The following is a 55,068-nucleotide window of genomic DNA, read 5'->3' as shown; positions in this document are numbered from 1 at the left end:
CGGCGAACGCGGGACGGAACCTCCGGGCGCGGCTGTGCGCGGTCGTACGGTCAGGAAGGCCGACGAGAGGAAGGTACGGTCGGCGCCGGGGCGATCCGGCCCCCGATAGTGCGGTGAAAACTCCGATGGTCAACGGGGTGTTGACGATCATCGCGAAACCTCGACACCGTCTTTCCAGGAACCCCACGTCCGTGACGCATGAGAGGCGATAACGGGGTGAGGAGCGCAACGACGCCCCCTCTCGACGCCCGAAGCCGGAGTGACCAGTGCCCCAGCCCCGCTCAGCGCCGCTGCCTCCTGCGCAGTCCCTCACGCACAGCATGACGATGGAGCTGCTCACCGCGGACCGTCCCGTGGAGATCGGCGCCACCCTCACCTACACCTCCCGGGCTCCCCACACGATGTGCCTCGCCCTGCACCTCCTGGAGGCGGAACCGGTCATCTGGCACCTCGACAGGGAGATGGTCCTCGCCGGTTCGTACGCGCCCATCGGGTCGGGTGAACTCCATCTGTGGCCCGCCGTGGGGGACGGGCTCCTTATCCGGCTGGGGTCTCCCGGGCAGTGCGCCACCCTGCGGGGCGACCGCGATCAATTCGCCGCCTTCGTGCGCCGGACCTTCCTGGTCGTCCCGCCGGGAACCGAGACCCGGCACATCGACTGGCAGCCGCTGTTCGACACGCTCAGCAGCTGACCGACCTCCGCACCGGGCGCGCTCGGGGCCGCCCGGTGCCGACGTCACGCGTAGGCGACCGGCCTCGGTGGAACCCCCGAGGAGCGCACGGGTGACAGTTGTACCTGTCGGATGTCTCGTTCGACAGATACACTTGTCGCATGAGTGATTCGGTAGGGATCCCGACTCCCGACAAGAACGACGCGAACTTCTGGGCCACCGTCATGACCCTGACGGAGCCCGCCTGGAACGAGCCCACCACGGACGACACGTTCACCATGGACGACAGGGTCCTCGACGCGGTCCGCGCACTCGCCGAGCGCATCTCGACCCGCGCGCAGGCCTACCGCGCCGCCGACAAGCCCTTCGATCCGGCGCTGATGGCCTCGCCCGACGTGCAACTGGCGCTCCTGCGGGCGTTGTACGAGGCCAAGCAGTCGGTCGACCGGCTGGCGGAGAGCGCCGCCACCGTCGCCGGTCGCAGCGGCGCGAACTACGCGCAGCTGGGCGCGGCCTGGGGCGGGATCAAGCGGCAGTCCGCCCGCCTCAAGTGGCCCCACGCGGTGGTCAGGAAGACCGCCGGCGAGCCCATCCCGCTCCGTTACGCGGGTGGCGCCGCCGTGGTCCACCACGACCCGGACGTCGACGCCTGGTGGTACAGCGCCACCGGCGCGGACGAGCGGACCGGGGAGTCCGAAGCTGTCCACACCACCTACGCCGAGGCCATCGCGGGCGCGACCGAGTTCCTCCTCGCACACGCCCGGCCCGACCGACAGGCGCCCGCGTGAGCGCGTGACCGGCGTAGGGGCGCAGGCGAACGGGCGATCTCCCGCCTACGGGCGGCCTCAGTCGGCCGCCAGCTCGTCGGCCACCTCCTTCACCGCGTCCAGCGAACCCGCGAGCGCCTCCCTCGACGCGGCCCGGGCCCGGCGCAGCCTCTCGTATCCGTATCCGGCGAACGTCACGGCCCCGAGGCCGTACGCGGCCGCCAGCGCACCGGCCGCCCGCTCCGTCGGCCACACCCGCTCCATCGCCCGCACCGCCGCTTCGTGCGCGGCCAGGACGGCGAGCACTCCGAGCACCCCGCCCGCTCCCAGAGCCGCCGTGCCCCTGCGCCCCTCGGACGCGGCCGCCGCCAGCTCCACCTTCACCTGGTCGATGTCCTCGCGGACGATCTGGATCACTTCGCGTGACAATGCCTGCATGAGTTCCCGGTACCCCTGACGCGGCCGTGTACGCGAGTCGCCTTCCGGGCGCCACGCGAACTCACGGGTGGTCGGCGGCCGGCGCGACCTGGTGTCGGTGATCTCCTGCGACGCGGCGGCGGGTGTCGCGGTGCCGCTGTGCCGGGCGGAGAGCATCGAGCTGGCCGGCGGCGGCCGGACGGGTCTGCGCTCCGGCTTCGCGCGGGCGCCCCGCGCCCGGCCGCGCCCGGACGTCGTCGTCACCCTGACCTGAGGCGACACGGGGCCCGGCCCCATCGGGCGGAGGCGCCCGGGTGGGGCCTCCGCCCGATGGGGTGACGTTCCTGCGGTGGTCGGCGCCGGTCGTCAGGCAGGCTCGCCGGCCGTGGCCTTCACCGGTTCCATGACCCTCACGGGTTCCGTGCCGGCCACGCTGTGCCGTTCGGCCCAGGTCTCCAGGGCGATGCGGCAGGCGTGGTCGAGGTGGTGCAGGCCGGACAGGTCGACCACGACCGGTCGGTCCTGAGGCAGCGCCTCCAGGCTGTCGAGTATCTTCGGCAGCCGCAGGAAGGTCGCGTTGCCCGACAGGTAGGCCTGGATCGGGCCCGCGCCCTTGTCTATGACCTCCAGCCTGACGTGCGACGTCTCCCAGGCGGTCTTGATCACGGACAGGGCCAGTCCGATCAGCACGCCCTCGAACATGTTCACCGTGACGATCGCGACGGCGGTGACCACCAGGATCAGTGCCTCGCCCCGGTGCTTCCGCCACAGCGACACGACCCCGTGGAAGGGGATCAGCTTCCAGCCCGCGTGGACCAGGATGCCGGCCAGCGCGGGCAGCGGGATCAGCGCCAGCGCCCAGGGCAGCAGCGCCGCGAACAGCAGCAGCCACACACCGTGCAGGACCCGGGACGCCTTGGTCCTGGCGCCCGCGGCCACGTTGGCCGAGCTGCGGACGATGACGGCGGTCATCGGAAGCGCGCCGAGCACACCGCAGACCGCGTTGCCCGCGCCCTGCGCCATGAGCTCCTTGTCGTACTGGGTGCGCGGACCGTCGTGCAACCGGTCCACCGCGGCAGCGCTGAACAGGCTCTCGGCGGAGGCGATCAGGGTGAAGGCGATGATCGTGCCGAGGACGGCGGGGTCGGCCAGCGCGCCGAAGGCGTCGGCACCCGGCAGCCGGACGGAGCCGAGCAGCCCGTTCACCTCGACGCTGGCCACCGGCAAGCCGAACACCTGGGTGACCACCGTCGCGAGGACGACCGCGGCCAGTGCCCCGGGCACGGTCCGGGCCTTCTTCGGCAGCGTCTTCCACCCCACCATCACGGCTATGGTGCCCGCGCCGATCGCGAGCGAGGTCAGCGCGACGGTGCTGCCCAGCGCGTCGGCGGCGGCACCGGGCAGCCCCAGGACCTTGTCGATACCGGAGGCGGGAGCCTTCAGGCCGGCCGCCGCGTACAACTGACCGGCGATGATCACCAGTCCGATACCGGCCAGCATGCCCTCGACGACGGCCACGGAGATCGCCCGGAACCAACGCCCCAGCTTCAGGGCGCCCATGAGGAGCTGGAGCAGTCCCGCCGCCAGCACGATCACAGCGAGTACGCGGAGCCCGAACTCGCTGACGGCCTCGAAGACCAGCACGGTCAGGCCGGCCGCCGGGCCGGACACCTGCAGGCTGCTGCCCCGCATGAGACCGGTGACGATGCCGCCCACGATGCCGGTGACGAGCCCGAGTTCGGCGGGGACCCCGGAGGCGACGGCGACGCCCACGCACAGGGGGAGCGCGACGAGGAACACGACGAGCGAGGCGGTGAAGTCGTGCCGTAAGTAGGGAAACCTGGTGGTCATGTCGGCCGCCCTCACAGTGCTTCGAAGGCGTCGGTGTCCGCGCGGTGTTCGCGTACGGCTCCGGTGTGCACCTCGTAGTACCAGCCGTGCAGGGTGAGCCGCCCCGACGCGAGCTGTTTGTCGACGCAGGGGTAGGAGCGCAGCCGCAGCAGCTGGGTCAGGACGTGGTGCTGCACGGCTTCGGCGACCGTCGGGTCCGCGGGGTCCGCGCATGCGGGCTCCTCCGCGGCGTGGGCGAGCCAGTCGCGCACCGCGGGGACGGCGTCCAGGTCGTCACCGCGCACCACCGCACCCACGGCGCCGCAGTGCGAGTGGCCGCAGACGACGATGTGCTGGACGCCGAGGACCTCGACGGCGTACTCGATGGTGGCGGCCTCCCCGGTGGGGGTGCCGGAGCCGTAGGGCGGGACGATGTTGCCCGCCGTGCGCAGCTCGAAGAGCTGGCCGGGCCGGGCGCCGGTGATCAGCGCGGGGACGACCCGGGAGTCGGCGCAGGTGATGAACAGGACCTCGGGGGACTGGCCTTCGGCCAGCCGGGCGAACTCCTCAGGGCGCTGTCCGAACGTCCGGGCGTTGTCGATGAGGGGTTGCATGGTGTGGTGACTCCTCCTGGCGCGTCGTGGGGACGCGTCGGCTGTGCGGGGCAGGTGTGTGGAGCGGTGGGGGCTGCTCTGCCGATCAGCAGCGGAACACCTGGAGTGCGGTGAGGGAGCGGGCCCCCGACGATCCGGCCGGTGGGGGATCCGCGGAGGCGGGCGTGCCCGGTCGGGGCGCGGCCGAGGCGCGGTGGGGCGGTATCGGGCGTTCGGACGCCGGCGGGTTGTCGGCGGTCCGCTGCCGGTCGCGGGTGCGCAGGGGACCGGTCGGGTCCCCGGGCGGTCCGGGGTCGTGGCATGTGGCCGTCTCGTCGTACGAGGCGGTCCCCGAAGGGGGCGCACCGAAAGGAGCCGTGGCCACGGCATGACGGGGTGTATGTGCAGATGCGAAGGACGGGAGGGAGGTGAGGAGCTGAAGGGCGATCAGGACCGGGGCGAGGATCGCGAAGGCGGTCGAGACCGTCATTGCTCGCTGCATATGCCTCCCTCCAGGCGGTTTGCAAAGTCTAAGGAAAACCAACGGCTGGTCAACGGCCAGTCAAGAACGACCATAACTCGGCAAAGCTGTTTGCAGGGTTAACCAAGCGTTACGGGTGAAAGTGAGCCCGAAAATCCTCGTTCTGTTGACGCGGACCAGCTCTTGAGCGACGGGCTTCGACCGTGTATGGGCACGGGAGGACGTCCCCCTGGGTAAGGAGGACGTATGCAGACTTTTCTTCCCTATCCGGACTTCGCCGAATCGGCCCTGGTCCTGGATCCCCGACGGCTCGGCAAGCAGCGGGTCGAGGCGTTGCAGGTGTTCCGCGGGCTGACCGTCCCCGGGTACGGGTGGCGCAGGCACCCGGCGGTCCGGATGTGGACCGGCTACGAGGAGGCGCTCGTACGGTACGGGTTGGACATGTGCCGGGTCTGGACGAGCGGGGGGCGCGCCGACACGTGCGCGGTGACCCTGGTCGCCGATTTCCGGGCCCTGCGGCCGGATGTGGTCGTGCGGTCCCAGCGGCAGCTCGTCGCGGGCGGTGACCTCCCGCCCTGGATCGGCGACCCGGCCTTCCACCGCAGCCACCAGTCGGCCCTGGTGCGGAAGGATCCGGAGTTCTACCGGGACCGGTTTCCCGAGGTGCCGGACGACCTGCCCTACGTCTGGCCCGCGTCCGACCGTGACCCGGAGGCGGGCCCGGGGTGAAACGCGGCGTCGGCCTCGGTGGGGAGACCCGAGGCCGACGCCGTGGTTCAGTGCCGGAGGCTCACCAGGTGACCGTACGGCCGCCGAAGGCCGTGACGAGACGGCCGTCCGACGCGAAGGACCAGCTCAGGGCCCCGGCGTAGGCGGCGCAGCGGGAGCCGTTGGAGCCGGACCAGAACTGGTTCGAGGTGTCGACGTCACCGACGGTCCGGTCGTTCGTCCCGCTCCCGGACCGGCAGGAGGTGTTGTTCCGGAACACCGAAGTGCCCGCGTCGAACGAGAAGTTGCGCTGGGCGTTGTCGATGCTGATGTTCTGGGAGATCGTCATCCGGCCCGGGTTGCTGTTGTACGTGAACCCGTGCTTGCCGTTCCGGAAGGCGATCGTGCGCCGGACCACGTGGTCGACGCCGATGTCCTCACCGCCGAGCTTGAAGCCGTTGCGGTCACCGGCCCCGGCCTGGGACCCGTCGCTGAGGGTGCCGTTGTCGTACGCGAGGGAGTCCTCGATCGTCACGGTCCCGATGGGGCCGGTGTCGGTCTTGGTGTACAGGTCCCAGCCGTCGTCGATGTTGTGGTGGGCCACGGCGTAGCGGAAGACGTTCCCGCCGCCGACGGTGAGCTTCGCGGCGAAGCCGTCGGCGTCCTCTCCGTCGGAGTCGGCGTTGTCGTGCGACTCCGCGCTCAGGACGAGGTTGTTCGACGGCCACTGCTCGCGGGGGGTGGTGGAGGCGATGCGGGAGAGCTGGAGCCCGGTGTCGCGGTTGAAGCGCGTCACGGTGCGCTCGATGACGTTGTTGCTGCCGCCGACGAAGATCCCGTTGTCGCCGGCCCGCTCGACGACGATGCCGTTGACGTGCCAGTACGAGCCGTTGAGGGCCAGACCGCGGTTGGCCGGGTCCTCGGTCATGGCCGAGAAGTTCAGCACCGGGGTCTCGCCGGGGTAGGCGGCGAGCTTCTTGCGCGCGCTCGACGTGCCGTTGTTGCCGGGCGGGACGGTGATCGTCGTGGAGTGGCGGTAGGTGCCGCCGCGGAGGTAGATGGTCCCGCCGGTGCCGACGCGGCTGATCGCCGAGGTGAGCGTCGTGGGATCGGCCTGCGTTCCGGAGGCGCCGTCCGTGCCGTTCGGGGCGACGTACAGGGCGCTGCCCGTCGGCGGCGGCGGCCCGTCGGCCGTGGTGACGTTCAGGGAGTCGACGTTGGGCAGTCCGGCGGAGGTGGTGGGGTTGAGCCGGATGGTGTTGCTGCCCGCGTTGAGCGTCACGGTCAGGGTCTTCGTGGTCCAGGCGGACCAGGTGCCCGTGCCCTCGAAGGTCGGCGTCTGCACGGTGGTTCCGTTGACGACCAGGCCGGTGGGCCGTGCGGTGGTGGTGCCGTTGGCGAACCGGACGGCGAGCGTCGCGGTTCCGGCGGCGGGGGCGTTCACCGTGAACTGGGAATAGGCGCCGGTGGCGTTGGTGCCGTTGCAGAAGCCGCTGCCGGAGTAGCCGGGCCAGTCGGAGTCGACGGTGCCGTTGCAGACGGCGGGGGAGGTCTCGGCCTCGTACAGGGAGGAGGCGGCGTGGGCCGGGCTCAGGGACAGGGCGGCGAGCGTGCCCGCCAGCAGGCTGACGCAGGCTGTGACGGATCGCAGATGCATCTGAGGGTCTCCAGGAGGGGGAGGGGCGTTCCGGGGACTGGACGAGAAAGCGCTTTCCCGGGACGCTAGAGCTGCCCTCGTGGACACGTCAATGGCTAGGTGGCTGGCTGTTGTTCAGATTCTTGAACGGCGGAGTGAGTTGAAGAGAGCGGACGGCACTCGGCCCCGGACCGTCGCATACGGTCCGGGGCCGAGTGCCGACTTCATGGAGGGGGCGTCCGATCAGGACCCCTGCTCACTGATGTTGACCATCCAGGCGATGCCGAAGCGGTCCGTGCACATGCCGAAGACATCGCCCCACATCTGCTTCTCCAGCGGCACCGAGACCGTGCCCCCGGCGGAGAGCCTGTCCCAGTAGCCGCGCAGCTCGGTGGCGTCGTCCCCGCTCAGGCTCACCGCGATGTCGGTCCCGGGGTGGTGCTCCATCCCGGGCGGGACGTCCCCGGCCATGAGCGTGAAGCCGCTGTCGGTCTCGAGCATGGCGTGCATGATCTTGTCGGCGGAGGCGTCCCCGGCCTCCGTGCCGCCGGCCTCGCCGTAGGTGTTCAGCGCCAGGGTGCCGCCGAAGACGTCCTTGTAGAACTCCATGGCCTGCCGGGCGTCTCCGTCGAAGCTGATGTACGGGTTGAGGCGAGAGGGCATGAGGCTTCCCATCGTGACGGAATGTCGGTTCTGGGTAGATTAGGCGAGACGCCGCCCGTGTTCGGGGCGACTCCCCGGCCGGTCGTCACGCGTCGACCGACCGGGGGCGGGGCGCACCTCCCCGGCTACGGCTGGCCGTCGAGCCAGCTCAGCTTGTGCCCGTAGAGCACGCGCTGGCAGTAGTCCGTGCCCACCGGATCGGCGGTGTCCCGGTTCGCCGTGCAGTCCGCGGCCACTCCGGGGCGGTGCTCGGACAGGGACCACAGCCGACCCGTACCGCGCTCGAAGTAGAGGTCCTCGGGGCCCCGCGCGGTCTTGACGGCCTGCCCGGACTGGACCAGCTGGCCGTTGCTCCACGTGTAGCGCCAGAGGTTGCCCGGCTCGTCCGTGCCCTTTGACTCGTTCACGTACAGCGTGCCGCCGTGCGCCGCCGCGCCCTGGGCGCCACCGTTGGCCAGGGGCAGGTAGTTGGCCCAGCCCTCGGCGGTCACGTCGGCGGTGCGCCCCTCCAGGGCCGCGATCGGGAACGACGCGATGCGGCCGGTCGACGGATAGCCGCTCTCCGGCCGGCAGTACTCGCCCATGAGCAGGCGGTCGGGGGTGGTGCTGCGGTCCAGGGAGATGTGGGACGCCTTGGGGGCGCCGGTGGAGACGCAGGCGTACGAACCCTTGGGGTTGGTCTGCGCCGCCTTGAACTTCCACGCGGCGACCTGCGGCATCACATAGCGGTAGCCGAAGCTGTACCAGACGTTGTTGTGCCGGCCGACCTTCGTCTTGACCTCGACGTTGGCGGTGGTCTTCACGCCGTCGGTGTCGGTCCCCATCACGTCGTGCGTGCCGGCGTCGCCGTCCGGGTCCAGGTCCATGATGTAGCGCATGTCGAACACGCGCAGGCCGTTGCGGGTGTCCGCGACGTAGAGGTAGTTGCCGTACCAGACGATCCCGCCCGCGTGGACGCCCTTCTGGATCGGGTACTCGGCGGCGTGCAGTCCGTCGAAGGAGACATGGTCGGCCGAGTTCACGTACGTCCAGGCCAGCAGCACGTGCCGGTACTTGTACTCGATGCCGCCGGTGAGCGGATTGGTCCGCTTCTGCACGAAGGTGACGCGGACACCCTTCTGGTTGCAGGCGTCGTTCGCCTCCAGCTCCGCGGTCGTGCAGTCGCCGGTCGCGGGGTTCGGGTCGGTCTCCCGGCCCGGGTCCCAGCCGTCGTACGAGGCGAACAGCTGGATGTCCTTGGCCTCGCCCCAGCTCTCGTTGTCCTTCGCGTCGGAGACGCCCGTGATGCCCTGGGGGATCCACTCGCGCGACACCGAGTCGTCGCTCTGCAGGCAGTACTTGATGTCGGGGTTCGGGGCGGTGCCGAACGAGTCGCGGGAGCACCACGGCTCGACGGTCCGGTTCGCCTCGGCCAGCAGATCCTGGACCCCGGACGGCGGAAGCACCGCGTCCAGACGGGCGACCCGCTGGGTGGTCTCGGCGTTCAACGCGCCGGGCGTCATGGTGAAGTCGCCCGGCGAGGCGGGCCCGCCGGGCGCGGTCCAGCCGCTGGCCGTGAGCGGCGGGGCGGAGCCCTCGGCCGTACGGGGCTCCTGGATCCAGGCCTCGGGCGCGGCCGGTGGGACGTCCTCCGCGTGGGCCGGCGCCGCGATGCCGGTGAACGCGAGCGAGGCCGCGGCGGCTGCCGTGAGCCAAGCGCGCTGTGTGCGCCTTAGGGGCATGTGGGGTGGTCTCCGTTGCTCATGTGTCAGATAAGTCGAACGGAGAGTTCCAGAACGTCAGAGCGAAACGCAAACCTGGTCGCACGACTATCGCGCGCCCGGTCGGGAGCCCCCGGTCCGCTTCGGCCCCCTTTCGACCGTCGTCTCCCGCCCGGTGACGACCAGCGCCAGGACGCTCAGGGTGAACATCAGCACACCCAGCGGGACATGGAGCGACGGCACGTGCGCGATGCCCGACACCACCTGGACCGAGGCGAGTACGAGGAAGCCCGACGCGTACAGGGCGGGCCGGGGCGACCCGCCCCCCGGCCGCCACGCCAGGACCGCCGCGAGCACGTACAGCATCGACGCGCCGTACATCACGCGCGAACCGACGTCGTGCAGCGCCGCGCCGAGGGTCGAGGACAGCAGCATTCCGGCGGTGACCGCCTGGAAGGCCAGCGCCACGGTCTGCAGGGCGACCGTGACCCGAAGGAACGTGAGTCTGCCCGGTGTCGCCGTCGTCTCTGTGGCCATGACGCGGTCCCCTCTTCTGCCTCGCGGCGGTGGATCGGTAGTGTCTCGGTAGTCCGACGACGTGGGCCCGCGATATGTGAGGCGGGCGCCGACCGGGCGGGGCGGGCGTCGCGCCCGCGGACGAGGGACGCAGGTGGCGGACGGGAAGAACGCCGGTGGACAGGATGAGCGCAGGGAGCGTCGCGACCATGAGTACCCCGTCCGAGCCGGGCCTGCCCGAGGTCGTCGGCGAGCGGCGCCATCTGATCAACCTCGCCTACCGGATGCTCGGTTCGCTGGCCGAGGCCGAGGACGCCGTACAGGAGACGTACGCCCGCTGGTACGCGATGTCGCGCCCACGGCAGGAGGCCGTCGCAGCGCCCGGCGCCTGGCTGACGACGGTGGCGACCCGGGTCTGTCTGGACCTGCTCGGCTCGGCACGGGTCCGGCGCGAGCGCTACGTCGGCGCGTGGATACCCGAGCCGCTGCCCGACCGGAGGGAGTGGGTCGGCGGGCCGTCGGGCGGGGGTGGGGCCGAGTCGGCCGATCCCGCCGACCGGATCACCCTGGACGAGTCGGTGAACATGGCCTTCCTCGTCGTACTGGAGTCGATGACGCCGGCCGAGCGCGTGGCGTTCGTCCTGCACGACGTCTTCCGGTACCCGTTCGCGGAGGTCGCGGAGATGGTCGGCCGGACGCCGGCGGCCTGCCGGCAGCTGGCGACCTCGGCCCGTCGACGTGTCCGCGCCGCGCAGGCTCCGGTGACGCCGGCGGAACGCTCGGTGGATACGCCTGTTCCTGAGGTTCCCGCTGTCGGACAGGCCGTTCTGGTGCGGCGCTTCAAGGAGGCGTGGGAGGCGAAGGACATCGAGGCCCTGGTCGGGCTCCTCGATCCGGAGGCCACGATGACCGCCGACGGCGGTGGCCTCGTCGGTACCGTCCTCCGTCCGGTCGACGGCAGTGAGCGCATCGCCCGGTACCTGATCCACATCGCCGACAAGGCCCCCGGCCTGACGCTCCTGGAGCGGACGGTCAACGGCCTCCCCGGCCTCGTCGCCCAGCACGCGGGTGTCACCGTGACCGTCGCGGCGTTCGGTCTCAATGACGGCCGCGTCGCTCGCATCTGGGCGGTACGCAACCCGGAGAAGCTTCGTCCGTGGACCCCGTACGGACAGAACTGACGCGCCGTCACCTGCGTCACCGCCCGGCGCGGACCTCGGCGAAGTGGCCGGGCCGACGGACCGCCCCCTCCGGGATCCCTCCGCACCGACCGACGACCGCGGCCGACAAGCGGCAGGCCCCTGTGAGTTCACGCTGATGCGCCTGATCGGACCCTCCGACGGCTCCGCGCGCAAGGGAGACCGTGATCGGACAGGTCACCGTGCGCCTCTGTCTCCGGGCGTCGCGGTGGCGCAGCCCGATCCCGCGCGGCCCGTTCCAGAAGGGGTTCCTCGGGTACGGGGTCATCCTCCCTCCCCCAGGACTCGGGCACCCGAGTCCCTGATCGGAGCCGCCGGGGGGTGGACCGGAACACGCGCCCCGGCATCACCCTCCGTGACTGATCGACATGCGCGTCGTAGTCGCAGGTGCCACGGTGGTGATGTCCAACCCCCCGACTCACGAGGAGTGAGCAGCTGTGGCCAAGAAGACTTCGCCGAAGGACCGGGCCGGCCGTCAGGCCAGGACGGCACCGAAGAGCAACAAGCGCGTCGGCGGCGCCGACGAAGCGCGCCCGGCCCGCGCCCCCGAGCACCAGGCGGCAGAGCGCGAGACGCGGACGACCTACAGCGAAGGCTGATCACGTCCACAGTTCGCTTGTGGAGGCGCACCCGACGACTGCCGGCGGGTGCGCCTCCTGCCGTCCCGTGCTGTCCCGCCGTACCGGCAGGTCCGGCCGGTCAGCTGTCCCGCAGGCGGATGAGGGCGGTGCGTACGGTGGCCGCCGTTCCGTCGGGGATCCGGTCGGACACGGCGACCCGGGCGAACGGAGCGGTGTCGGGGCGAAGGTCGACGCTGACCACTCCTCCCTGCCGGGGACGGAGGGCGACGAAGTCCTTCGCGTCGGACACGTCCCGCACGCCGAGGCAGAGCACATCGGGGATCCACGCTCCCCGGCCCGGCGACCCGCGCAGCGCACGCCACCAGGAGGAGTCGGCCTCCACCCTCTCCACAGCCCGGAGCGGCAGGTGGATGTCGCCCCGGCGCGCGACCAGCTTCTCCCACCACGACAGCCGGACGATCAGCTCTTCCGTCGTGACCGCCAGACGTGCCATGGCCGATGCGCCTCCTCACGCCGCGTCCCGCCGGCGACCGGACGGGGCGGCGGGTCCCTCAGTCCGGCACCGCGGCCGACGAGCGGTCGTTCCTGCTCGTCACGCTACTGCCGGACGGCGACGGCTTCCACCGCGTCCCGCGCGGGTCGGTGCCGGGTGGGAGTGTGCGGGTGGCCGGATCGGGGCAGTGGCAGGGCGGCTCCGCGCAGGTGGCGGCGGGGAGCCCGTCGGCCGTCGACACGGACCCGGTCCGGCGTCAGCGAACGCCGGCACGGTCCCTGGGCGCCGCGTACCGGCGCCAGTAGGGTGGGAACACCTTCCCTACGCAACCATTGCCGCCCGGCGGCCTTGGAAGGAAGGGAATCCCCATGGCGATGCCCGCGAACCTGCCTCAGGACCCCCCGATGACCGTCGAGCCCGTCCTGCGGCCTTCGACCGCGCCGACCACCGCCGCGCGAGCGGTGGGCGTGCTGATGGCCGCCACCCCGTGCACGACACGCGACGCGAGGCGGATCCTGGCGGCCGCGGCCGACCTCGCCCGGCTCAACGTCCACGATCTGGCGACCGCCGTGGTCGCGGGGACCGAGGGCACGCCCCTGCCCGCGCGGATCGAGCGGGCCCTGCGCCGTGCGGTCGAGGCGGCCCGCACCTCCACGCTCGCGGCACCCGCGTCGGTAGGGCTCGCGCCGAACCGGCAGCGGACCGAGGAGGTCCTGACCCGTCTCCGCGGCTGCCAGGCCCGGCTCGCGGCGGCACCGGGCGACCCGGCGGCCGCCCGGGCCCTGGACGACGCCGCGTACACGCTGTGCGTCCTGATGGGCAGGCCGACGACCCACGACGCCGTCCTCGCCGCGGAGCGTCACCTCGGCTCCCGGGCGCCGTAGTACGCACCGCACAGCGGGGGAGACGACAAGAGAGCTCGGAGAATCGAGATCGGAGGAGTCCGGTGGTTCTGGTGGCAGCGGATGTGATCGGGGCCCCCTGCTGGCTCAGTCTCGCGGCCCGGGGCCGGGAGGCGGCGGAGCGCTTCTACGGTGCGGTGCTGGGCTGGTCCTTCCGGGAGGGCCGTTTCGGCAGGGCCTATTCGGTGGCGGAGATCGACGGCGTACCGGTGGCCGGGATCGGGGCGGTCGCCGGGGAGTTCGCCGTGCCGGTGGCCTGGACCCCGTACTTCGCCGTCGACCAGGCCGACGAGGCGGTCGGGCGGGTACGCGAGCGAGGGGGCACGGTCGGGGTGGGCCCCGTGTCGTTCCCGGCCGGCGGCAGAGCGGCGCTGGTGGCCGACCGGGAGGGCGCCGTGTTCGGGGTCTGGGACGGGGAAGTGCTGGCCGACTGGAGCGTCGGTGCGGAGCGCTCACCGGCCTGGCTCGAACTCCACACGGCCGACGCGTTCGACGCCGCGCTCTTCTACGGCGAGGTGCTGGGCTGGGGCGACAACGACAGCGACGGCTCCTGCGACACCTCGTACGAGGAGGACCAGGTCGTGCTGCGGCGGCGGGGGCGCCCTGTGGCCCGGCTCAACAGCGGCCCGATCGAGCGAGCCGCACCGAAACCACAGCTCCGACCGCGCTGGCTCGTCCATTTCAAGGTGCCCGACCTGGACGCGGCGGTCGCCCTCGCCCTGGAGAACGGTGGCAGCACGGTCACCGGCCAGGAGTGGGGGGACAAGCGCCAGATCACGCTCCGCGACCCCGACGGCGGACTCTTCACCCTTGACCACGCGCCCACCACGGGGTGACACCCTCGGCGACGCGCCGGCCGCGGTCGACGGACGGACGAACGGAGTGCGGACGAACGCCGCCCCGTCTCACCACGCCAGGCTCCCGCCGGGCGCTCCGGAGAGCCGCTGGGCGGGGCCGGGGGCCGTCGTCACGGCACGTCGCTTGTACGCCGCCGGCTGGGGCACCACCCGGATCCGATGGCGGGCCACCCCCAGTTCACGTCCGTCACCGTCGGTGAAGCGGCCGATCAGCTCGTAGACCCCGCGATGCACCCGTCCCACAGGGAGTCGCTCCGGCTGCAGCCTCACCTCGTACGGACCACCCGCCCGGAAGCCGCCCAGTACCGTGCGCACGGTCGCGAGCACGAGCCCCTCGTGGTGACGGCTGTCCTCGAACGCCAGCCCCTCGATCTCGCGGCCGAGACGGAAGGTGAGTCCTACGCTGACCACCGCCCCCTCCGGGATCTCGGGTGTGTCCGGCGCGTCCAGGCCCCGCAGGGGCACCACACGGCGGTCCGGCTCCTCCGTGTACAAGGAGATGTCCAACAACTCGAAGTCCGTGTCGATCACGACCGGTCACCGCCTTGCAGGTCTTCCCCCGCACCTCTCCGCCGTGCCACTGCCCAGGTGGTCGCGAAACATGCCCGGCGCACCACCGCGCGGCCGCTACGTCACCGCCGGCCGGCCCGTCTCCTCGGGACTTCGCCCCAGGGCGCGGATGGCGGGAACGCAGAGCATCACGCCCATGCACACGACGCCCACGACCGACGAGAACAACAGCACGCGGTCCGCGCCGAAGGAGTCGGCCGCCGGGCCGGCCAGGGCCCGGCCCAGCGGGATGACCATGATGGAACCGGCCACGTCGTACGCCGAGACACGGCTCAGGACGGCCAGCGGGATGTGGGACTGCACGCTCGTCGCCCACATGACCCCCCAGAAGGCGAACCCGCAGCCCGCCACGACCCCGGTGAGCACCGTGGCGGTGAAGGACCAACCCAGTGCAGGAGCAAGGGGGTTGAGAGTGAAGAAGAACATCGCGCAGGCCCCGGCGACCAGCGGACGCCGAGGCCGGACACGCATGCCGAGCAGGCCGCCCACGACCGTGCCGGCGCCGTCGGCCGACGCGATCCAGCCGTATCCGCTGGCCCCGTGCTGTTCCGTGAGCAGCGCCGCGCCCAGCGGGAGAGCCGGGCCGAAGACGAAGAGGCCGTACACCGCCCAGACGGCGATGACCCCCCACAGCCAGCCACGGGACCGGAACTCGTGCCACCCCGTGGCCAGCCGGTGCCACATCGGGTCGTCGCTCTCGTCCCTCGCGGTGCCCAGCCTGCGCAGCGGCGCCAGGCCGAGCGCGCTGAGCGCGTACGCCGCCGCGATGACGACGAAGGAGCCCGCCACGTCCCAGTAGGCCACGAGGAGACCGGCCAGGCCGGGGCCGAGGAGGGTGCAGATCGCCTCGGAGACACGCAGGAGCGCGTTCGCCCGCTGGATGTCCTCGGCGACCTGGGGAACCAGGCTGGCAAGACCAGGCTGGAACATCGCGGTCGCCGCGCCGCTGAGCGCCAGCAACGCCATGATCTGCCACAGCCGGACGTCCGTGGCGACGAGCAGCACCGCGAGCGCGAGCATCGCCGCCATCCGCACCACGTCGGCGCCGACCATCATCACCTGCGGTGTGAAGCGATCGGCGAGGACCCCGCCGAAGAGGACGAGCAGCACGATCGGCGCCATCCACGCGGCCAGCGCGTACCCGACACCGGCAGCGCCGTAGCCCGCCCCGAGCACGGCGGTCGTCAGCGACACCATCAGCATGCCGTCGGCGAGGAGCGACGTGCTGCGGGCGGTGAAGAACAGCCGGAAGCGACTCGACCGCCAGGGGCTGGGAGGAGTGCCCTTCTCCCGTCGCGCGGTCACCTCGTTCATCGTCATGTCACATCCGCCGTTCCCGGCCGGTCCCTTCCACGAGAATCCGCTGCCGGAGCCAGTCGCTGCTCCGGTCCGCCTCCACCGGCGGGTCCTGCACGATCACGTACCGGCGCGGAGCCAGTACGCCCGGACGGCCGGGAAGGACGTCCATCAGCGCGGTGTGCGCGTCCGCCGGGGTCAGCGGGGTGCCGCCGGCGGCGATGTACGCGGTCAGCGCCGGCGTCGGTCCGGGTGACGGCCCCTCCGGGTCCGTGCCCTGCCCGGGGGCCGACTGCGCCGGGTCCGTGCCCGGGTCGCCCTCCACGGTGACGTGGACGGGAAGCCCGCCCAGAGCCTTGGCGAGCGTCTCCGCCACGAGGGGCGGCGACGTCCAGGAACCGTCGACCAGGCACCACCCCGGACCGCGCTCGACCGGCCGCACTCCCGTCACCTCGGTCAGGGAGGCGAGGGGTACGTCCTCGGTGGCGGCCGCCTCCAGGAGTCGTACGAGGCCCCTCAGGAAGCCCTCCGCCTCCTCCGGCCCGAACAGGGCGGGATCGGCCCACATCCCGAGGTGGACGATCGGTTCGATCGCGTGGACGAAGGTCAGGACCCGGGTCGGCAGGACCTGCTCCGGGCCCCATTCCAGCTCCAGCTCCGGCGCCGCCGCGCCCGGTCCGTCCGCCGTCCCGCCGTCGGCCGCGGCGGACACCGTGGCGACCCTGGCGGGGAGCGTGCTGACGTCGTTGAAGACGACGTCCCGTGCGAACCCGCTGCCCCGCTCGTGGGTGACGCGCCCGATCATCTCCCACAGGGCGACCGCGTCGAACTGGCTGTGCCGGTAGGCGTTGAGCGCCGCTCCCCAGGCCTTGCGCAGCAGTGCGTCGAAGGTCGGTACCCGGACGTCGAGCGAGAGCAGGGCGTCCTGGGACACGGTGTTCACCGAGCGGGCGAGCCGGGGGTGGTAGCGGTTGGAGGTGGGGACCGCGGCGACGCAGGTGGCCTGATCCGTACGGTGGGCGACGAGCGCGCACCACGCGGTCAGCAGCACGGTGGACGGCAGCCCGCCGGTGCGTTCCGCCACGAGTGCCAGGGCCCGCGCGCCCCGCCGGGACCGGAGGGTGAGCTGCGGCACGCGCACCTCGGTGCCCTCGGCGCCCGGCTCCGCGAACATGGCCTGCGGTCCGGTGCGGATGATCCGCTCCCAATGCCTCAGCGACGCCTCCGACTTCCGGAGGCCGGCGGCGGACGCCTCCTCCGTGGCGAGTTCGAGCGGGGTCAGGGAGGTGAGGGGAGGGAGCGCGTCCCCGGCGAGCAGGGTCAGCCATTCCTCCTTCAGTACGGCGAGCGCGCTGACGTCGGTCACGGCGTGGCTCGCCGCGAGGGCCACGAACACGGGTGCGCCGGACCGGGCGACGAGGGAGATCCGGAGGGGGAAGTCCCGGTCGAGCCGGAACCGTTCGCCCCGGGCCTCACGGGCCAACGACTCTGCGTGCGCTGCCGCTTCACGGGGAAGTTCCTCGTGATCGAGAACGGTCAGGGTGAACTCGCCGTCCGCGTGCACCGCTTGCTCGCGGGGTGCGCCGCCTGCCGCGTCCGGGAACGTCGTCCGCAGGGCCTCGTGCCGTACGACGAGCTCGCGCAGGGCGTCGATCGCCGCCTCCGCCGGTGTCCCTGCGGGAACCGGCCACACATCGTGGATGTTGATGTGGGCGGGCTCGTCCCGCAGCATGCAGCGGATCATGTTGGCCTGCCCCATCGCGACGGGGCCCCGGCGCTCCGTACCGCCCGTGTACCGGACGGTGAGGGTGCGGGCGTGGGGGGTGTCCGAACGCATCGGGCGCCCCTGATGCCCCGGGTGCGTCGGGTGGTTCGGGTGCCTCGCATACGAGGACGCGCGGCTTGCCCGGGTCAGCGCTTCCCAGGCCTCGGTCAGGAAGGCGAACTCCTCCATGTCCTGCCGGGCCTCGTCGATCAGCCGGTCACGGCGGGCGGCGAGCAGCTCCGCCGCCGTGGCGTAACGGCCGCCCAGGGTGCGGTACGAGCGGTCGAGGACGTCGAGCCGTTCGACGTTCTCCGCCCGGTCCACCCGGGTGCTGTCCCTCGCGAACCCGGCGACGGCCGCCGACCGGACATGGCCCTCGGCGTCGAGCAGGCCGTCGCCCGCCTCCTTCGTCCGGGCGTACACGTGGCTGAGGTGCGGGGAGGAGAGCAGGAACTTGGCGAACCGCAGGTGGTAGGAGAGGAAGCCTTCGTCCGAGCGACGTTCAGCGGTATGGAAATTGACGATGTGTCTGTTGTGCAGGACCCCCGGCAGGCCCGCGTCGTGGACCAGGTGGAGGAGGAAGTAGTCGCTGCCGATGGTGTCGGTGGCGGGCGGCAGCGGGACGCGGCCGTAGACCTCGCGGTCGAAGGCGATGTTGCACATGTCCACGCGGGTCGGGCTGACGCGCGTGAGCGTGGTGCGGTCGCCGGTGAACGCGGCGGTTCCGGCGCCCCGGAAGGACTCGTCGATCAGGTTCCTGCGCCATACCTCCGGATAGCCGGCGGGGATCGACAGGCCGACGACGTCCTCGTAGACGGCCGGGTCGAGCCGCCGGATCTCGGCCACGTCCACGGACATCTCGCCGATGAAGGAGCCGCCGACCATGGCCACCCGGCGATCCGCGTACGCCGGGTCGAGCCTGCTCCGGGACACCAGGCTCACCACGTCGGCAGCGCGCCGCCCGAGCGCCGTGAGTTCGTGGTGGAGGGGGAAGACCGGTTCGCCGTCGAGGTACTGGTACCGGCTGTCCGAATCCCTGCGGTGCACCGAGGTGCAGCCGAGCGCCTCCGCGATGAGGAAGGCGCGGTTGGTGCAGGCCCCGTAGGAGACGCGCGTCGGCAGCATCAGGTCCAGCACCCGGTCCGGCCCGGGGACGCCGGACCCGGCGATCACCTCCCGCAGGAAGGCCCGCTGCTCGTCCTCGTCGAGGTGGTGCACGACCACACCGGGCATCGGGGGCAGCGAAGCCACCACCCGCCGGTGCTCGGCGAGCACGGGGGCGTCCGAGGAGTCCAGGACGAGCAGACGCATCTCGACGCCGAAGTGACGCGCGCCGTAGGCCGCTTCCTCGGCCACGGCCCTCAGGGTCGCGGCGCAGGCCCGGTCGGTGGGCAGGGTCAGACAGACACGGCGCACGCCGGCTCCCCGCTTGCGTCTCCTGTATCGCCCGTTCCACCTGTATCGCTCGTGTCGCTCCACGAGGTGAGTCCGAGCAGCCGGCTCCCGAGTGCGTTCAGGGTGGCGGTGGGGTACCGCTCGGACTCGTGGCGTACGGGGTCGCCGACCAGGGTCCGGTTCCAGCGCGGGGTCCGCAGGTGCCGCCACGCGTCGACGCGGGACCGCCTCAGCCGCTCGTGCTCCTCCAGGGCGGGCATCATCGACAGGTACTGGACGGCCCGCACCTGGTCCCGGGACGTGTTGCGGGCCACGCCGTGCGCGAGGAGGCCGTTCCAGATCAGCAGGTCGCCGGGGTGCAGGTCGGGCCGTACGACGGGGTACTCCGTCCGGTCCACGGCGGGGCGGAGGGGGTCCCGGTCCGCCGGTGCGCCGACCTTCCACTCGTCGAAGCGCCGGAACAGCTCGGGGCAGCACTGGAATCCGCCCGACTCGGGCCGGGTGTCGTTGAGCGCGATGATGCCCTGCACCCGTTGCGGCGGGACGCCGAGCGTGGTGTCGATGTCCCAGTGCAGCTCGATGTCGAAGCCCCGGTCCGTGGGCTCGATCAGGGCGCGGTCCCGGTTCCTGATGTTGGGCGGGTTGAGGTTGAGCCGGTCCTGGGTGACCCACAGCTCCTCGCAGTCCCACACGTCCACGAAGGCGTCGTAGACCCGCCGGGCCTGCCGGTTGTCCCAGAGGAGCTGGTGGTGGTACGCCTCCACGAAGCCGTACACGTGCAGCTGCCGGTCCAGCTCGGAACGGAACGGCCGGTCCTCGTACCAGCTGTCCGGCCGCTCGGGGTCCAGGCCCTGGAACTCCCAGGTGAAGTCGAGCAGACGCCGCGCGGCCTCCGCAGGGACCGCCTCGCGGACGATCACGTAGCCGTACGTCTGCCAGTGGGCGAAGTCCTCCTCGGAGAGCACCCGCAGCGGCCGTGTCTTCGTCAGTTCCCGCAGGGTGGTCTGCGCGAGGTAGGACTCGCCGTCCGCGCTGAAGTACGGCCGGTCCGAGGCGGCGCGGTGGAGGCGCGGCCCGGGCCTGGGCCGGGAACGGTCGGGAGCGGGGGTCGTCATGTGGTCCCTCCAGAGCGGGAGTCCATGGGGTCCTTCCGAAGCGGGAGTCGGGGAGGCTGCCCGGCGGGTGGACAGCACGGGGCGACCCCCGGCGGGGGGCCGGTGGTGGACGGCATCGACGGACGGTGCGGACGGACGGCTACGACACGGCGCGGGGTGCGGGAGCTGCCGGCGAGGAGCAGCGGGGCGCCATGCCGTTTCAGCAGAATTGGTTTAGACCATAGCTGTTGTCAAGTGCCATCTCAATATGCGGAGTTGGTTGGCCGGATCCCTCCGGTCGTCGCTCGGCAAGGTCCGCCGGCCGGGTAGCTTTGGTCTAGACAATATCCGCGGGGCTGGCCTACTGTCCCCCTGCGCAGTCCGGTTCCTGATGGCGTATCAGTCGGCATGCGTGCCGCCCCCATCCGACCGACACCCTCGACTGTTCGCCACGCCCAGCACACAGGGAGCGGTATCCATGAGCACATCCAGCGCCACAGCTCTGCCGGACGGCGGTCTGCGGAGTCCCGGTGCGGGCCTGATCACCCTCGACCCGGTCCACACCGCGCTCCTGCGCGGTCTGGACGAGCTGCTCACCGGACTGGCCGCACGGCTGTCCGCGCCCGAGGTCGTCGGCCCGCCGCTGCTGTCCGTGGAGGGCCTGGCGCGACTCGACTTCTTCCGCAACTTCCCCCATCTCGGCGTCTCCGCCGGGCGCTTCGCCCCCGACGCACTCGACGGGCTCGCGGCCGGCGGGACACCGGGAGAGCTGCCGCTCCGGCCGACCGGCCACCTGCTGCCGTCCGCCACCTGCTACGGACTCCTGCTCTCCCTGGAGGGCCGGGACGTCGGCGAGGACGGTCTCCGCCTCTCCGCCTCCGGCCGCTGCTTCCGCAACGAGACCCACTACGACGGGCTGCGCCGGCTCTGGGGCTTCCACATGCGCGAGGTCCTGTACCTCGGCACCAAGCAGGGTGCCCTCGAACACCTCGACCGGGGGGCGGAGTTCATCCTGGAGGCGGCCGCGCGCCTCGGTCTCGAACTGAACAGGGCCGTGGCCGACGACCCGTTCTACGACAAGGGCGGTTCCCGGGCCCGGCTGATGGCTCTCGACCCCGTCAAGCACGAGTTCTGCGCCCCCGACGGAACCGCCATCGCCTCCGTGAACCGCCACCGCAACTTCTTCGGCGAGCGGTTGGACATCCGCGCCGGGTCGGAAGGACCGGCGTACAGCGCCTGCGTCGCCTTCGGCCTGGAGCGCTGGATCCACGCGATGATCCTCGCCCACGGCACCCCCGGGCAGGCCCTGGTCCGTCTCCGCGACGCCCGCCTCTGAGACACGGCCCTCACGTATCCCGCAACACCAGTAAGGAGCGACCCCGCCCCATGGAACGCATCGCCGCGTGGCTGCACGAGAAGAACCCCGGCCTCGACGGCCCGATCGACGCCGACGAGGACCTCATCGAGGCCCGTCTCATCGACTCCATGGACTTCCTCGAGTTCATCGACCTCCTGGAGGACCTGTCCGGCGCCCCCATCGACCTCCAGGACGTCACCATCGACGACTTCCGCACGCTCTCGCGCGTCCGCCGGCGCTTCCTGAGCGACGCCGTCCGGTGAGCCTCCGCCCGGCGGGCGGCCGGGACGGCCACGACCGCACGGGCCTGGCCGTGGTGGCGACCACCCGTGAGGTCCTCGACCGCCCGGAGCTGCACGAGGGCCTGCTCGCACCCTGGGAACGGCGCCGGCTCGCGGGCATACGCCTGCCCGCCCGCCGCGACGACGTGACGGCGGCCCGGCTCCTGGCCCGGCTGTGCGTGGCCCGCTTCACCGGCCTGGCGTGGGACGAGTCGGTTCCTGACCAGCTGTGCCCCACCTGCGGACGGCACGGACACGGACGCCCGTACCTGCGCGGTCACCCCGGCGTGGGCATCAGCCTGAGCCACGCCGACGGCGTGGTCGCGGCGGCCGTCGGCCCGGGGGCGATCGGCATCGACGTGGAGCCGTCCACCCGTCGCCCCGGCCCCCTGAGGGTCCTGCGGCGCCTGCTGCCCGAAGCCGACCTCCGCGAGGCCACCGCCCGGCCGGACCCCGGCCCGGAGCTGCTCCGGCTGTGGGTCCGCGCCGAGGCCCGCCTGAAGGCCGGCCGGAACGACCTGACGCTCCTCGAATGGACGGACCACGACCGGACGGCCGTGGCAGCGGTGGCCGCCACGGCACCCACCACGATCGCGCCGCTCCCGCCCTCGTCGGCGCCGGCGCTGTCGGCACCGGCGCTGTCCGAACCGGCGTCGTCGGCACCGGCGCTGTCGGCACCGGCGCTGTCGGAACCGGCGTCGTCGGCACCGCGTACGAGGTCCTGACGGCGGGCGCTCGCCGGGGAACCCTGCCGTGGCCCGGAGCCGGGAGCCGTCGCTCGTCAGCCCCGGTCGGGCGAATCCCGCGCGCGTGTCGGGCGAATGTGTCCCCGCGGGTGTGGGGGAGGGGGCCTGCGGTGGTACGTCGTCCGCCATGCAGCCAGGCACACCACCGACGGTGACCCCCCTCCTTCGTACGGCCGCCGCCTACGCGTGGCGGCTGCTCGTCGTCGGCGCGCTCGTCTACAGCCTGTTCGCGGTCCTCGGACGCTTCCACGAGGTCGGCGTGGCCGTGTTCCTCGGCCTGGTGATCACCGCGCTGCTGCGCCCCGTCGCCGACGTGGTGGCCCGGGGGCTGCCACGCCCGCCGGCGGTCGCCCTCACGCTGCTCGGGAGCGTCGCGCTGGTCCTCGGTGCGCTCACGCTGGTCGGTGAGGCGGTCGCGGGCGAGCGCACGACCCTGGTACGGGAGTTCCGGGACGGCCTCGGCAGGATCGAGGACTGGCTGGAACGGCCGCCGTTCCGGCTGGACCCGGGCGCCCTGACCGGCCTCCAGGACAAGGTCGGCGCGTTCGTCTCCAGTCACCGTTCGACCCTGGTCAGTGAGGCGCTGAGCGGAGCGGGCCATGTGGTGGCCGTCCTGACGACCCTGGCCCTCGCGCTGTTCTGCGCGGTGTTCTTCATCCACTCGGGGGACCGGCAGTGGGTGTGGTTCCAGGCACAGCTGCCCCCCTCGGCCCGTGACCGGGTGGCGGTCGGCGGGCGGGCGGCCTGGCGCACCTTCACCGGCTACACCCACGGGATCGTGCTGGTGGCGGCGGTGAACGCGGTGCTCGTCGGCGTCGCGCTGTGGCTCCTCGGCGTCCCGCTCGCGGTACCGCTGGCCCTGCTCGAATTCCTGGCCGCGTTCATTCCGCTGATCGGCTCACCGATCGCCCTCGCCGTCGCCGCCGTCGTGGCCCTGGCGTCCCAGGGCCCGCTGGTGGCGGGGATCGTGGTCGCCCTGATCGTCGTGATCGGCCAGATGGAAGGGCACCTCCTGCACCCGCTCGTGATGAGCTGGGCCGTACGGTTGCATCCCCTGGTGGTGGCGATCTCGGTCATCGCGGGCTCGATCGCGGCGGGCATCGTGGGCGCGGTGGTCGCGGTGCCGCTGGTCTCGGTGGTCTGGTCGGTCCACACGGCGCTACGGAAGGCCCGCGGGACGACGGAGGAGGCCCGACCGCCCGAGGGGTGAGCCGACCGGCTCCGCCGGCGTCCGGCGTGCGGCGTCCAGTGCCCGGCGTCCGGCGCCCGACGCCCGGGTCATGGGTCGCGGGGCGGCTCAGGCGGTCAGCGTCCTGAGGTAGTCGGACAGGGCGGCCGTGGTGCCGCCGAGTGGGAACCGGGCGGCGAGCTGCCCGTCCGGGCGTACCAGGAAGCCGGTGTCGCCCTCGGGGCGGTAGAGCTGTGCGAACTCCCCGGCGGCATCCAGATATGTCGGCACCCCGAGGGAGTCGGGCGGCGCCTGCGCGGGCCCCGAGGCCTCCCGAGGCAGCACGGCGAGGACGGTGAGGGCGTCGCCGCCGGCCTCCCTCGCGTCCGCCGTCGCCCCGGCCAGGGCGGCGACCTCCGCCCCGTACAACAGGACGACGTGCCCGACGCGCCCGCGCAGGACGTCGAGCAGACGCAGGGGGAAGGCGGCGACGGACGTGGTAAGCCCGGCGCAGTCCGGGGCGCGGTCACCCGGCTGCGGCGCGTCGACCGGGCCGTACGGCATGCCCGAGAGCGGACCGTCGCGGTAGCCGACGAGGAGCTGCGCCTCCCGGAGGATCACGGTCCGCCGGTCGTCGGGGTCGTTCTCGAAGCCGCGGGCGGAATGCCGGACGGTACGGCCGACGACCTCCTCGCCCACCGGACGGCGCTCGGCGTCGTAACTGGCGAGCACCGCGGGCCCGGCCTCGCCGCGTACCACGAGGGCGAGCTTCCAGCCCAGGTTGACGGCGTCCTGGACGCCCGTGTTCATGCCCTGCGCGCCGGTGGGCGGATGGATGTGGGCGGCGTCGCCCGCGACGAAGACCCGCCCCGCGCCGTAGCGGTCGACGATGCGGTGGCTGATGCGGAAGACCGAGGACCAGCGCAGGTCGGAGAGCCGGGTGGGACGCGGAGCGAGCCGGTCGACGACGGCCTGGAGACGGGCCAGGTCCGGGCCGTCCCCGCCCTGGAGGCCGTGAGCGACGCGGCCGGACTCCGCCTGCGCAGCGGCACGATCCGCCAGGTCGGGCGGCACCCTCATCGACATCCGGTAGCGCCCCGCCCCCGGCAGCGGGATGCAGACCAGCACGTCATCGGTCGAACCGTCGGCGGCGCGGTGCTCGGAGCGGAGGGCGTACCCGTCGGGCAGATCCCAGTCGCTCTCGGCCACGACGTCGCCCAGCATGTACGACTCCGGGAACGCACCGCCCTCGTAGGACAGGCCCAGCGTCTTGCGTACGACGCTGTGCGCGCCGTCGCAGCCGATCAGGTAGCGGACCCGCAGCTCCTCGTCGGCCCCCGTCGCGGTGCGGAGGCGCGCGGTGACGCCGTCCGCGTCCTGCTCGAACGAGGTCAGCTCCGTGCCGCGTTCGATGACCGTCCCCAGACCGGCGAGGTACTCCTCGAGGAGGCGCTCGGTCTCGTACTGAGGCAGCGCGGCGAATCCGTACGGCACCTCGGGAGGCAGTTCGAGGTCGATCCGTGCCGCCTCGCGCCCGTTGACATAGGTCAGTTGGCCCCGCATCGGGACCGCGGCCTCAAGCACGGCGCGGACGAGGCCCATCCGGTCCCACAGTTCCAGGGTGCGCGGCTGGATCCCGACCGCCTTGGCGTACGGCAGCCGGGCCGGCAGTCGTTCGACGAGGCGGCAGCGCACCCCGTGGCGACGGAGTTCCCCGGCGGCGCTCAGACCGACAGGTCCCGCGCCCACGATCAGTACGTCGGTGGTGGTGCCGGTGTGCGCCACGGGTGCCTCCCAGCCCTGCGTGCCTCCCGGTCGGGTCCCGTCCTCCATGGTCACCCGCGGCCGCCCGTTCGGCCAGCCGTGCCCCGCGTGGGGAACCGTGGTGGGCGCGGTCGGCGTCCCTCGCGGACATGAGCGAGAACGCACCCCTCCCCATGGCCGAAGACCCGGAGGACGCCGACGACAGCGACGACGGCGACGTCGACGACAGCGACGACCCCGGCGGCCCGGCGGAGAGCGCCATCGGCTGTGCGCTGGCGATCGTCGGAGTCGTCGTGGCCGGGGCCTTCGCGCTGCCCCGAGCGGCGTTCAGCATCGACGGCGGATTCGAGGCGCACGCCCGGGACTGGAGCGTCATCCTCGTCGACGTCCCGCTGATCCTTCTCGCCGGCGTCCTCGTTCCGCCCCTGACCTGGGCGGCGGCGACGCGGTGGCTGCGGCCGTGGGCCGCGCTGCTCGTCTGTGTCGTCGTCGCAGGGCTCGGCCTCTGGGGCGTCTCCACCGTGTGGCACCCGCGGCAGGACCCCGATCCGGGGTACGGGCCCGGAATCTGACGATCTCCTGTCGGGCGGGTCCCGCGCCCCCGCCTCGCCGCAGATCGGTCCAGCCAGCACAAGAGCGGCGGGTGAGCTGGAGGCGCTCGGAATGTGTCAAGCGTCATCATCACGGGCTCTGATTGTTCTCGCGCACTCTTGTCCGAGTGGCAGGCCGGCCTACGCCGGGACGACGCCGCGGACGACCCCGAGAGCGACGAGGTCCTGCGGCCGCAGGCGCAGATGGTCCGCCGTCGTGCCCGAGTCCTCCGGTGGGCGCTTCAGGATGGACGCGGCCGCCTCCGGGGCGATCACGGAGAAGTAACTGTCGGGTGTGGCCCAGAGGTTGCCGGGCGCGGCGAGGGCGAGCGCGCCACCCGAACCGCCCTCGCCGATGAGGAGGGACGTGAGGGGGACGCTCGCGGAGGCGACGGCGGCGAACAGGTCGGCGATGGCGGGGCCCGCACCCGCGCGCTCCGCCGCCGGGTCGTTGGCCGCCCCCGGCGTGTCGATCAGCGTGAGGACGGGGATGCCGAGCCGGTCCGCGAGCCGTACCAGCCGGGCCGCCGTCCGGAAGCCGGCCGGCCCGGTCGCCGTACCGCACTGGGCGGCGTAGGCGACGGTACGGCCGTCGGGGAGCCGTCCGAATCCGCACCGCATACCCGGGTCGACCCCGCCGCAGCGGTCGCCCGAGATCTCCTCACGCACGGTGAACCCCGCGTCGAGGTACGCCCCGGCCCGGGGCCGCCCGGGGTGCCGTGCGCGCGCCACCGCCTCCCGGCCGCTCGCGGAGGGCGGCGCACCCGGATCGCCGAGTGCGCGTGGCGGCGGGACCGGGCCCTCGGCGGGGCGGGTGAGCAGGGAGAGCCAGCGGCCGAGGGTGTCACGCAGCGCGGAGGGAGGCACGATCGCGTCGATGTGGCCGTGCGCGAGCTGCGCCTCCGCGGTGTACGCGGCGGGGTCCGCGTCAGGCGGGCGGACACGGGAACCCGCGAAGGCGACCTGTGCCCCCGGCAGGGCGAGGACGACGTCCGACCCGGCGCCGAGCGTGGCCCAGCCGCCGCCCGTCGTCGGATCCCGCAGGACGGCGAGCTGCGGCAGCCCCGCGGCCCGGGTGAGAGCGGACTCGCCCGCCAGGAACTGGAGCTGGAGCAGGGCGCGCATGCCCTCGTGCATCCGGCTGCCGCCGGTGGCGGGCAGGACGACCACGGGCAGCCGTCGAGCACGGGCCAGCGCGTGGGCGGCGGCGGCACGCGCCCCCGTCCGCTCGCCGATGGAACCGCCGAGGAACCCGAACTCGAACGAGATGAGGACCACCGGCACCCCGCCCACCACACCCGTACCGCAGACCACCGACTCGGTCTCGCCGGTACGGGCGGAGGCGCGGGCGTGAGCGGCCGAGTAGCCGGGCCAGCCGAGCGGTCCGTCAGCCGCCAAAGGGCCCTCGGTGAAGGGAAGTTCGGAGAAGTCGTCGCCACAGACGAGGGCGATCGCCTCGCGTGCCGAAGTCGGTTGGCTCATGCCTGGCCTCGCAGCTCGTCGCCGGAGCGGGGGAGGAGGCCGGCGACGGGCGGGCCCGGCCCGCCGACCGCTCCCACCGTACCGTCCCGCTCCCGGAGAGCGCCCGTGGGCCTCAGGCGAGGATGCCGCTCCCGTGCGGGGCGTACAGGTCGAGGAGGCGGACCCGCGTCACCTGGAGGCGGTGGGCCAGGATGGCGCCCACCCAGAACATGACCGAGGCGCCGAACTCCGTGTCCGAGCGGCACATCGAACGGACGGCCGGGGCGTTGAACTCGTACGCCCGTACCGGCGTCATCGCCTCGGCCCCCGACTGGCACAGATACGGCGGGAACAGCCACGACAGGCCGACCAGCTCCCCGTGACGCAGGGTCTCGATCACCGGCGACCCGCGGCCGGGCACCTTCGCGTCGAGCGTCACCGCGCCCGTCTTCACGATCCAGAACCGGTCGGCGTGCTGCTGCTCCTCGAACAGTCGGTGACCGGAGTCGAAGTACACGTCCTCGGCGAAGGCCATCAGGCGCTCCCGGTGCTCCGTCGGCAACGTGCTGACCTTGGGTGCGGCACTTCTCATGGCGGACCCTCCTCGCGCACTGGCTCCTCTCCCCAGTGTCCGCCAGGCCGCCCCGGCGCGCGCCCCCTCCGGCGTGCGGGGCGCGGACGGAGGGCGGAGCATGAACGTGAGAAGCCAGCGGCAAGCGGGGGCGCGAGCCAGGAGGGTGCCATGCCCGTCCCTGACAGCGGCGACGCGCTCATCGTGCTGCGCGCCGTCGACAAGCACTTCGGCACGCTGCACGTCCTCCAGTCCATCGACCTGACGGTCCACCGCGGTGAGGTCGTCGTCGTCATCGGGCCGTCGGGCGGGGGGAAGTCGACGCTGTGCCGGGCGATCAACCGCCTGGAGACCATCGACAAGGGCGAGATCGTCGTCGACGGACGCCCCCTGCCCGCCGAGGGCCGGGAACTGGCGGCCCTGCGCGCCGACGTCGGCATGGTCTTCCAGTCCTTCAACCTGTTCGCGCACAAGACGGTCCTCGACAACGTCACCCTCGGCCAGATCAAGGTCCGCAAGAAGGACCGCAAGGCGGCCGAGCAGCGCGCCCGCGCCCTCCTGGACCGGGTCGGCGTCGCCTCGCAGGCGGACAAGTACCCGGCTCAGCTCTCCGGTGGCCAGCAACAGCGCGTGGCGATCGCCCGCGCGCTCGCCATGGATCCGAAGGTGATGCTCTTCGACGAGCCGACGTCCGCGCTCGACCCCGAGATGATCAACGAGGTCCTGGAGGTCATGCAGCAACTCGCCAGGGACGGCATGACGATGGTGGTCGTCACCCACGAGATGGGCTTCGCCCGCTCCGCCGCCAACCGGGTCGTCTTCATGGCCGAAGGCCGGATCGTCGAGGAGGCGACCCCGGACGAGTTCTTCGGCAACCCGCGCAGCGACCGCGCCAAGGACTTCCTCTCCAAGATCCTCCACCACTAGCCGCGGCCGGCCGTCGAGCCACGGCCGTCGCCCGACCAGCAGCCCCCAGGGGTGATCCTCATGATCATGAACCCGCTCAGGACCGGCAGGGCCGCCGTGGCCGTCGCCGCCGCCGTCGTCCTCTCCGTCACCTCCGCAGGACTCGCGAGCGGAGCGGCCGGCGCCGTGCCGCGCGACCACGGCGGCGACGAGATCACCGTCGGCATCAAGTTCGACCAGCCCGGCGTCGGCCTCAAGACCCCCGACGGCACCTACACCGGCTTCGACGTCGACGTGGCCACGTACGTCGCCAAGGAACTCGGCCACGACCCGTCCGACATCGTGTGGAAGGAGGCCAAGAGCGCGGACCGGGAGACGCTGCTCCAGCGCGGTGACGTGGACTTCATCGCCGCCTCGTACTCCATCAACGACGAGCGCGCCGAGAAGGTCGACTTCGCCGGTCCCTACCTCCTGGCCCACCAGGACGTCCTGGTCCGCGCCGACGACGACTCCGTCAAGCAGCCGTCCGACCTGAACAACAAGAAGCTCTGCTCGGTCACCGGCTCGACGTCCGCGCAGAACGTGAAGGACAAGATCGCCCCCGACGCCCAGCTCCAGGAGTACGGCGGATACTCCGAGTGCCTGACCGGACTCGAGAACGGCGTCATCGACGCCGTCACCACGGACGACTCGATCCTCGCCGGATACGCCTCGCAGAGCCAGTTCAAGGACAAGTTCAAGCTCGGCGGCTTCAAGATGAGCAACGAGAACTACGGCATCGGCGTCCAGAAGGGCAGCGACCTCAAGGCCAAGATCAACACGGCCCTGGAGAAGATGGTCGCCGACGGCTCCTGGGACGCGGCGGTGAAGAAGAACTTCGGCCCCGCCGGCTACCAGAGCGAACCCGCACCGAAGATCGGCGTCGTCGTGAAGTGAGTGGGTCGCCGTGTTCGACTTCCTGCAGGGGTACGACCTGCTCGGAGCCTTCTGGGTGACGGTGCAGCTCACCGTGTACTCCGCGATCGGCTCCCTGATCTGGGGGACGCTGCTGGCCGCCATGCGGGTCAGCCCCGTCCCCCTGATGCGGGGCTTCGGCACCGTCTACGTCAACATCGTCCGCAACATCCCCCTCACCGTCATCATCGTCTTCACCTCGCTCGGCCTCTTCCAGACCCTCGGGGTCAGCCTGGGCGCCGACCGCTTCACCACCATCAACTTCCGGCTCGCCGTCCTCGGCTTCATCGCCTACACCAGCGCCTTCGTCTGCGAGGCCATCCGCTCCGGCATCAACACCGTCCCCCTGGGGCAGGTCGAGGCGGCCCGCGCCATCGGGCTGAGCTTCCCCCAGATCCTGCGGATCATCGTGCTCCCCCAGGCCTTCCGCTCCGTCGTCGGCCCGCTGGCCAACGTCCTCATCGCCCTCACCAAGAACACCACCGTCGCCGCCGCCATCGGCGTCGCCGAAGCCGCTCTGCTGATGCGCGAGATGATCGAGAACGAAGCCCAACTCATCCTCATCTCCGCCATCTTCGCCGTCGGCTTCATCTGCCTCACCCTGCCCACCGGGCTCTTCCTCGGCTGGGTCGCCAAGAAGGCGGCGGTGAGGCGGTGAAGACCGGACCGACCGTCCTCTACGACGTCCCCGGCCCCCGCGCCCGGCGGCGCAACCTCCTCTACACCCTGCTGTTCCTCACCGCCCTCGCCGCGGTCGTGTGGTGGGTCACGGTGAGCCTCGCCGACAAGAACCAGCTCGAATGGGCCAAGTGGGCGCCCTTCTTCACAGACCCGCGCGTCTGGGAGACCTACGTCCTGCCCGCCCTCAGGAACACCGTGATCGCCGCCGCGCTCGCCATGGTGATCGCCCTGCCCCTGGGCGCGTTCCTCGGCATCTCCCGCCTCTCCGACCACCGTGCCCTCCGGGGCGCCGCGGGCACCGTCGTCGAGTTCTTCCGGGCCATCCCCGTCCTGATCCTCATGCTGTTCGCCAACGCGGCCTACTCCGAGTTCGCCGCCATCAGCCCCGAGACCCGCCCGCTGTACGCCGTCGTCACCGGCCTCGTCCTCTACAACGCCTCCGTCCTCGCCGAGGTCGTCCGCGCCGGCATCCTCGCCCTCCCCGTCGGCCAGACCGACGCGGCGAAGGCCATCGGCATGCGCAAGGGCCAGACCATGGCGTACGTGCTCCTCCCGCAGTCCGTCACCGCCATGCTGCCCGCGCTCGTCAGCCAGCTCGTCGTCATCGTCAAGGACACCGCCCTCGGCGGCGCGATGCTCGGCTTCTCCGAACTCCTCGCCTCCGTCCGCCCCCTGAGCGCCAACTACGGAGCCAACACCATCGCCTGCTTCACGGTCGTCGCCGTCATCTTCGTCATCCTCAACTTCGCCCTCACCACCTTCGCCTCCCGGCTCGAAGGACGGCTGCGGCGCGGCAAGAAGTCCAGCGGCGCGGTCGTCGGAGCCGGCGCCGTCGAAGAACTCGCCACCCCGGGCGAGCACCTGGACGGCCACGACACCCCGCCCCGCACCCGCTGACGCCGCAGCCCGGGCGTCCTCCGACCGCGCCGCCCCGCATCCGCCGAAGCTACGCCGCCCGGGTGAAGACACCCATCCGGCGACCGCCGGGTGCCGAAGTACCCACCATGAACGCCACCAGGACCAGCGGGACCCCACGGGACACGGACCGCGAGCCCACCCGTACCGACCGGCTCCTCGCCGCGCTGGGCGGCCTCCTCGCCGCGTACGTCTCGCTCGCCGTCGCGGATCTCGTCGCCTCCCGGGTACGACCCGAGGCGGGCCCCGTCCTCGCCATCGGCGACGCCGTCGTCGACCGGACCCCGGCAGCCCTGAAGGACTGGGCGATCCGCACCTTCGGCGAGAGCGACAAGACCGTCCTCCAGTTCGGCATCCTGGTCCTCCTGGCCCTCCTCGCCCTCGGCATCGGGCTGCTGGCACTCCGCCACCGACGGCTCGGCGCCCTCGCCGTCGCCGCCTTCGGCCTCCTCGGGGCCCTCGCCGCCGTCACCCGCCCCGACTCCGACTCCGCCCTCGACGCCGTGCCCTCCCTCATCGGCGCCGTCGTCGGCGCGGTCCTGCTGTACGCCCTGACCGGCCTGCTCACCCCGACACCCCCGAAGACCGGAGCGACCCGCCCCGACCGGCGGCGCTTCCTCATCGTCGCCGCCTCCACCGGACTCGCCGCGACCGGGGCCGCCGCCCTCGGCCGGACGGTCACCTCACCGGTGGAGGAGAACGCCGTCGCCTCCCGCGCGGCCGTACGACTGCCCCGCCCCGCCTCCCCGGCCCCGCCCGTCCCCGCGGGAGCGCGGCTCCGCGTCCCCGGCATCAGCCCCTTCGTCACGCCCAACCGCGACTTCTACCGCGTCGACACCGCGCTCGTCGTCCCCAAGGTCGACGCCGACCGCTGGCGGCTGCGTCTCCACGGCACCGGCGTGCGCGGGGACCTCACCCTCACCCTGCGGGAGCTCATGGCCCGCAGGACCGTCGAGCGGGACATCACCCTCGCCTGCGTCTCCAACGAGGTCGGCGGCCCCTACGTCGGCAACGCCCGCTGGCTCGGGATCCCCCTCGCCGAACTGCTCCGCGAGGCCGGCGTCCGCCCGCCCTCCGAGGGCGGCCCCGCCGACCAGCTCGTCGCCCGCTCCGTCGACGGCATGACCATCGGCACTCCCGTCGAGGACATCATGGACGGCCGTGACGCCCTCCTCGCCTTCGGCATGAACGGCGAACCCCTGCCCTTCACCCACGGCTTCCCCGTCCGCATGATCGTCCCCGGCCTGTACGGCTACGTCTCCGCCTGCAAGTGGATCGAGTCCATCGAGCTCACCACCTTCGACGCCTACGACGCCTACTGGGTCCCGCGCGGCTGGGCCGCCCAGGCCCCCGTGAAGACCCAGTCCCGCATCGACACCCCCCGCCCCTTCGGCCGCCCCGCCGCCGGTACCGTCACGGTCGCCGGCGTCGCCTGGGCCCAGCACCGGGGCATCCGGCGCGTCGAGGTACGGATCGACGAAGGCCCCTGGCAGGACGCCCGGCTCGCCGCCGAGGACAGCCGTGACACCTGGCGCCAGTGGACGTACCCCTGGACGGCCACCCCCGGCCGACACACCCTCACCGTCCGCGCCACCGACGGCACCGGCGCCACCCAGCCCGAACGGCGCACCCCCACGATGCCCGACGGCGCGCAGGGGTGGCACTCGGTGGTCGTGACGGTCGAAGGTGCGTAACGAAGCCGTCCTGGAGGCCCGTTCGCGGCCGTCATGAGAGAGACTGCTCGCGTGCGTGGACATCTTCCGGACGAGAACCCCGGTTTCGTGGGACGCCGCACGGAACTGGAGCGGATCTCCGCCGCGTTGGCGGAGCACCGCCTCGTCACCGTGACCGGCGTCGGGGGAGTCGGGAAGACCCGGCTCGCGCTGCGCGCCGCTCACCGCGCCGCCGACCGCTACCCCGACGGGGCCTGGTGGACCGACCTCACCCCGCTCGACGGCGACCGGCTGCTCGTCGCACTCGTCGCCGACTCCGTCGACCTGTCGGACCACACCCCCGGCATGGCGACCACCGGTCTCCGCCGCCGCCTCGCCCACGACCGGCTGCTGCTCGTCCTCGACTCCTGCGAGCACCTGGCCGAACCCTGCGCCCGGCTCGTCACCGAACTCCTCGCCGCCGCCCCCGGACTCACCGTGCTCGCCACGAGCCGGCTCCCCCTCGGCGTCGCGGGGGAGCGCGTCGTCCACCTCGACCCGCTGCCGCCCTCCGGACGGGACGCCCTTGAGCTGCTCCGGCGCGCCGCAGGGGAGGACTTCCCCGCGGCCGGCCCCGCCGGCGAGATCTGCGTACGCCTCGAAGGCATCCCGCTCGCCCTGGAACTGGCCGCCGCGCAGATCCGCCTCCAGGGCGTCGAAGCCGTACGCGACCAGCTCGGCACCCGCTTCGACGCCCCGCCCGGCGCCCGCTTCGACCTGCTCGTCCACCCCGAGCGGGTGTGGCCGAGCCGCCACCAGACCCTGCGTTCCGCCATCGGCTGGAGCCACGAGCTGAGCGCACCGCTCGAACGGCTCCTCTGGGCCCGTCTCTCCGTCTTCCGGGGCCCCTTCGACCTGGCGTCGGCGACCGCCGTGTGCGCCGGCGGCCCGCTGAACCGGGCGACCCTGCCGGACGCGCTCGCCGGGCTCGTCCGCGCCTGCGTCGTACGCCCCCCGGACGCGGGCGGGCGACACCGGATGCTCGACACGATCCGCGCGTACGGGGCGACCTGGCTGGACCGCACCGGGGAGACCGGGGCCGTCGCCGCCCGCCACGCCGCGCACTTCCGCGGTCTGGCCCGCCGGGCGGAGAGCGAATGGCACGGCGCCCGCCAACTGCGCTGGTACCGGACCGTCGACGCCCACCACACCGACCTGCGCACCGCGCTGGACCGGCTGCTGCGCACCGACCCCGACGCCGCCCTCGACCTCGTCGGCTCCGTCGCCTTCGCCTGGTCCTGCCGGGGTCGCCTGCGCGAAGCCCGCGACGGCCTCGAACAGGCCCTCCTCCTCAGCGAGGCCCGCGGCCGCGTCCGGGCCCGCGCCCTGTGGGCACTCGGCGTCACCCTCGTCCTCCAGGGCGAGTCCGGCCCCGCCCAGGACGTCAGCGAGCGCTGCGCCCGCGAGGCCCGGTACGCGGAACACACCGAGAGCACGGAACGGGAGACCGGGCGCGCACGGGACGCCGGCCGGCCGGACGACGAGGACGGCGAACGGCCGGGGAGCGTCGGTGCGGGGCGGCCCGGTGACCTGACGCTCGACGCCGCCGCCCTCGCCGGGCTCCTCGCCCTGACCACCGGCCGGCCGATGGCCGCGTACGTCATCGTGGGCCACGTCCTCGACGCCGCCCGGGGCGGCCCCGCCGACTCCGCCGCCCGGCTCCGCTGCCACCTCGTGCGGGTCTTCGCCCTCACCGGCCTCGGCCGGCTCGCCGAGGCCCGGGAGCGGGCCCTCGCCCTGCGCGCCCTGTGCGAGGGGATCGACGAGCACTGGACCCGAACCGCCCTGGAGTACCAGCTGGCCCTCACCGGCCTCCTGGAGGGCGACCCGGCCACCGCGGCGGGCCACGCCCGCGCCATGCTCGAAGGCACCCGCCGCCTCGGGGCGAGCCTCGGCGTGGCCCTCGGTCTCGACGTGCTCGCCACCGCCCTCGCGGCGGCCGGCGACGGCGAGCGGGCCGCCGACGTGTCCGGCACCGGGGAGGCCTACTGGCGTGCCACGGGCCAGCCCCGGCGCGGACTGCCGGGCCTGCGGGCGCTGCGGGAGAAGTACACGGACACCGTCCGCGCCACCATCGGCGAGCCCGCGTACGAGGAGATCTTCGTGCGCGCCCTCACCGGTCCTCCTCAGGACGGCCTCGACCGGGCGCTCCGCGGGCCCCGGCAGGCGTGAAGGGCCGTGCGGGGCGGCGCGGGGGCCGTCGGCCGGGAGCGGAGCGGCACCGGGCGCCGACGAGGTCCCGCGCGCGCGTGGACACCCTCCCGCCACGAGGCGCCGGGTCCGGGAACGGAGGCCCGCCGCCGGGACCAGCAGGTCAGGACGACGGCGCCGGGTCCCGGTGCGTAGAGTCGACCCCGTAGACCCGACGGCGCGCGGCCCCGGCACCCACGGGCGGAGCACCGCACCCCGCCGAGCCGCCGCCGACCGAACCTGACGAGGAGCCCTCCGTGACCGACCCGGCGTCCACCGCCCTCCAGCAGCAGATCGCCCGGGACCTCCAGGTCTCCGAGACCTTCGACCCGAAGGCGGAGATCGAGCGCCGGGTGGCGTTCCTCGCCGAGCGCCTCACCTCCACCGGTCTGCGGTGCCTCGTGCTCGGCATCAGCGGAGGCGTCGATTCCACGACCGCGGGCCGGCTCTGCCAGCTCGCCGTGGAGCGGGCCCGCGCCGCCGGTCACGACGCCACCTTCTACGCGATGCGCCTGCCGTACGGCGTCCAGGCCGACGAGAAGGACGCGCAGACCGCCCTGGGCTTCATCCAGGCCGACCAGGTCCTCACCGTGGACGTCAAGGCGGCGAGCGACGCGGCCCTCGATGCCTGCGTCGCCGGCGGGGTGGCCTTCCGCGACGCCCGCCACCAGGACTTCGTGCAGGGCAACATCAAGGCACGCCAGCGGATGATCGCCCAGTACGCGGTCGCCGGAGCCCAGGACGGTCTCGTCGTCGGCACCGACCACGCCGCGGAGGCCGTCTCCGGCTTCTTCACCAAGTTCGGCGACGGCGCCGCCGACGTCGTCCCGCTCACCGGCCTCACCAAGCGCCGCGTCCGCGCGGTCGCCGCCGAGCTCGGCGCCCCGGGCGAGCTGGTGTGGAAGGTCCCCACGGCCGACCTGGAGACCCTGGACCCGGGCAAGCCCGACGAGGACGCACTCGGCGTCACGTACGACGAGATCGACGACTTCCTGGAGGGCAAGCCGGTCTCGGCCGCCGCCTTCGCCTCCATCGTGCGCCGCTACGAGCTGACCGAGCACAAGCGTCAGCTGCCGATCGCCCCCTGAGCGCACCACGTCGGGTACGGACTCCGCGCCCCGACGGGCGGCGGAGTCCGGCCGATCGGCGGATCCTGGAAGGGGTGCCTCGGACCAGGCCCCCGGAAGGGAGCACGTCATGTTCGGCGAAACCTCCGCGTTCAGCGGCTTCTCGGTCGACGACCTCGACGCCGCCCGGCGCTTCTACGGCGAGACCCTCGGCCTGACGGTGGAGGAGGAGGGGGAGGGGGACATGCGGATGCTCTTCCTCACCCTGGCCGGGGGGACCCGGATCTTCGTCTACCCCAAGGACGACCACACCCCCGCCACCTTCACGATCCTCAACTTCGAGGTCGACGACATCGACGGAGCCGTCGACGAGCTGACCGGTCGCGGAGTGACCCTGGAGCGCTATCCGGACTTCGAGACCGACGACAAGGGCGTCATGAGGGTCGAGGGCGGGCCGGCCATCGCCTGGTTCACGGACCCGGCGGGCAACGTCCTCTCGGTGCTCCAGGACCACGGCTGACCGCGTCACGGCTGACCGGACCGGGGCCGACCGAACCCCGGCAGGCCGCACACGGCTGACCGAACCCCGGCTGACCGCACACGACTGACCGAACGCCGGCAGACGGGACACAGCCGACCGAACCCCGGCCCGCCGCGTCACCGTCTGCCGCGTCACCGCCGACCGCGTCACGGCCCGCCGACCCGAACGGACCGGCCCAGATGCGCGGCAGCCCCGTTCCGCCTCGAATGGGAGGGTGATCGCGCCGCCCGACGACTGCCTCGCCCGCAACGAGTGGATCTGCGGCGCCTATCTGTCCACCCGGAGCGAGATCCTCACCGACGCCGTCGTCCAGCACCTCCAGCTGACCGGCGTCTCCGTCGCCCTCGGCCTGCTCATCGCCCTGCCCCTCGCGGTCGCCGCCCGCCGCTGGCGCTGGGCGGCGGGCCCGGTCCTCGGGGTCACCACGCTCCTGTACACGATCCCGGCGCTCGCGATGTTCTCACTGCTCCTGCCCGTGTACGGCCTGTCCGCCGCCCTGGTCGTCGCCGGCCTCGTCCTGTACTCCCTCACCCTCCTCGTCCGGAACATCCTCGCCGGACTCCGCGCGGTCCCCGAGGAGACCCGGCAGGCGGCGCGCGGCCTCGGGTACGGGCCGGTCCGGCTCCTTCTCGCCGTCGAGCTGCCGCTCGCCCTGCCCGCGGCCATGGCCGGGCTGAGGATCGCCGCCGTCTCCGCCGTCTCCCTCGTCACCATCGGTGCGATCGTCGGCCACGGCGGCCTCGGCAACCTGATCTACGCGGGGATGAACACCTACTTCAAGGCCCAGGTCCTCACCGCCTCCGTGCTCTGCGTCCTCATCGCCGTCGTCGCCGACCTGATCCTCCTCGGCGCACAGCGCCTGCTCACCCCCTGGACCCGGGGGCGGGCGGCGTGACCACCCTCGCCGACACCTGGTCCTGGCTGACCACGGCCGCGCACTGGTCCGGCGAGAACGGCGTCTGGCACCGGCTCGGCGAGCACCTCCTCCTCACCGTCGTCTCCCTGGTCATCAGCTGCGCGATCGCCCTGCCGGTCGCCCTCGTCCTCGGGCATCTGGGGAAGGGCGGCACGCTCGCGGTGAACGTCTCCAACGCCGGCCGGGCCGTCCCCACCTTCGCGGTCCTCGTGCTGCTGCTGCTCAGTCCGATCGGCTCGTACGGCGACTGGCCGACGATCATCGCCCTCGTCCTGTTCGCCGTGCCTCCGCTGCTGACCAACGCGTACGTGGGGATCCGGGGCGTCGACGCCGATGTCGTACGGGCCGCCCGGGGCATGGGCATGACGGGAGGTCAGACCCTGGCCCGGGTCGAACTGCCGCTCGCGCTGCCCCTGGTCCTCACCGGCGTACGGATCGCCGCCGTCCAGCTCGTCGCCACCGCCACGGTGGCCGCCCTCGCCGGCGGGGGCGGGCTCGGCCGGATCATCACCGCCGGGTTCAACCTCGCCTCCACGCCGCAGGTCGTCGCGGGCGCCTGTCTCGTCGCGGTGCTCGCGCTCCTCGTGGAGGGCGTCTTCGAGGCCGTTCGACGTCTGGTGCCCGGCGGGGCGCGGGGGAGTGGGGCGTGAGACGGCGGCGGGGCCTCGTGCCGGCCGTCTGCCTCCTCGTGGGCGCCACCGGCTGTGCCACGGGGCCGTCCCTGGAGGACCGGGACGCGGTGACGGCCGCGCCGGGCGACAGCCGGCGGCTGACCGTCGGCTCGGCCGGGTTCACCGAGAGCGACCTGCTCGCCCAGATGTACGCCCTGCTGCTCCAGGAGGCCGGTCACCGGACGAAGATCCTCTCCGTCACCAACCGCGAGCTGTACGAACCCGCCCTGGAGCAGGGTCAGATCGATGTCGTACCGGAGTACGCGGCGACCTTCGCGGACTGGCTGAACGCCAAGGTCAACGGGGCGGACGCGCCGACCGTCGGCTCGCCCGACCTGGGCGCGACCATGACCGCGCTCCGCGCGCTCGCGGGGCCGCGCGGGCTCACCGTCCTCGACGCGGGCCGCGCCGTCGACCAGAACGCCTTCGCGGTGACCGCCGCGTTCGCCGCCGAGCACCGGCTGAAGACCCTCAGCGACCTCGGTGCCACCGGTCTCCCCGTCCGACTCGCGGCCGGGGACGAATGCGTCCGGCGGCCGTACTGCGCACCCGGTCTGGAGAAGGTCTACGGCATCGACGTGACCGCCGTGGACCCCAAGGGCGTCGGCACCACCCCGGCCAAGCAGGCCGTCCAGAACGGTCAGGACCAGATGGTGCTCACCACGACCACCGATGCCACGCTCGACGACTTCGGGCTCGTCCTGCTCGCCGACGACAAGCACCTGCAGAACGCCGATCACATCGTCCCCGTGGTGAACCGCGCCCGGGCCGGGAACGAGGGCGTCACCCGGGCGCTTGCCCGCCTCAACACGGTCCTGACCACGGCCGACCTGGCACATCTCAACGAACAGGTGGACAGCTGGCGTCGCCTCCCGGAGGACGTCGCACGGAACTACCTCGTGGACCGGGGCCTGGTCACGCGCTGAGCGGCCGCGGACGTGTCGTCAGCCCGCTGAACAGCGTCTCTTGTCATGACCCTTGCGAGGCGGTCGGCGTCCCTGCTATTCATCCGTTAGGAAAGTTTCCTTCCAGTCCGCGTTCATCGTTCCGTGGAGACCCCCATGACTTCGGCACGATCCGTACGACCCCGCCTCCGACGCCTCGGCGTCGCCGGAACCGCCCTCGGCGCCCTGCTCGTCGGCCTCGCCACGGCGCCACCCACCGCGAGCGCCGCCCCCGTCACCCACGAGGCCGAGACGGCCACCGTCTCCCGGGGCCTCGTCGAATCCAACCACGCCGGATACACCGGCGGCGGATTCGTCAACTACGACAACGCCGTCGGCAGTCATGTCCAGTGGAACGTCAACGCGGCCCAGGCCGGCCCCGCGACCCTCACTCTGCGCTACGCCAACGGCACCACCACCGACCGCCCCATGGACATCTCCGTCAACGGGGCCGTCGCCGCCTCCGGCACGTCCTTCGCCGGCACCGGTGCCTGGTCCAGCTGGGCCACCACCACCGTCACCACCACCCTCACGGCAGGCGCCAACACCGTCCGCGCCACCGCCACCACCGCCAACGGCGGCCCCAACGTCGACCACCTCACCGTCGACCAGGCCGTCACCCCGCCGCCCACCGGCACCACCCCGGCCGCGGTCAACGGCCGGCTCAAGGTCTGCGGCACCAAGCTCTGCAACCGCTACGGCAAGCCGATCCAGCTGCGCGGCATGTCCAGCCACGGCACCCAGTGGTACGGCCAGTGCCTGACCGGCGGGTCGCTCGACGCCCTCGCCAAGGACTGGAACGCCGACGTCCTGCGCGTCTCCACCTACGTCCAGGAGGACGGCTACGAGACCGACCCCCGCAAGTACACCGACCTCGCCCACTCCCTCATCGAGCAGGCCACCGCACGCGGGATGTACGTGATCGTCGACTGGCACATGCTCGACCCGGGCGACCCGCACCACAACCTCGCCCGCGCCAAGACCTTCTTCACCGAGATCGCCCAGCGCCACCACGCCAAGACCAACCTGCTCTACGAGATCGCCAACGAGCCCAGCGGCGTCGCCTGGTCCCGGATCAAGAGCTACGCCGAGGAGCTCATCCCGGTCATCCGCGCCAAGGACGCCGCGACCCCCGTCCTCGTCGGCACGCGCGCCTGGTCCTCGTTCGGAGTCTCCGAGGGCGCGAACGAGTCCGAGGTCGTGTCCAACCCGGTGAACGCCACGAACATCATGTACACCTTCCACTTCTACGCCTCCTCGCACCGGGACGAGTACCTGGCCACCCTCTCCCGCGCCGCCGACAAACTGCCCGTCTTCGTCACCGAGTTCGGCACCCAGAACTACGCCGGCGAGGGCGCGAACGACTTCGCCATGACCCAGAGGTACCTCGACCTCATGGCCGCCAAGAAGATCAGCTGGGTCAACTGGAACTACTCCGACGACCACCGCAGCGGCGCCGTCTTCAAGGAGGGCACGTGCGCCGCCGGCGGACCCTGGGCCGGCACCGGCTCCCTGAAGCCCGCCGGCGTCTGGATCCGGGACCGCGTCAGGACGGCGGACGACTTCCCCACCTCCTGACCCCGGCCCGCTGACACTCCGGAGCCGCCGAGGCTCCCCGCCCCCGGTACGCCCCCGCCGTGTGATCCACTGTCCTCGCGGGGGCGTACCGAACAGGAGCGGGAACAGCGTGACCACCTACCGGCAGCCGGGACTCGTCCTCACCGACCACCGCTTCCCCGTCCCCCTCGACCACTCCCGTCCCGACGGCGAGCGCATCGAGGTCTTCGGCCGTGAGGTCGTCGCGAGCGGAAACGCCGACACGAGCCGGGAGGGGCTCCCCTGGCTGGTCTACCTGGAGGGCGGGCCCGGTTTCGGAGCCCGCCGCTTCATCGGCCCGCAGGCCTGGCTCGGCCGGGCCGTCGAGGAGTTCCGCGTCCTCCTCCTCGACCAGCGGGGCACCGGCCGCTCCACCCCGGCCAACCGCCAGACCCTGCCGCTGCGGGGCGCCCCCGCCGAGCAGGCCGAGTACCTCACCCACTTCCGCGCCGACTCCATCGTCAAGGACTGCGAGATCATCCGCCGACGGCTCACCGGCGGCGCCCCCTGGACCGTCCTCGGCCAGAGCTTCGGCGGGTTCTGTGCCACCCACTACCTGTCCACCGCCCCCGAGGGCCTGGAACGGGTCCTCGTCACCGGCGGCCTGCCCTCCCTGTACGCCACCGCCGACGACGTCTACCGCGCCGCCTTCCCCCGTATCCGGCGCAAGAACGAAGCGCACTTCGCCCGCTACCCGCAGGACGCCGAACGGGCCCGCGCCGTCGCCGCCCACCTCCTCGACCACGAGGTCACCCTCCCCGGCGGAGGGCTCCTCACCCCCGAGGCCTTCCAGTCCCTCGGCATCCTCCTCGGCTCGGGCGACGGAACCCACCAGCTCCACCTGCTCCTGGAAGGAGCGTTCGTCCCCACCCCCGGCGGACCCGCCCTCGCCGACGCCTTCCTGGAACAGGTCCAGGGCCACCTGTCGTACGCCGGACACCCGCTGTACGCCGTGCTCCACGAGGCCATCTACGCCCAGGGGCAGGGCCCCACCGACTGGGCCGCCGAACGCGTCCGCGCCGAGCACCCCGAGTTCGACGCCCGCGCCGCGCTCGCCGAAGGCGAACCGTTCCTCTTCACCGGCGAGACCGTCCACCCCTGGCACTTCACCACCGACCCCGCCCTGCGCCCGCTCCGCGAGACCGCCGAACTGCTCGCCGCCCGCACCGACTGGACCCCGCTCTACGACCCCGAGCGCCTGGCCGCCAACCGGGTCCCCGTCGCCGCCGCCGTCTACCACGCCGACATGTACGTGGACACCGCCCACTCCCTCGAAACCGCCCGCACCGTACGAGGCCTGCGGACCTGGGTCACCGACGAGTTCGAGCACGACGGGGTGCGGGCCGGCGGGCCGCGCGTCCTCGACCGGCTGCTCGCCCTCAGCCGGGGCGAGATCTGACCCCTCCCGCGCAGGATGCGGCGCGCCCTCGACGCACCGAGGCGCGCCCCGAGCCGCGTGCCCCAGGGCATCGAGAGGGAACTCGCGGCAGCCGGCGCCCGGCTCGTCGTCACGGACCGCGCCCGCCCGACGGTCGCGGAGACGACCCGTATCCTGCGTCCATGATCGAAAACGATGCCCTGGACCTCGCGGAGATGCCCGACGACTGGCAGCGCGCCCTCGCCGTCGTCGCCCACCCCGACGACCTGGAGTACGGCTGCGCGGCCGCCGTCGCCGCCTGGACGGACGCCGGCAAGGAGGTGGTGTACGTCCTCGCCACCCGGGGCGAGGCCGGGATCGACACCCTCGCGCCCGACGTCTGCGGGCCGCTGCGCGAGCGGGAGCAGCGGGAGAGCGCGGCGGTCGTGGGCGTGGACACGGTCGAGTTCCTCGACCACCGCGACGGAGTGATCGAGTACGGGCTCGGACTGCGCCGCGACATCACCGCCGCGATCCGCCGCCACCGCCCGGAACTCGTCGTCACTCTCAACCACCGTGACACCTGGGGCGGCGGCCCGGGCGCGCCCTGGAACACCCCCGACCACCTGGCCGTCGGCCGCGCCACCCTCGACGCGGCGGCCGACGCCGGCAACCGCTGGATCTTCCCCGAACTCGCCGACCAGGACCTGGAGCCCTGGACCGGCGTCCGCTGGGTCGCGGTGGCGGCCTCCAGCACCCCCACCCACGCGGTCGACGCGACCCCCGGCCTGGACCGCGCGATCCGCTCCCTCCTCTGCCACCGCGCCTACATCGAGGCCCTGACGGACGAGACCCCGGAGACGTACGTCCGCGACTTCCTCACCACGACGACCGCCCGGGCCTCGGCCCGCTTCGGCGCCCGCCCGGCGGTGACGTTCGAACTCTTCGCCCGCTGACGCGGTACGGCCCCTTCAGCCCACCGGCGCCGGCTTCAGTACCGCGAAGTTGGCTCCGAAGGGGTCGGCCAGCCAGGCGATGCGGCCGACGTCCGGGATGTCGGCCGGGGGCATGAGGACCGAACCGCCGTTGCCCTGGGTGGAGGTGGCGATCGCGTCGGGGTCCTCGACCGCGAAGTACGGGATCCAGCGCGGGGTCCCGCTGGCGTCCTGGAGTTCGGCGGCACCGCCGAAGGAGGCGTCCTGCTGGTCTCCGTCGGCGGTGGAGACGACCCGGTACGTCATGCCGGGCGCCTCCATCTCCGTCCACCGCCAGCCGAACAGGGTGCGGTAGAAGCCGAGGACGGTCTCCGGGTCGGGGACGTGCAGTTCCGCCCAGACCAGGGTGTTGGTCGACGAGGTCCGCTCCAGGCCCTCGACACCGCCGGGCTGCCAGATCGCGAACTGGGCGCCGGCGGGGTCGGTGAGGGCGGCCATCCGCCCCGCGTCCATGACGTCGAAGGCCGCGAGGCGCACCGTGCCGCCCGCCGCCTCCGCGGCCTGCTGGGTGGCGTCCGCGTCCGGGGTCTGGAAGTACACCGTCCAGGCGCTGTGGGCGCCCTCCTCGGTGAGCGGGCCCAGCGCGGCGACCGTGCTGCCGTCCTGCTGGAAGAAGCCGTAGCCCCCGGCGTCGGGTCCCGCGGAGCGGAACTCCCAGCCGAGGACGGCGCCGTAGAACGCCGCCGCCACCTCCGTGTCGGGGCTGCCGAGGTCGAGCCAGTTGGGGGAGCCCTTGGTGAACTGCGTTCCGAGCATGGAGGTGTCCTGTCCTTCCGTCGTCCGCGGCCGGGGCCGCGCGCCGCACCCGCCGACCGGGGCCGGTCGTCCCGGGGGAGCCGTGCGAGCCCTCGGAGCCGTGCCTGACGACCCCTCCGGCCTTCGGTCACCCTGACCGATCCTCGCCTCTCGGCCCGTACGGCGCAGCCCCAGCCGTCGGGGTTCATCCGACCGGCCGACCGGCCACCTTCGCCTCCAGGTCGGCGAGGACCAGCTCGCCGTGGAGGGCCGCGCCGGCCCGGTAGCCGCGGCTCACCGCGTTGACCACCTGTTCCGTCGGCCCCGTCACGTTCCCCGCCGCCCACACGCCGGGCACGCTGGTGCGGCCCGTCTCGTCCACCACCGCGAACTCCCCGAACGGCGTGGCACGCAGCTCCGCGCCGAGCTGCCGCAGCACCCCGTCGCGGGCCGCGAGCCGCGAAGCCCCGGCGAAGAGGACCGAACGGGCCACCGTCCGGCCGTCCGCGAGCCGCACCCCCGTCAGCCGGTCGTCCTCCACCACGAGCCCCGCCACCTCACCCCGCTCGACCCGGACGCCCGCCGCGTCGAGGAGGGCCGCGTCGTGCTCCGACAGCTCACCCGCGGTGTGGAGGAACAGCGTCACGTCCTTCGACCAGTGGGCGACCATGAGCGCCTGGTGCGCGGGCATCGCCGGGTGGGCGATCACCCCGAAGGGCTCGTCGCGGACCTCCCAGCCGTGGCAGAACGGGCAGTGCAGCACGTCCCGCCCCCACCGTTCGGCGAGCCCGTCGATCGCGGGCAGTTCGTCGACGAGGCCGGTGGTGACCACGAGCCGCCGGGCGCCGACGGTGTCCCCGTCCGCCAGGGTGAGGGTGAAGCCGCCCCGTCCGTCCGGCGCCGCGCCCGTCACCTCGCCGGCCCGCCACTCGACCCCGTACCGGGCGATCTCGGCCCGCCCGGCCGTCAGGTAGTCCGTCGGGCTCATGCCGTCCCGGGACAGGACGCCCTGCATGTGCGCGGCGGGGGCGTTGCGCGGTTCGCCCGCGTCGACGACCAGGGTCCGCCGCAGGGAGCGGCCGAGGATCAGGGCGGCGCTGAGCCCGGCCGCGCCCCCGCCGACCACCACGGCCTCGTACCCGTCAGGCTCGTACCCGTCAGGAAGGTTCTCCAGGTGTGTGTTCATGGGACGAGAGTCGCTCGGGCCTGAGGGTGACGGCAAATGTACTTGCCGTTTCTGCAACACTGGACGCATGACCGAAGACGACCGCATCGACGAAGTACTGAACGACGTCGGCCCCCGCCTCCGCCGCGTCCGCCGCGACCGCGGGGTGACCCTGGCCGAACTCTCCGCCGCCACCGGCATCTCCGTGAGCACCCTGTCCCGCCTGGAGTCCGGGCAGCGCAGACCCAGCCTCGAACTGCTCCTGCCGCTCGCCCGCGCCCATCAGGTCCCTCTCGACGAACTGGTCGGCGCCCCGGCGACGGGCGACCCCCGGGTCCGCTCCAGGCCGATCGTGCGCCACGGCCGGACGATGTTCCCGCTGACCCGGCAGCCCGGCGGCCTCCAGGCGTACAAGGTGATCCAGGAGAAGCCGACGGAGTCGCCGGAGCCGCGCGTCCACGAGGGCTACGAGTGGCTGTACGTGCTCTCGGGCAGGCTCCGGCTGGTCCTCGGCGAGCACGACGTCGTCCTCACGGCCGGCGAGGCGGCCGAGTTCGACACCCGCGTCCCGCACTGGTTCGGACCGACGGAGGACGGGCCGGTGGAGTTCCTCAGCCTCTTCGGCCCGCAGGGGGAGCGGATGCACGTACGGGCCCGCCCGAAGAAGTCCGGCTGACCCCGTTCCCCCGAGTGCAAGCGACCGCTTAGTATGCACCGACCGCTCGGTACGGAGGAGGCTTCCGGATGCAGGCATGGCGTGTGTACGAGAACGGGGAACCCGGCGCGGTGATGCGCCGCGAGGAGGTGACACCGCCCACGCCCGGCGACGGCCAGGTCCTGCTCAAGGTCCGCGCCGCGAACGTCAACTTCCCCGACGCGCTGCTCTGCCGCGGCCACTACCAGGTGCGGCCCCCGCTGCCCTTCACCCCCGGCGTGGAGGTCTGCGCCGAGACCGAGGACGGCCGCAGGGTCCTCACCACCGCCGCCCTCCCGCACGGCGGCTTCGCCGACTACGTGCTCGCCGACGCCGCCGGACTGCTCCCGGCCCCCGAGTCGCTCGACGACGCCGAGGCCGCCGCGCTCCACATCGGCTACCAGACCGGCTGGTTCGGCCTCCACCGCAGGGCCGCCCTCAAGGAGGGCGAGACCCTCCTGGTCCACGCCGCCGCCGGAGGCGTCGGCAGCGCGGCCGTCCAGCTCGGCAAGGCGGCCGGCGCCACCGTCATCGGCGTCGTCGGCGGACCCGAGAAGGCCGCCGTCGCCCGCGCGCTCGGCTGCGACGTGGTCGTCGACCGGCGTTCCGAGGACGTCGTCGCCGCCGTCAAGGCCGCCACCGGCGGCCGTGGCGCCGACGTGATCTACGACCCGGTGGGCGGCGACGCCTACCAGCAGTCCGCGAAGTGCGTCGCGTTCGAGGGGCGCATCATCGTCGTCGGCTTCGCGAGCGGCACCGTCCCCGCCCCCGCCCTCAACCACGCCCTGGTGAAGAACTACTCGGTCCTCGGTCTCCACTGGGGCCTGTACGCCGTGAAGGACCCCGCCTCGATCGGACGCTGCCACGAGACCCTCACGGCCTACGCGGCCAAGGGCGTGATCAAGCCGCTCATCGGCGAACGCGTCCCCTTCGCCGGCGCGGCCGACGCCGTCCAGCGCGTCGCCGACGGCACCACCACGGGCCGCCTCGTGGTCCTCCCGGAAGGAGCCCGCGCATGACCCGAGCCGACGAACTCCGCGCCCGCACACGGAAGCTCCTCCAGGAGCACCCGCCCGCCACCACCGAGCGCACCGAGTTCCTGCGCGCCCGCTTCGACGCCGGACTCGCCTGGGTGCACTACCCGGTCGGCCTCGGCGGACTCGACGCGCCCCGACCGCTCCAGGCCGTCGTCGACGCCGAACTCGCCGCCGCGGGAGCCCCCGACAACGACCCGCGCAAGATCGGCATCGGCCTCGGCATGGCCGCCCCCACCGTCCTCGCCCACGGCTCCGACGAGGTCAGGCAGCGCTTCCTGCGCCCGCTCTGGGTCGGGGAGGAGGTGTGGTGCCAGCTCTTCAGCGAGCCCGGCGCGGGCTCCGACCTCGCCGCCCTCGCCACCCGGGCGGTCCGGGACGGCGACGACTGGGTGGTCGACGGCCAGAAGGTGTGGACGTCCAGCGCCCACACGGCCCGCTGGGCCATCCTCATCGCCCGCACCGACCCGGACGCGCCCAAGCACCGGGGCATCACCTACTTCGTCTGCGACATGACGGATCCCGGCGTGGAGGTCAGGCCGCTGCGCCAGATCACCGGCGAGGCCGAGTTCAACGAGGTGTTCCTCACCGGGGTCCGCATCCCCGACGCGCACCGCCTCGGCGAGGTCGGCGACGGCTGGCGGGTCGCCCAGACCACCCTCATGAACGAGCGGGTCTCCATCGGCGGCGCCCGCATCCCCCGCGAGGGCGGAATGATCGGGAAGATCGCCGCGACCTGGCGCGAGCGGCCGGAGCTGCGCACCCACGACCTGCACCGGCGCCTCCTCGACCACTGGGTCGACGCCGAGGTGGCCAGGCTCGCGGGGGAGCGGCTCCGGCAGCAGCTCGTCGCGGGCCGGCCCGGTCCCGAGGGCAGCGCGATGAAGCTGGCCTTCGCCCGCCTCAACCAGGCCATCAGCGGCCTGGAGGTCGAACTCCTCGGTGACGAGGGGCTGCTGTACGGGGAGTGGGAGATGCGCCGCCCCGACCTCGTGGACTTCACCGGCCGCGACGCCGGCTACCGCTATCTGCGGTCCAAGGGCAACTCGATCGAGGGCGGCACCAGCGAGGTGCTGCTCAACATCGTCGCCGAGCGGGTCCTCGGCCTGCCGCCCGAGCCCCGTAACGACAAGGACGTCGCCTGGAAGGACCTCGCCCGATGACCGACGTGACGGAACCGACGGAACAGCCGCTCGACCTCCTCTACTCCGAGACCGAGGACGACCTGCGGGCCGCCGTGCGCGCCCTCCTGGCCGACCGGGCCGGCCACCAGACCCTCCTCGGCCGGATCGAGACGGACAGCCCGTACGTCCCCGGCGTGTGGAAGTCCCTCGCCACCGACATCGGGGCCGCCGGCCTGCTCGTCCCCGAGAAGCTCGGCGGCCAGGGCGCGAGCCACCGCGAGGCCGCCGTGGTCCTGGAGGAGCTCGGCCGTGCGGTGACCCCGCTGCCGTACCTCACGAGCGCGGTGGTGGCCACCGAGACCCTGCTCGCGCTCGCCGGTGAGAGCGGGGCGGCGGCCGAACTGCTCGCGGACCTGGCGAGCGGTCGCGCGGTCGCGGTCCTCGCCGTACCGCTCTCCACCGCACCGGACACCGGGCCGCAGCTCGCGGCCGCCACGGCGGCGGCCGACGGGGCGGGGACCGCCGCCGGGACCGGCGCCACCGGGGCCTCCGCCGACGCCGCCGTGCCAGCCGCCACCTCCACGGCCGGCGTCGCCGCCACCTCCACGGCCGGCGTCGCCGACGCCGCCGCGGCCGACGTCTTCCTCGTCCCCCGCGCCGACGGGCTGTACGCCGTCCCCGCCGGGGAGGCCTCGGTCGAGCCGCAGACCCCGCTGGACCTCACCCGGCCGTTGGCCCGGGTGACCACCCCGGCCGGGAGCGGCACCCGGCTCGCGGGTCCCGAGGCGGGCCGTGCCGCGGTCCGGCGCGGGCTCCTCGCCGGGGCCGGCCTCCTCGCCTCCGAGCAGCTCGGCCTTGCCGAGTGGTGCCTGGAGGAGACCGTCCGCCACACCCGTGAGCGCCACCAGTTCAACCGGCCGGTCGGCTCCTTCCAGGCCCTGAAGCACCGCATGGCCCAGCTCTGGCTGGACCTGGTCGGCGCCAGGGCGGCCGCGAGGGCTGCCGCGGACGCGCTCGCCACCGGCAGCGAGGACGCGCCGCTGATCGTGGCCGTAGCCCAGGCGTACTGCTCGAAGGTGGCCGTCCGGGCCGCCGAGGAGTGCGTCCAGCTGCACGGCGGGATCGGCATGACCTGGGAGCACCCCGCGCATCTGGTGCTCAAGCGGGCGAAGTCCGACCAGATCGCTCTGGGGTCGGCCGGCCGGCATCAGGACGCGATCGCCGCCCTGGTCGGCCTGGCGCCGCCTTTGTAAGGGGCCCCCGTGTCCACACCCCTTTACATACTGTTTAATTGCAAGCTGTTCGCAATAACAGTTGATCTTCAAAGAGGTGTGGACACGATGACCGCCCGATCCCTCCGCGGCACGGCCGCCGCGACACTCGCGGGGGCCCTGGCCCTCACCGCGGCGGCCTGCACGAACCCCGGCTCCCCTGCCGGGGGCGCCGGCGGACCCAAGGATTCCGCGGTCGTCGGCATCGCCTACGAGCCCGAGACCCTCAGCCCGCTCCTCGGCTACGGCAAGGACGGCAACTCCAAGATCTTCGACGGGCTCCTCGCCTTCGACGCCGACATGAGGCTGCGGCCCGCGCTCGCCGCCGCGCTGCCCCGCGTCGGCGACGGCGGCCTCACGTACACGTACACCCTCCGCGACGGAGTCACCTTCAGCGACGGTGCCCCCTTCACCGCGAAGGACGTCGTCTTCACCTACCGGACGATCCTCGATCCGATGACGAACAACGCCTCCCGCACCGAGCTCGACGCCCTCAAGAGCGTCGAGGCGGTCGGCGACGACACCGTCGTCTTCCGGCTCAAGTACCCGTACGCCCCCTTCGCCGAGCGCACCGTCCACGCCATCGCCCCCGAGCACGTCGCCGCGAAGCAGGACGTCAACACCGGCGCCTTCACCACCAAGCCGATAGGCACCGGCCCGTACGTCCTCACCGGCTGGTCCAAGGGCGAGAAGCTCAGCTTCGCCGCCAACCCGACCTACTGGAACGGCGCGCCGCAGGTGAAGAAGTTCACCATGGCGATCATCAAGGACGACGACGTCCGCGCCACCCGGCTGCGCGCCGGCGACCTCGACGGGGCGGTCCTGCCGCCCAACCTCGCCGCCGGCTTCGAGAACGACAGGACGAAGAAGACCTGGGCGGCCACGACCTACGACTACCGCACGGTCACCCTCCCGACCCACCACCGCGTGACCGGCGACACCGCCGTCCGCCGCGCCCTCGACATCGCCGTCGACCGCCGGGCCATGGTCGACAAGATCCTCGAAGGGGCCGGAAAGCCCGCCTACGGACCCGTGCCCACCGACAGTCCCTGGTTCACCAAGGGCACCGAACGCCGCCACGACCTCGCCGGCGCGCAAAAGATCCTCGACGAGGCCGGCTGGAAGCCCGGCCCCGACGGCATCCGCGTCAGGAACGGCGTCCGCGCCGCCTTCCCGCTCTGGTACCTCTCCGGCGACAAGCTCCGCCAGGACCACGCCCTCGCCTACGTCTCCGACGCCAAGAAGGCCGGCATCGACATCACGGCCCAGGCCGGCACCTGGGAGGTCATCGAGCCCCGGATGAAGACCGACGCCGTCCTCGCGGGCGGCGGCTCGCCCGGTGACCCCGACTTCGACCAGTACCTGCTCCTCACGTCCTCCCTCGGCGGCGACGGCTTCAACAACATGGCCTGGTACGACAACAAGACCGTCGACCGCGCCCTGGAGGCCGGCCGCCGTACGAACGACCCCGCCGAGCGCCGCGCCGCGTACGACACCGTCCAGCGGGAACTGGTGAAGAACCCCGGCTACACCTTCCTCACCCACATCGACCACCTCTACGTCGTCGCCGACTCCTGGGACGGGCCGAGCACCCAGGTCGAGCCGCACGACCACGGCCTCGCCTCCGGCCCCTGGTGGAACGTCCAGAGCTGGAAGCCCAAGCAGGCCGGAGCGGTGCGGAAGTGAAGCGCCGCCTCCCCTGGGGGGCCATGGCCCGGATGACGGGACGGCGCCTCCTCGCCGCCGTCCCCGTCCTCCTCGGCGTCACCTTCGCGGTGTTCGCCGTCGCCGAAGCCTCCCCCTTCGACCCCGTCAAGGCCTACGCGGGCACCGCGGGACTCACCGCCTCGCAGGAGAACCTCGACCAGCTCCGCGCCAACCTCGGCGCCGACCGCCCCCTCCTCACCCGCTGGTGGGAGTGGCTCACCTCCGCCCTCGGCGGCGACCTCGGCGACTCCTCCGTCATGCGCCGGCCCGTCGCCGAGGTCATCGGGGAACGCCTCGGCTGGTCCGTCCTCCTGGCCGTCACCGCCTTCCTCGTCGCCATCGCCCTCGGCACCCTCCTCGGCGTCCTCGCGGGCCGCCGCCGCGGCGGCCTCCTCGACCGGGCCGTCAGCTCCGTCGCGTACACCCTGGAAGCCGCCCCCGCCTTCTGGCTCGGCCTCCTCGCCATCTGGTTCTTCGCCCTGAAGCTGGGCGTCCTTCCGGCCGGCGGCCTCACCGACACCGCGAGCGACACCGTCACCCTCGACCAGGTCGCCCACCACCTCGTCCTGCCCGCGCTCGTCCTCGGCGTCTCCCAGCTGCCCTGGTTCTTCCTGTACGTCCGCCAGGGCGTCGGCGACGCCCTCGACGAGGACCCCGTGCGCGGCGCCCGCGCCCGCGGTCTGAGCGAACGCACCGTGCTCACCGGCCACGCCCTCCGCTCCGGAATGCTGCCCATGCTCACCCTCGTCGGATCCCGCGTCCCCGAGCTCATCACCGGCGCCCTGCTCGTGGAGACCGTCTTCAGCTGGCCCGGCATCGCCGCCGCGACCGTCACGGCCGCCACCTCCGTGGACTTCCCGCTGCTCGCCGCGCTCACCGTGCTCGCCACCGCGGCCGTCCTCCTCGGCAACCTGCTCTCCGACCTGCTGTACGGACTCGCCGACCCGAGGGTGGGCTTCGATGGCTGACCCGCGCACCCACCGCCTGCGGCTGTGGAGCTCCGTCCTGACCGTCGGCGTCGTCCTCCTCGCCGTGCTGCTCGTGCCGCCGCTCGTCCAGCTCGACGAACAGGCCGTCGACCTCTCGCGCAAGCTCCTCCCGCCGTCCCCCGACCACCCCTTCGGCACCGACGACCTCGGCCGTGACCTCCTCCTGCGCTGCGTCTACGGCCTGCGGATCTCACTCCTCGTCGGACTCGTCGCCGCGCTCGTCGCCACCGTCGTCGGCACCGCCGTCGGAGCGGCCGCCGGTGCGCTCGGCGGCTGGGCCGACCGCTGCCTCATGCGGCTCGTCGACGCCTTCTCCTCCGTACCGCACCTGCTGCTCGGCATCTTCGTCGTCGCCCTCTTCCGGCCCGGCGTCTGGCCCGTCATCGCCTCCGTCGCCGTCACCCACTGGCTCTCCACCGCCCGCATCGTGCGCTCCGAGGTCCTCTCCCTGCGCACCCGCCCCTACGTCGACGCCGCCGTCTCCGGAGGCGCCTCGCGGTGGCGCGTCACCGTCCGCCATCTGCTGCCCGCCGTCCTGCCGCAGGCCGGGCTCGCCGCCGTCCTGATGGTCCCGCACGCCATGTGGCACGAGTCCGCGCTGTCCTTCCTCGGCCTCGGCCTGCCCAGCCACCAGGCCAGCCTCGGCAACCTCGTGCAGAACGCGCGCTCCTCGCTGCTCGCCGGGGACTGGTGGCCCACCCTCTTCCCCGGCCTCCTCCTCATCGTCCCGACCCTCGCCATCGCCGGCCTCGCGGGCGTGTGGCGGGACCGGCTCAATCCGCGCCGCCGATCGGAGCTGATGCTGTGAACGCCCCCCTCGCGCCGCAGGGCAGGGTCCTGCGCGCCCTCGACGCCGTCACCGCCGAACGGGCCGAGGACGCCGTCCTCAGCGTCCGCGACCTCACCGTCCGCTTCCGGCTGAGCGGCGGCCGGTCCGTCGCCGCCGTCACCGGCGCCGACTTCGACCTGGCGGCCGGGGAGTGCCTCGCCCTCGTCGGCGAGAGCGGCTGCGGCAAGTCCGTCCTCGCCTCCGCCCTCCTCGGGCTCCTCCCCGGCAACGCCGAGACCTCCGGTACGGCGTGGCTGGACGGCACCGACCTGCTCGCCGCCGACGAGAAGGCCCTCGCCCGGACCGTACGGGGCCGCCGCGTCGGCCTCGTACCGCAGAGCCCCGCCGCCCACCTCACCCCCGTCCGCACCGTACGGTCCCAGCTGGAGGAGACCGTGCGCGCCCTCACCGGCACCTCCCGCCGCGCCCGGCGGAAGGCCGCGGAGGACGCCGCGGAACGGGCCGCCTTCCCCGCCGGACACCTCGACCGGTACCCCCACGAACTCTCCGGCGGCCTCGCCCAGCGCGCCGCCACCGCCCTCGCCCTCATCGGCGACGCCCCCCTGCTGCTCGCCGACGAACCCACCACCGGCCTCGACCGCGACCTCGTCGACCGCACCGTCGACGAACTGCGGCGCCACGCCGACGACGGCCGAGGCCTGCTCCTCATCACCCACGACCTCGCCGCCGCCGAACGCATCGCCGACCGCGTCGCCGTCATGTACGCGGGCCGCATCGTGGAGATCACCCCGGCCCCCCGCTTCTTCGGCCCCACAGGACCCCGCCACCCCTACGCCCGCGGCCTCCTGGACGCCCTCCCCGACCGGGCGTTCACCCCGATCCCCGGCATGCCCCCGGAACTCTCCGCACTGCCCGAGGGCTGCGCCTTCGCCCCACGCTGTCCCCGCGCCACCGCACTCTGCGCCACCCCGCCCGCCGTCACCGCCGGCGTGGCCTGCCACCACCCGGAGCACCCCCGTGCTTGAACTCGACGACGTCACCGCCGGATACGACCGCCGCGACCCCGTCTTCCGGGGCGCCTCGCTCACCGTCGCCCCCGGCGAGTCCGTCGGGCTCCTCGGCCCCAGCGGCTGCGGCAAGTCCACCCTCGCCCGCGTCGCCGCCCTCCTCCACCGCCCGGAGACGGGCCGCCTCGTCCTCGACGGGACCGAGGTCCGGGCCTGGCGCCACCGCGCCCCGCGCGCACTGCGCACCGCCGTCGGCGTCGTCTTCCAGCAGCCCCGCACCGCCGCCGACCCGCGCCTCACCCTCGCCGACCTGATCGCCGAACCGCTGCGCGCCACCGGCCGCCGCGCCGAGGCCGCCGACCGGGTCGCCGAACTCGCCCCGGCCGTCGGACTCACCGGCGACCTGCTCACCCGCCGCCCCCACGAGGTCAGCGACGGACAGCTCCAACGCGCCTGCCTCGCCCGCGCGTTGACCCTGCGGCCCCGATGGCTGATCTGCGACGAGATGACCGCGATGCTCGACGCCTCCACCACGGCCGCCCTGGTCGCCGCCGTCGAGACCTACCGCGCCGACACCGGCGCCGGACTCCTCGCCGTCGGCCACGACCGCGTCCTGCTGACCCGGTGGTGCGACCGTACGGTGGAGTGGAAGGACTGCCTGCCCGGGGCCCCCGGCGACTGAGCCCGGCCCAACCTCACCCGTATGGGCGCCCCGCCATACGCCCGGACGGACCGTACATTCCGCCACACTGTCCGCCGAACGCCGCAATTCCGGTGCGGCGCAAGAAGGACGTGAGAGCGATGGCCGTTTCCATTTCTGTCCTGGTGCTGCTGCTGATCCTGGCCGTGATCTTTTTGCGGAGCGGCGGGCTCAAGCTCACGCACGCCCTCGTCTGCCTCCTGCTCGGCTTCTTCCTCGCCGGCACCAGCATGGCGCCCACCATCCACAACGGCGTCGCCGCGACCGCCGACGTCGTCTCCAGCCTCAGACCCTGAGCGTCCGGCGCCCGCGCGCACGGGAAGCCGCCCCGGGAC

The 55,068-nt window shown here is 73.0% G+C and carries 55 protein-coding genes and 2 pseudogenes; 38 read left to right on the top strand and 19 right to left on the bottom strand.

The window, feature by feature from the left end:
- The first annotated feature begins 320 nt into the window (after nucleotides 1–320).
- Complete coding sequence (locus ACFWV2_RS24015; RefSeq protein ID WP_384407493.1) at nucleotides 321–692, top strand: SsgA family sporulation/cell division regulator; 372 nt, start codon at nucleotides 321–323, stop codon at nucleotides 690–692.
- Nucleotides 693–832: 140 nt separating this feature from the next.
- Nucleotides 833–1,459, top strand: a complete 627-nt coding sequence (locus ACFWV2_RS24010) for a hypothetical protein (protein WP_384407491.1) — start codon at nucleotides 833–835, stop codon at nucleotides 1,457–1,459.
- Nucleotides 1,460–1,516: 57 nt separating this feature from the next.
- Here ACFWV2_RS24010 and ACFWV2_RS24005 read toward each other — a convergent pair whose 3' ends face one another.
- Nucleotides 1,517–1,876, bottom strand: a complete 360-nt coding sequence (locus ACFWV2_RS24005) for a phage holin family protein (protein WP_384407489.1) — start codon at nucleotides 1,874–1,876, stop codon at nucleotides 1,517–1,519.
- Between the two features lie 55 nt (nucleotides 1,877–1,931).
- Here ACFWV2_RS24005 and ACFWV2_RS24000 point away from each other — a divergent pair.
- Nucleotides 1,932–2,126, top strand: a pseudogene (locus ACFWV2_RS24000) (hypothetical protein); the annotation flags it as partial.
- 95 nt (nucleotides 2,127–2,221) lie between these two features.
- Here ACFWV2_RS24000 and ACFWV2_RS23995 read toward each other — a convergent pair.
- The 3 genes from ACFWV2_RS23995 to ACFWV2_RS23985 form a co-directional block, all read right to left on the bottom strand.
- Nucleotides 2,222–3,706 carry a SulP family inorganic anion transporter gene (locus ACFWV2_RS23995; protein ID WP_384407487.1) on the bottom strand — a complete coding sequence of 495 codons (1,485 nt, stop codon included), beginning with the start codon at nucleotides 3,704–3,706 and terminating at the stop codon, nucleotides 2,222–2,224.
- A gap of 11 nt (nucleotides 3,707–3,717) precedes the next feature.
- Nucleotides 3,718–4,299, bottom strand: coding sequence for a carbonic anhydrase (locus tag ACFWV2_RS23990; RefSeq protein WP_384407485.1), 582 nt, complete (start codon nucleotides 4,297–4,299; stop codon nucleotides 3,718–3,720).
- An 85-nt stretch (nucleotides 4,300–4,384) separates the two neighbouring features.
- Complete coding sequence (locus tag ACFWV2_RS23985; protein WP_384407483.1) at nucleotides 4,385–4,768, bottom strand: hypothetical protein; 384 nt, start codon at nucleotides 4,766–4,768, stop codon at nucleotides 4,385–4,387.
- Between the two features lie 237 nt (nucleotides 4,769–5,005).
- On the opposite strand from ACFWV2_RS23985, the gene ACFWV2_RS23980 reads away from it, so the two are divergent.
- The gene (locus ACFWV2_RS23980) at nucleotides 5,006–5,488 is read left to right on the top strand and encodes an MSMEG_6728 family protein (RefSeq protein WP_384407481.1); all 483 of its coding nucleotides are present in this window, start codon (nucleotides 5,006–5,008) and stop codon (nucleotides 5,486–5,488) included.
- A gap of 61 nt (nucleotides 5,489–5,549) precedes the next feature.
- Here the strand turns inward: ACFWV2_RS23980 and ACFWV2_RS23975 are convergent, their stop codons facing one another.
- The 4 genes from ACFWV2_RS23975 to ACFWV2_RS23960 all read right to left on the bottom strand — a co-directional run bounded on the left by ACFWV2_RS23975 (nucleotide 5,550) and on the right by ACFWV2_RS23960 (nucleotide 10,003).
- Nucleotides 5,550–7,124, bottom strand: a complete 1,575-nt coding sequence (locus ACFWV2_RS23975; protein ID WP_384407479.1) for a carbohydrate-binding protein — start codon at nucleotides 7,122–7,124, stop codon at nucleotides 5,550–5,552.
- A 222-nt stretch (nucleotides 7,125–7,346) separates the two neighbouring features.
- Entirely contained in the window at nucleotides 7,347–7,766 is a 420-nt protein-coding gene (locus tag ACFWV2_RS23970) for a VOC family protein (protein ID WP_384407477.1), read from the bottom strand.
- Nucleotides 7,767–7,891: 125 nt separating this feature from the next.
- Entirely contained in the window at nucleotides 7,892–9,487 is a 1,596-nt protein-coding gene (locus tag ACFWV2_RS23965) for a hypothetical protein (protein ID WP_384407475.1), read from the bottom strand.
- A gap of 87 nt (nucleotides 9,488–9,574) precedes the next feature.
- On the bottom strand, nucleotides 9,575–10,003 hold the full coding sequence (locus ACFWV2_RS23960) for a hypothetical protein (RefSeq protein ID WP_384407473.1): 429 nt from the start codon (nucleotides 10,001–10,003) through the stop codon (nucleotides 9,575–9,577).
- 188 nt (nucleotides 10,004–10,191) lie between these two features.
- Between ACFWV2_RS23960 and sigJ the strand changes: the two genes are divergently transcribed.
- Both sigJ and ACFWV2_RS23950 read left to right on the top strand, forming a co-directional pair.
- Entirely contained in the window at nucleotides 10,192–11,163 is a 972-nt protein-coding gene (gene sigJ, locus ACFWV2_RS23955) for an RNA polymerase sigma factor SigJ (RefSeq protein ID WP_384407471.1), read from the top strand.
- Nucleotides 11,164–11,618: 455 nt separating this feature from the next.
- Nucleotides 11,619–11,780, top strand: coding sequence for a hypothetical protein (locus tag ACFWV2_RS23950; RefSeq protein WP_384407469.1), 162 nt, complete (start codon nucleotides 11,619–11,621; stop codon nucleotides 11,778–11,780).
- Nucleotides 11,781–11,880: 100 nt separating this feature from the next.
- Here ACFWV2_RS23950 and ACFWV2_RS23945 read toward each other — a convergent pair whose 3' ends face one another.
- Entirely contained in the window at nucleotides 11,881–12,255 is a 375-nt protein-coding gene (locus ACFWV2_RS23945) for a hypothetical protein (RefSeq protein ID WP_384407467.1), read from the bottom strand.
- Between the two features lie 5 nt (nucleotides 12,256–12,260).
- Between ACFWV2_RS23945 and ACFWV2_RS23940 the strand changes: the two genes are divergently transcribed.
- From ACFWV2_RS23940 to ACFWV2_RS23930, 3 genes are all read left to right on the top strand, one after another.
- Nucleotides 12,261–12,560: a hypothetical protein gene (locus tag ACFWV2_RS23940; RefSeq protein ID WP_384407465.1), complete on the top strand. Its 300-nt coding sequence runs from the start codon at nucleotides 12,261–12,263 to the stop codon at nucleotides 12,558–12,560.
- A 63-nt stretch (nucleotides 12,561–12,623) separates the two neighbouring features.
- A complete protein-coding gene (locus tag ACFWV2_RS23935; RefSeq protein ID WP_384407463.1) occupies nucleotides 12,624–13,139 on the top strand; it encodes a DUF5133 domain-containing protein in 516 nt (171 codons plus the stop codon).
- Between the two features lie 62 nt (nucleotides 13,140–13,201).
- Nucleotides 13,202–13,993, top strand: a complete 792-nt coding sequence (locus ACFWV2_RS23930) for a VOC family protein (RefSeq protein WP_384407461.1) — start codon at nucleotides 13,202–13,204, stop codon at nucleotides 13,991–13,993.
- Between the two features lie 69 nt (nucleotides 13,994–14,062).
- Here the strand turns inward: ACFWV2_RS23930 and ACFWV2_RS23925 are convergent, their stop codons facing one another.
- From ACFWV2_RS23925 to ACFWV2_RS23905, 5 genes and pseudogenes are all read right to left on the bottom strand, one after another.
- Nucleotides 14,063–14,545: a hypothetical protein gene (locus tag ACFWV2_RS23925; protein WP_384407459.1), complete on the bottom strand. Its 483-nt coding sequence runs from the start codon at nucleotides 14,543–14,545 to the stop codon at nucleotides 14,063–14,065.
- A 96-nt stretch (nucleotides 14,546–14,641) separates the two neighbouring features.
- On the bottom strand, nucleotides 14,642–15,904 hold the full coding sequence (locus ACFWV2_RS23920) for an MFS transporter (RefSeq protein ID WP_384407457.1): 1,263 nt from the start codon (nucleotides 15,902–15,904) through the stop codon (nucleotides 14,642–14,644).
- Nucleotide 15,905: 1 nt separating this feature from the next.
- Nucleotides 15,906–17,717 (bottom strand): condensation domain-containing protein, encoded by a 1,812-nt coding sequence (locus tag ACFWV2_RS23915; protein WP_384407652.1) that lies wholly within the window; start codon nucleotides 17,715–17,717, stop codon nucleotides 15,906–15,908.
- Nucleotides 17,718–17,774: 57 nt separating this feature from the next.
- A pseudogene (locus ACFWV2_RS23910) lies at nucleotides 17,775–19,061 on the bottom strand (DUF6271 family protein); the annotation flags it as partial.
- Nucleotides 19,043–20,155, bottom strand: coding sequence for a phytanoyl-CoA dioxygenase family protein (locus ACFWV2_RS23905; protein WP_384407455.1), 1,113 nt, complete (start codon nucleotides 20,153–20,155; stop codon nucleotides 19,043–19,045). The gene ACFWV2_RS23905 and the pseudogene ACFWV2_RS23910, both read right to left, overlap by 19 nt.
- Nucleotides 20,156–20,612: 457 nt before the next feature.
- Here ACFWV2_RS23905 and ACFWV2_RS23900 point away from each other — a divergent pair, with 457 nt between their 5' ends.
- From ACFWV2_RS23900 to ACFWV2_RS23885, 4 genes are all read left to right on the top strand, one after another.
- Nucleotides 20,613–21,470 carry a hypothetical protein gene (locus tag ACFWV2_RS23900; protein WP_384407453.1) on the top strand — a complete coding sequence of 286 codons (858 nt, stop codon included), beginning with the start codon at nucleotides 20,613–20,615 and terminating at the stop codon, nucleotides 21,468–21,470.
- A gap of 50 nt (nucleotides 21,471–21,520) precedes the next feature.
- Entirely contained in the window at nucleotides 21,521–21,754 is a 234-nt protein-coding gene (locus ACFWV2_RS23895; protein ID WP_384407451.1) for an acyl carrier protein, read from the top strand.
- Complete coding sequence (locus ACFWV2_RS23890) at nucleotides 21,751–22,497, top strand: 4'-phosphopantetheinyl transferase family protein (protein WP_384407449.1); 747 nt, start codon at nucleotides 21,751–21,753, stop codon at nucleotides 22,495–22,497. Before ACFWV2_RS23895 ends, ACFWV2_RS23890 begins: the two co-directional genes overlap by 4 nt.
- 148 nt (nucleotides 22,498–22,645) lie before the next feature.
- On the top strand, nucleotides 22,646–23,728 hold the full coding sequence (locus tag ACFWV2_RS23885; protein ID WP_384407447.1) for an AI-2E family transporter: 1,083 nt from the start codon (nucleotides 22,646–22,648) through the stop codon (nucleotides 23,726–23,728).
- Between the two features lie 87 nt (nucleotides 23,729–23,815).
- Here the strand turns inward: ACFWV2_RS23885 and ACFWV2_RS23880 are convergent, their stop codons facing one another.
- Entirely contained in the window at nucleotides 23,816–25,471 is a 1,656-nt protein-coding gene (locus ACFWV2_RS23880; RefSeq protein ID WP_384407445.1) for an FAD-dependent monooxygenase, read from the bottom strand.
- A 128-nt stretch (nucleotides 25,472–25,599) separates the two neighbouring features.
- Here ACFWV2_RS23880 and ACFWV2_RS23875 point away from each other — a divergent pair, with 128 nt between their 5' ends.
- Nucleotides 25,600–26,022 carry a hypothetical protein gene (locus ACFWV2_RS23875; protein ID WP_384407443.1) on the top strand — a complete coding sequence of 141 codons (423 nt, stop codon included), beginning with the start codon at nucleotides 25,600–25,602 and terminating at the stop codon, nucleotides 26,020–26,022.
- Between the two features lie 159 nt (nucleotides 26,023–26,181).
- On the opposite strand, the gene ACFWV2_RS23870 is transcribed toward ACFWV2_RS23875, so the two are convergent.
- Both ACFWV2_RS23870 and ACFWV2_RS23865 read right to left on the bottom strand, forming a co-directional pair.
- A complete protein-coding gene (locus ACFWV2_RS23870; protein ID WP_384407441.1) occupies nucleotides 26,182–27,522 on the bottom strand; it encodes a carboxyl transferase domain-containing protein in 1,341 nt (446 codons plus the stop codon).
- A 112-nt stretch (nucleotides 27,523–27,634) separates the two neighbouring features.
- Nucleotides 27,635–28,093 carry a cyclic nucleotide-binding domain-containing protein gene (locus ACFWV2_RS23865; RefSeq protein ID WP_360790343.1) on the bottom strand — a complete coding sequence of 153 codons (459 nt, stop codon included), beginning with the start codon at nucleotides 28,091–28,093 and terminating at the stop codon, nucleotides 27,635–27,637.
- Nucleotides 28,094–28,243: 150 nt separating this feature from the next.
- Here ACFWV2_RS23865 and ACFWV2_RS23860 point away from each other — a divergent pair, with 150 nt between their 5' ends.
- The 14 genes from ACFWV2_RS23860 to ACFWV2_RS23795 all read left to right on the top strand — a co-directional run bounded on the left by ACFWV2_RS23860 (nucleotide 28,244) and on the right by ACFWV2_RS23795 (nucleotide 43,478).
- Nucleotides 28,244–28,999 carry an amino acid ABC transporter ATP-binding protein gene (locus ACFWV2_RS23860; RefSeq protein ID WP_384407439.1) on the top strand — a complete coding sequence of 252 codons (756 nt, stop codon included), beginning with the start codon at nucleotides 28,244–28,246 and terminating at the stop codon, nucleotides 28,997–28,999.
- Nucleotides 29,000–29,065: 66 nt separating this feature from the next.
- On the top strand, nucleotides 29,066–29,914 hold the full coding sequence (locus tag ACFWV2_RS23855; RefSeq protein ID WP_384407437.1) for a glutamate ABC transporter substrate-binding protein: 849 nt from the start codon (nucleotides 29,066–29,068) through the stop codon (nucleotides 29,912–29,914).
- A gap of 10 nt (nucleotides 29,915–29,924) precedes the next feature.
- On the top strand, nucleotides 29,925–30,590 hold the full coding sequence (locus ACFWV2_RS23850) for an amino acid ABC transporter permease (RefSeq protein WP_384407435.1): 666 nt from the start codon (nucleotides 29,925–29,927) through the stop codon (nucleotides 30,588–30,590).
- Complete coding sequence (locus ACFWV2_RS23845) at nucleotides 30,587–31,510, top strand: amino acid ABC transporter permease (RefSeq protein WP_384407433.1); 924 nt, start codon at nucleotides 30,587–30,589, stop codon at nucleotides 31,508–31,510. The genes ACFWV2_RS23850 and ACFWV2_RS23845 overlap by 4 nt, the downstream gene beginning before the upstream one ends.
- 107 nt (nucleotides 31,511–31,617) lie before the next feature.
- Nucleotides 31,618–33,222 carry a molybdopterin-dependent oxidoreductase gene (locus tag ACFWV2_RS23840; protein ID WP_384407431.1) on the top strand — a complete coding sequence of 535 codons (1,605 nt, stop codon included), beginning with the start codon at nucleotides 31,618–31,620 and terminating at the stop codon, nucleotides 33,220–33,222.
- Nucleotides 33,223–33,255: 33 nt separating this feature from the next.
- Complete coding sequence (locus ACFWV2_RS23835; RefSeq protein ID WP_384407429.1) at nucleotides 33,256–35,412, top strand: ATP-binding protein; 2,157 nt, start codon at nucleotides 33,256–33,258, stop codon at nucleotides 35,410–35,412.
- A gap of 275 nt (nucleotides 35,413–35,687) precedes the next feature.
- Entirely contained in the window at nucleotides 35,688–36,518 is an 831-nt protein-coding gene (gene nadE, locus ACFWV2_RS23830) for an ammonia-dependent NAD(+) synthetase (protein WP_384407427.1), read from the top strand.
- 109 nt (nucleotides 36,519–36,627) lie between these two features.
- Nucleotides 36,628–37,017: a VOC family protein gene (locus ACFWV2_RS23825; protein ID WP_384407425.1), complete on the top strand. Its 390-nt coding sequence runs from the start codon at nucleotides 36,628–36,630 to the stop codon at nucleotides 37,015–37,017.
- Between the two features lie 235 nt (nucleotides 37,018–37,252).
- Nucleotides 37,253–37,933 carry an ABC transporter permease gene (locus ACFWV2_RS23820; RefSeq protein ID WP_384407423.1) on the top strand — a complete coding sequence of 227 codons (681 nt, stop codon included), beginning with the start codon at nucleotides 37,253–37,255 and terminating at the stop codon, nucleotides 37,931–37,933.
- Nucleotides 37,930–38,604: an ABC transporter permease gene (locus ACFWV2_RS23815; RefSeq protein ID WP_384407420.1), complete on the top strand. Its 675-nt coding sequence runs from the start codon at nucleotides 37,930–37,932 to the stop codon at nucleotides 38,602–38,604. Before ACFWV2_RS23820 ends, ACFWV2_RS23815 begins: the two co-directional genes overlap by 4 nt.
- Nucleotides 38,601–39,551 (top strand): ABC transporter substrate-binding protein, encoded by a 951-nt coding sequence (locus tag ACFWV2_RS23810; protein ID WP_384407418.1) that lies wholly within the window; start codon nucleotides 38,601–38,603, stop codon nucleotides 39,549–39,551. Before ACFWV2_RS23815 ends, ACFWV2_RS23810 begins: the two co-directional genes overlap by 4 nt.
- Before the next feature lie 135 nt (nucleotides 39,552–39,686).
- Complete coding sequence (locus ACFWV2_RS23805; protein ID WP_384407416.1) at nucleotides 39,687–41,147, top strand: cellulase family glycosylhydrolase; 1,461 nt, start codon at nucleotides 39,687–39,689, stop codon at nucleotides 41,145–41,147.
- A gap of 109 nt (nucleotides 41,148–41,256) precedes the next feature.
- A complete protein-coding gene (locus ACFWV2_RS23800; RefSeq protein ID WP_384407414.1) occupies nucleotides 41,257–42,564 on the top strand; it encodes an alpha/beta fold hydrolase in 1,308 nt (435 codons plus the stop codon).
- A gap of 161 nt (nucleotides 42,565–42,725) precedes the next feature.
- Nucleotides 42,726–43,478: a PIG-L deacetylase family protein gene (locus tag ACFWV2_RS23795; RefSeq protein ID WP_384407412.1), complete on the top strand. Its 753-nt coding sequence runs from the start codon at nucleotides 42,726–42,728 to the stop codon at nucleotides 43,476–43,478.
- 15 nt (nucleotides 43,479–43,493) lie between these two features.
- On the opposite strand, the gene ACFWV2_RS23790 is transcribed toward ACFWV2_RS23795, so the two are convergent.
- Both ACFWV2_RS23790 and ACFWV2_RS23785 read right to left on the bottom strand, forming a co-directional pair.
- Nucleotides 43,494–44,273 (bottom strand): VOC family protein, encoded by a 780-nt coding sequence (locus ACFWV2_RS23790; RefSeq protein ID WP_384407410.1) that lies wholly within the window; start codon nucleotides 44,271–44,273, stop codon nucleotides 43,494–43,496.
- Between the two features lie 184 nt (nucleotides 44,274–44,457).
- The gene (locus ACFWV2_RS23785) at nucleotides 44,458–45,438 is read right to left on the bottom strand and encodes an NAD(P)/FAD-dependent oxidoreductase (RefSeq protein ID WP_384407408.1); all 981 of its coding nucleotides are present in this window, start codon (nucleotides 45,436–45,438) and stop codon (nucleotides 44,458–44,460) included.
- A 67-nt stretch (nucleotides 45,439–45,505) separates the two neighbouring features.
- Between ACFWV2_RS23785 and ACFWV2_RS23780 the strand changes: the two genes are divergently transcribed.
- The 10 genes from ACFWV2_RS23780 to ACFWV2_RS23735 all read left to right on the top strand — a co-directional run bounded on the left by ACFWV2_RS23780 (nucleotide 45,506) and on the right by ACFWV2_RS23735 (nucleotide 55,029).
- A complete protein-coding gene (locus ACFWV2_RS23780) occupies nucleotides 45,506–46,093 on the top strand; it encodes a helix-turn-helix domain-containing protein (protein WP_384407406.1) in 588 nt (195 codons plus the stop codon).
- Between the two features lie 68 nt (nucleotides 46,094–46,161).
- Nucleotides 46,162–47,130, top strand: coding sequence for an NADPH:quinone oxidoreductase family protein (locus ACFWV2_RS23775; RefSeq protein WP_384407404.1), 969 nt, complete (start codon nucleotides 46,162–46,164; stop codon nucleotides 47,128–47,130).
- Nucleotides 47,127–48,308 (top strand): acyl-CoA dehydrogenase family protein, encoded by a 1,182-nt coding sequence (locus tag ACFWV2_RS23770; protein ID WP_384407402.1) that lies wholly within the window; start codon nucleotides 47,127–47,129, stop codon nucleotides 48,306–48,308. Before ACFWV2_RS23775 ends, ACFWV2_RS23770 begins: the two co-directional genes overlap by 4 nt.
- Nucleotides 48,305–49,522, top strand: coding sequence for an acyl-CoA dehydrogenase family protein (locus tag ACFWV2_RS23765; protein WP_384407400.1), 1,218 nt, complete (start codon nucleotides 48,305–48,307; stop codon nucleotides 49,520–49,522). Before ACFWV2_RS23770 ends, ACFWV2_RS23765 begins: the two co-directional genes overlap by 4 nt.
- Nucleotides 49,523–49,609: 87 nt before the next feature.
- Nucleotides 49,610–51,226, top strand: coding sequence for an ABC transporter substrate-binding protein (locus tag ACFWV2_RS23760; protein WP_384407398.1), 1,617 nt, complete (start codon nucleotides 49,610–49,612; stop codon nucleotides 51,224–51,226).
- Nucleotides 51,223–52,215, top strand: coding sequence for an ABC transporter permease (locus ACFWV2_RS23755; protein ID WP_384407396.1), 993 nt, complete (start codon nucleotides 51,223–51,225; stop codon nucleotides 52,213–52,215). Before ACFWV2_RS23760 ends, ACFWV2_RS23755 begins: the two co-directional genes overlap by 4 nt.
- A complete protein-coding gene (locus tag ACFWV2_RS23750) occupies nucleotides 52,208–53,044 on the top strand; it encodes an ABC transporter permease (protein WP_384407394.1) in 837 nt (278 codons plus the stop codon). The genes ACFWV2_RS23755 and ACFWV2_RS23750 overlap by 8 nt, the downstream gene beginning before the upstream one ends.
- A gap of 29 nt (nucleotides 53,045–53,073) precedes the next feature.
- Nucleotides 53,074–54,051: an ABC transporter ATP-binding protein gene (locus ACFWV2_RS23745; protein WP_384407650.1), complete on the top strand. Its 978-nt coding sequence runs from the start codon at nucleotides 53,074–53,076 to the stop codon at nucleotides 54,049–54,051.
- Nucleotides 54,044–54,715: an ABC transporter ATP-binding protein gene (locus tag ACFWV2_RS23740; protein WP_384407392.1), complete on the top strand. Its 672-nt coding sequence runs from the start codon at nucleotides 54,044–54,046 to the stop codon at nucleotides 54,713–54,715. The genes ACFWV2_RS23745 and ACFWV2_RS23740 overlap by 8 nt, the downstream gene beginning before the upstream one ends.
- 119 nt (nucleotides 54,716–54,834) lie before the next feature.
- A complete protein-coding gene (locus ACFWV2_RS23735; RefSeq protein WP_384407390.1) occupies nucleotides 54,835–55,029 on the top strand; it encodes a hypothetical protein in 195 nt (64 codons plus the stop codon).
- Nucleotides 55,030–55,068: the final 39 nt, after the last annotated feature.

Source organism: Streptomyces sp. NPDC058671 (assembly GCF_042716475.1).
GTDB lineage: Bacteria > Actinomycetota > Actinomycetes > Streptomycetales > Streptomycetaceae > Streptomyces.
This window is presented reverse-complemented; position numbering and strand designations above follow the sequence as displayed.

Excerpts from the sequence above, each read along its gene's own strand:
- ACFWV2_RS23785 (WP_384407408.1), bottom strand. The coding sequence starts at position 45,438 with ATGAACACACACCTGGAGAACCTTCCTGACGGGTACGAGCCTGACGGG.
- ACFWV2_RS24005 (WP_384407489.1), bottom strand. The coding sequence starts at position 1,876 with ATGCAGGCATTGTCACGCGAAGTGATCCAGATCGTCCGCGAGGACATC.
- ACFWV2_RS23920 (WP_384407457.1), bottom strand. The coding sequence starts at position 15,904 with ATGACGATGAACGAGGTGACCGCGCGACGGGAGAAGGGCACTCCTCCC.
- ACFWV2_RS23945 (WP_384407467.1), bottom strand. The coding sequence starts at position 12,255 with ATGGCACGTCTGGCGGTCACGACGGAAGAGCTGATCGTCCGGCTGTCG.
- ACFWV2_RS23895 (WP_384407451.1), top strand. The coding sequence starts at position 21,521 with ATGGAACGCATCGCCGCGTGGCTGCACGAGAAGAACCCCGGCCTCGAC.
- ACFWV2_RS23860 (WP_384407439.1), top strand. The coding sequence starts at position 28,244 with ATGCCCGTCCCTGACAGCGGCGACGCGCTCATCGTGCTGCGCGCCGTC.
- ACFWV2_RS23855 (WP_384407437.1), top strand. The coding sequence starts at position 29,066 with ATGAACCCGCTCAGGACCGGCAGGGCCGCCGTGGCCGTCGCCGCCGCC.
- ACFWV2_RS23735 (WP_384407390.1), top strand. The coding sequence starts at position 54,835 with ATGGCCGTTTCCATTTCTGTCCTGGTGCTGCTGCTGATCCTGGCCGTG.
- ACFWV2_RS23900 (WP_384407453.1), top strand. The coding sequence starts at position 20,613 with ATGAGCACATCCAGCGCCACAGCTCTGCCGGACGGCGGTCTGCGGAGT.
- ACFWV2_RS23795 (WP_384407412.1), top strand. The coding sequence starts at position 42,726 with ATGATCGAAAACGATGCCCTGGACCTCGCGGAGATGCCCGACGACTGG.
- ACFWV2_RS23885 (WP_384407447.1), top strand. The coding sequence starts at position 22,646 with ATGCAGCCAGGCACACCACCGACGGTGACCCCCCTCCTTCGTACGGCC.
- ACFWV2_RS23770 (WP_384407402.1), top strand. The coding sequence starts at position 47,127 with ATGACCCGAGCCGACGAACTCCGCGCCCGCACACGGAAGCTCCTCCAG.
- ACFWV2_RS23780 (WP_384407406.1), top strand. The coding sequence starts at position 45,506 with ATGACCGAAGACGACCGCATCGACGAAGTACTGAACGACGTCGGCCCC.
- ACFWV2_RS23760 (WP_384407398.1), top strand. The coding sequence starts at position 49,610 with ATGACCGCCCGATCCCTCCGCGGCACGGCCGCCGCGACACTCGCGGGG.
- ACFWV2_RS23960 (WP_384407473.1), bottom strand. The coding sequence starts at position 10,003 with ATGGCCACAGAGACGACGGCGACACCGGGCAGACTCACGTTCCTTCGG.
- ACFWV2_RS24015 (WP_384407493.1), top strand. The coding sequence starts at position 321 with ATGACGATGGAGCTGCTCACCGCGGACCGTCCCGTGGAGATCGGCGCC.
- ACFWV2_RS24010 (WP_384407491.1), top strand. The coding sequence starts at position 833 with ATGAGTGATTCGGTAGGGATCCCGACTCCCGACAAGAACGACGCGAAC.
- ACFWV2_RS23775 (WP_384407404.1), top strand. The coding sequence starts at position 46,162 with ATGCAGGCATGGCGTGTGTACGAGAACGGGGAACCCGGCGCGGTGATG.
- ACFWV2_RS23750 (WP_384407394.1), top strand. The coding sequence starts at position 52,208 with ATGGCTGACCCGCGCACCCACCGCCTGCGGCTGTGGAGCTCCGTCCTG.
- ACFWV2_RS23915 (WP_384407652.1), bottom strand. The coding sequence starts at position 17,717 with ATGCGTTCGGACACCCCCCACGCCCGCACCCTCACCGTCCGGTACACG.
- ACFWV2_RS23765 (WP_384407400.1), top strand. The coding sequence starts at position 48,305 with ATGACCGACGTGACGGAACCGACGGAACAGCCGCTCGACCTCCTCTAC.
- ACFWV2_RS23905 (WP_384407455.1), bottom strand. The coding sequence starts at position 20,155 with ATGACGACCCCCGCTCCCGACCGTTCCCGGCCCAGGCCCGGGCCGCGC.
- ACFWV2_RS23875 (WP_384407443.1), top strand. The coding sequence starts at position 25,600 with ATGAGCGAGAACGCACCCCTCCCCATGGCCGAAGACCCGGAGGACGCC.
- ACFWV2_RS23825 (WP_384407425.1), top strand. The coding sequence starts at position 36,628 with ATGTTCGGCGAAACCTCCGCGTTCAGCGGCTTCTCGGTCGACGACCTC.
- ACFWV2_RS23805 (WP_384407416.1), top strand. The coding sequence starts at position 39,687 with ATGACTTCGGCACGATCCGTACGACCCCGCCTCCGACGCCTCGGCGTC.
- ACFWV2_RS23790 (WP_384407410.1), bottom strand. The coding sequence starts at position 44,273 with ATGCTCGGAACGCAGTTCACCAAGGGCTCCCCCAACTGGCTCGACCTC.
- ACFWV2_RS23835 (WP_384407429.1), top strand. The coding sequence starts at position 33,256 with ATGAGAGAGACTGCTCGCGTGCGTGGACATCTTCCGGACGAGAACCCC.
- ACFWV2_RS23935 (WP_384407463.1), top strand. The coding sequence starts at position 12,624 with ATGGCGATGCCCGCGAACCTGCCTCAGGACCCCCCGATGACCGTCGAG.
- ACFWV2_RS23995 (WP_384407487.1), bottom strand. The coding sequence starts at position 3,706 with ATGACCACCAGGTTTCCCTACTTACGGCACGACTTCACCGCCTCGCTC.
- ACFWV2_RS23970 (WP_384407477.1), bottom strand. The coding sequence starts at position 7,766 with ATGCCCTCTCGCCTCAACCCGTACATCAGCTTCGACGGAGACGCCCGG.
- ACFWV2_RS23980 (WP_384407481.1), top strand. The coding sequence starts at position 5,006 with ATGCAGACTTTTCTTCCCTATCCGGACTTCGCCGAATCGGCCCTGGTC.
- ACFWV2_RS23870 (WP_384407441.1), bottom strand. The coding sequence starts at position 27,522 with ATGAGCCAACCGACTTCGGCACGCGAGGCGATCGCCCTCGTCTGTGGC.
- ACFWV2_RS23865 (WP_360790343.1), bottom strand. The coding sequence starts at position 28,093 with ATGAGAAGTGCCGCACCCAAGGTCAGCACGTTGCCGACGGAGCACCGG.
- ACFWV2_RS23990 (WP_384407485.1), bottom strand. The coding sequence starts at position 4,299 with ATGCAACCCCTCATCGACAACGCCCGGACGTTCGGACAGCGCCCTGAG.
- sigJ (WP_384407471.1), top strand. The coding sequence starts at position 10,192 with ATGAGTACCCCGTCCGAGCCGGGCCTGCCCGAGGTCGTCGGCGAGCGG.
- ACFWV2_RS23940 (WP_384407465.1), top strand. The coding sequence starts at position 12,261 with ATGCGCCTCCTCACGCCGCGTCCCGCCGGCGACCGGACGGGGCGGCGG.
- ACFWV2_RS23965 (WP_384407475.1), bottom strand. The coding sequence starts at position 9,487 with ATGCCCCTAAGGCGCACACAGCGCGCTTGGCTCACGGCAGCCGCCGCG.
- ACFWV2_RS23975 (WP_384407479.1), bottom strand. The coding sequence starts at position 7,124 with ATGCATCTGCGATCCGTCACAGCCTGCGTCAGCCTGCTGGCGGGCACG.
- ACFWV2_RS23840 (WP_384407431.1), top strand. The coding sequence starts at position 31,618 with ATGAACGCCACCAGGACCAGCGGGACCCCACGGGACACGGACCGCGAG.
- ACFWV2_RS23985 (WP_384407483.1), bottom strand. The coding sequence starts at position 4,768 with ATGACGGTCTCGACCGCCTTCGCGATCCTCGCCCCGGTCCTGATCGCC.